57 protein-coding genes and 3 tRNA genes (2 of these 60 running past the window's edge) are annotated in these 57,671 nt (G+C 47.8%); 31 read left to right on the top strand and 29 right to left on the bottom strand.

Annotated elements, in window-relative coordinates; translation table 11 throughout:
• The 5 genes from recJ to GUA87_RS08945 all read left to right on the top strand — a co-directional run.
• A protein-coding gene (recJ, locus tag GUA87_RS08925) for a single-stranded-DNA-specific exonuclease RecJ (protein ID WP_193716212.1) crosses the window boundary here: on the top strand, positions 1-536 show its 3' end. Its footprint begins 1,246 nt before the window's first position; only the last 536 of its 1,782 coding nucleotides appear in the window; its start codon lies off the left edge, out of view; it ends in the stop codon at positions 534-536.
• Between the two features lie 116 nt (positions 537-652).
• Positions 653-727, top strand: a tRNA-Glu gene (locus GUA87_RS08930).
• Between the two features lie 69 nt (positions 728-796).
• A tRNA-Glu gene (locus GUA87_RS08935) sits at positions 797-871 on the top strand.
• 311 nt (positions 872-1,182) lie between these two features.
• Positions 1,183-3,081 carry a PAS domain S-box protein gene (locus GUA87_RS08940; protein ID WP_193716213.1) on the top strand — a complete coding sequence of 633 codons (1,899 nt, stop codon included), beginning with the start codon at positions 1,183-1,185 and terminating at the stop codon, positions 3,079-3,081.
• Positions 3,082-3,112: 31 nt separating this feature from the next.
• Complete coding sequence (locus GUA87_RS08945) at positions 3,113-3,415, top strand: hypothetical protein (protein WP_193716214.1); 303 nt, start codon at positions 3,113-3,115, stop codon at positions 3,413-3,415.
• On the opposite strand, the gene GUA87_RS08950 is transcribed toward GUA87_RS08945, so the two are convergent.
• A complete protein-coding gene (locus GUA87_RS08950) occupies positions 3,412-4,701 on the bottom strand; it encodes a pentapeptide repeat-containing protein (RefSeq protein WP_193716215.1) in 1,290 nt (429 codons plus the stop codon). The two genes, GUA87_RS08945 and GUA87_RS08950, sit on opposite strands and share 4 nt — an antisense overlap.
• Positions 4,702-4,867: 166 nt before the next feature.
• Here GUA87_RS08950 and GUA87_RS08955 point away from each other — a divergent pair, with 166 nt between their 5' ends.
• Positions 4,868-5,122: a hypothetical protein gene (locus tag GUA87_RS08955; protein WP_193716216.1), complete on the top strand. Its 255-nt coding sequence runs from the start codon at positions 4,868-4,870 to the stop codon at positions 5,120-5,122.
• 14 nt (positions 5,123-5,136) lie between these two features.
• Here GUA87_RS08955 and GUA87_RS08960 read toward each other — a convergent pair whose 3' ends face one another.
• Positions 5,137-5,886, bottom strand: coding sequence for a hypothetical protein (locus GUA87_RS08960; protein WP_193716217.1), 750 nt, complete (start codon positions 5,884-5,886; stop codon positions 5,137-5,139).
• Positions 5,887-5,986: 100 nt separating this feature from the next.
• A complete protein-coding gene (locus tag GUA87_RS08965; RefSeq protein ID WP_193716218.1) occupies positions 5,987-6,328 on the bottom strand; it encodes a PilZ domain-containing protein in 342 nt (113 codons plus the stop codon).
• A 250-nt stretch (positions 6,329-6,578) separates the two neighbouring features.
• Here GUA87_RS08965 and GUA87_RS08970 point away from each other — a divergent pair, with 250 nt between their 5' ends.
• From GUA87_RS08970 to GUA87_RS08990, 5 genes are all read left to right on the top strand, one after another.
• A complete protein-coding gene (locus GUA87_RS08970) occupies positions 6,579-6,839 on the top strand; it encodes a hypothetical protein (RefSeq protein ID WP_193716219.1) in 261 nt (86 codons plus the stop codon).
• Positions 6,840-6,959: 120 nt separating this feature from the next.
• Complete coding sequence (locus tag GUA87_RS18210) at positions 6,960-7,817, top strand: DMT family transporter (protein ID WP_193716220.1); 858 nt, start codon at positions 6,960-6,962, stop codon at positions 7,815-7,817.
• Positions 7,818-7,905: 88 nt separating this feature from the next.
• A complete protein-coding gene (gene arsB / locus GUA87_RS08980; protein ID WP_193716221.1) occupies positions 7,906-8,985 on the top strand; it encodes an ACR3 family arsenite efflux transporter in 1,080 nt (359 codons plus the stop codon).
• Between the two features lie 51 nt (positions 8,986-9,036).
• Complete coding sequence (locus GUA87_RS08985) at positions 9,037-10,203, top strand: winged helix-turn-helix domain-containing protein (RefSeq protein WP_193716222.1); 1,167 nt, start codon at positions 9,037-9,039, stop codon at positions 10,201-10,203.
• A gap of 133 nt (positions 10,204-10,336) precedes the next feature.
• Positions 10,337-11,554 carry a hypothetical protein gene (locus GUA87_RS08990; RefSeq protein ID WP_193716223.1) on the top strand — a complete coding sequence of 406 codons (1,218 nt, stop codon included), beginning with the start codon at positions 10,337-10,339 and terminating at the stop codon, positions 11,552-11,554.
• Between the two features lie 71 nt (positions 11,555-11,625).
• Here GUA87_RS08990 and GUA87_RS08995 read toward each other — a convergent pair.
• Positions 11,626-11,699 (bottom strand) — tRNA-Gln (locus GUA87_RS08995).
• Between the two features lie 183 nt (positions 11,700-11,882).
• Here GUA87_RS08995 and GUA87_RS09000 point away from each other — a divergent pair.
• The 6 genes from GUA87_RS09000 to guaA all read left to right on the top strand — a co-directional run bounded on the left by GUA87_RS09000 (position 11,883) and on the right by guaA (position 18,926).
• The gene (locus tag GUA87_RS09000; protein WP_321575894.1) at positions 11,883-13,019 is read left to right on the top strand and encodes a Ppx/GppA phosphatase family protein; all 1,137 of its coding nucleotides are present in this window, start codon (positions 11,883-11,885) and stop codon (positions 13,017-13,019) included.
• Entirely contained in the window at positions 13,016-13,735 is a 720-nt protein-coding gene (locus GUA87_RS09005) for an RlmE family RNA methyltransferase (RefSeq protein WP_193716224.1), read from the top strand. The genes GUA87_RS09000 and GUA87_RS09005 overlap by 4 nt, the downstream gene beginning before the upstream one ends.
• Before the next feature lie 209 nt (positions 13,736-13,944).
• Positions 13,945-15,405, top strand: a complete 1,461-nt coding sequence (gene guaB, locus GUA87_RS09010; protein WP_193716225.1) for an IMP dehydrogenase — start codon at positions 13,945-13,947, stop codon at positions 15,403-15,405.
• An 11-nt stretch (positions 15,406-15,416) separates the two neighbouring features.
• Positions 15,417-16,679, top strand: coding sequence for an RsmB/NOP family class I SAM-dependent RNA methyltransferase (locus GUA87_RS09015; RefSeq protein WP_193716226.1), 1,263 nt, complete (start codon positions 15,417-15,419; stop codon positions 16,677-16,679).
• Positions 16,680-16,814: 135 nt separating this feature from the next.
• Positions 16,815-17,297, top strand: coding sequence for a tetratricopeptide repeat protein (locus tag GUA87_RS09020; RefSeq protein WP_193716227.1), 483 nt, complete (start codon positions 16,815-16,817; stop codon positions 17,295-17,297).
• 81 nt (positions 17,298-17,378) lie between these two features.
• The gene (gene guaA, locus GUA87_RS09025; protein ID WP_193716228.1) at positions 17,379-18,926 is read left to right on the top strand and encodes a glutamine-hydrolyzing GMP synthase; all 1,548 of its coding nucleotides are present in this window, start codon (positions 17,379-17,381) and stop codon (positions 18,924-18,926) included.
• Between the two features lie 207 nt (positions 18,927-19,133).
• Here guaA and GUA87_RS09030 read toward each other — a convergent pair whose 3' ends face one another.
• Positions 19,134-19,301 carry a hypothetical protein gene (locus GUA87_RS09030; RefSeq protein ID WP_193716229.1) on the bottom strand — a complete coding sequence of 56 codons (168 nt, stop codon included), beginning with the start codon at positions 19,299-19,301 and terminating at the stop codon, positions 19,134-19,136.
• 418 nt (positions 19,302-19,719) lie between these two features.
• Entirely contained in the window at positions 19,720-19,896 is a 177-nt protein-coding gene (locus GUA87_RS09035; protein WP_193716230.1) for a hypothetical protein, read from the bottom strand.
• A 109-nt stretch (positions 19,897-20,005) separates the two neighbouring features.
• Here GUA87_RS09035 and GUA87_RS09040 point away from each other — a divergent pair, with 109 nt between their 5' ends.
• The 3 genes from GUA87_RS09040 to der are packed head-to-tail and all read left to right on the top strand — an operon-like array spanning position 20,006 to position 23,374.
• A complete protein-coding gene (locus GUA87_RS09040; RefSeq protein ID WP_193716231.1) occupies positions 20,006-20,650 on the top strand; it encodes a tetratricopeptide repeat protein in 645 nt (214 codons plus the stop codon).
• Between the two features lie 40 nt (positions 20,651-20,690).
• Positions 20,691-22,034 (top strand): PQQ-binding-like beta-propeller repeat protein, encoded by a 1,344-nt coding sequence (locus tag GUA87_RS09045; protein WP_193716232.1) that lies wholly within the window; start codon positions 20,691-20,693, stop codon positions 22,032-22,034.
• Between the two features lie 8 nt (positions 22,035-22,042).
• A complete protein-coding gene (der, locus tag GUA87_RS09050) occupies positions 22,043-23,374 on the top strand; it encodes a ribosome biogenesis GTPase Der (RefSeq protein WP_193716233.1) in 1,332 nt (443 codons plus the stop codon).
• Positions 23,375-23,388: 14 nt separating this feature from the next.
• Here der and GUA87_RS09055 read toward each other — a convergent pair whose 3' ends face one another.
• The 14 genes from GUA87_RS09055 to rpsF form a co-directional block, all read right to left on the bottom strand.
• The gene (locus GUA87_RS09055; RefSeq protein WP_193716234.1) at positions 23,389-24,096 is read right to left on the bottom strand and encodes a substrate-binding periplasmic protein; all 708 of its coding nucleotides are present in this window, start codon (positions 24,094-24,096) and stop codon (positions 23,389-23,391) included.
• 54 nt (positions 24,097-24,150) lie between these two features.
• Positions 24,151-25,191: a hypothetical protein gene (locus GUA87_RS09060; RefSeq protein ID WP_193716235.1), complete on the bottom strand. Its 1,041-nt coding sequence runs from the start codon at positions 25,189-25,191 to the stop codon at positions 24,151-24,153.
• A gap of 78 nt (positions 25,192-25,269) precedes the next feature.
• Positions 25,270-25,971 (bottom strand): SDR family NAD(P)-dependent oxidoreductase, encoded by a 702-nt coding sequence (locus GUA87_RS09065; RefSeq protein WP_193716236.1) that lies wholly within the window; start codon positions 25,969-25,971, stop codon positions 25,270-25,272.
• Positions 25,972-25,983: 12 nt separating this feature from the next.
• On the bottom strand, positions 25,984-27,456 hold the full coding sequence (purF, locus tag GUA87_RS09070; RefSeq protein ID WP_227711813.1) for an amidophosphoribosyltransferase: 1,473 nt from the start codon (positions 27,454-27,456) through the stop codon (positions 25,984-25,986).
• Positions 27,453-28,145, bottom strand: coding sequence for a CvpA family protein (locus GUA87_RS09075; protein ID WP_193716237.1), 693 nt, complete (start codon positions 28,143-28,145; stop codon positions 27,453-27,455). The genes purF and GUA87_RS09075 overlap by 4 nt, the downstream gene beginning before the upstream one ends.
• Positions 28,146-28,168: 23 nt before the next feature.
• The gene (gene radA / locus GUA87_RS09080) at positions 28,169-29,539 is read right to left on the bottom strand and encodes a DNA repair protein RadA (protein ID WP_193716238.1); all 1,371 of its coding nucleotides are present in this window, start codon (positions 29,537-29,539) and stop codon (positions 28,169-28,171) included.
• 10 nt (positions 29,540-29,549) lie between these two features.
• On the bottom strand, positions 29,550-30,326 hold the full coding sequence (locus GUA87_RS09085; protein WP_193716239.1) for an ABC transporter ATP-binding protein: 777 nt from the start codon (positions 30,324-30,326) through the stop codon (positions 29,550-29,552).
• Between the two features lie 4 nt (positions 30,327-30,330).
• Positions 30,331-31,107 carry an MlaE family ABC transporter permease gene (locus GUA87_RS09090; protein ID WP_227711814.1) on the bottom strand — a complete coding sequence of 259 codons (777 nt, stop codon included), beginning with the start codon at positions 31,105-31,107 and terminating at the stop codon, positions 30,331-30,333.
• A gap of 13 nt (positions 31,108-31,120) precedes the next feature.
• A complete protein-coding gene (alr, locus tag GUA87_RS09095; protein ID WP_193716240.1) occupies positions 31,121-32,230 on the bottom strand; it encodes an alanine racemase in 1,110 nt (369 codons plus the stop codon).
• Entirely contained in the window at positions 32,227-33,705 is a 1,479-nt protein-coding gene (locus GUA87_RS09100; protein WP_193716241.1) for a replicative DNA helicase, read from the bottom strand. The genes alr and GUA87_RS09100 overlap by 4 nt, the downstream gene beginning before the upstream one ends.
• A 224-nt stretch (positions 33,706-33,929) precedes the next feature.
• Complete coding sequence (rplI, locus tag GUA87_RS09105; protein WP_193716242.1) at positions 33,930-34,502, bottom strand: 50S ribosomal protein L9; 573 nt, start codon at positions 34,500-34,502, stop codon at positions 33,930-33,932.
• On the bottom strand, positions 34,502-35,455 hold the full coding sequence (locus tag GUA87_RS09110) for a DUF2232 domain-containing protein (protein ID WP_193716243.1): 954 nt from the start codon (positions 35,453-35,455) through the stop codon (positions 34,502-34,504). The genes rplI and GUA87_RS09110 overlap by 1 nt, the downstream gene beginning before the upstream one ends.
• 45 nt (positions 35,456-35,500) lie before the next feature.
• Entirely contained in the window at positions 35,501-35,734 is a 234-nt protein-coding gene (gene rpsR / locus GUA87_RS09115) for a 30S ribosomal protein S18 (protein WP_193716244.1), read from the bottom strand.
• A complete protein-coding gene (rpsF, locus tag GUA87_RS09120) occupies positions 35,734-36,159 on the bottom strand; it encodes a 30S ribosomal protein S6 (protein ID WP_193716245.1) in 426 nt (141 codons plus the stop codon). The genes rpsR and rpsF overlap by 1 nt, the downstream gene beginning before the upstream one ends.
• 202 nt (positions 36,160-36,361) lie before the next feature.
• On the opposite strand from rpsF, the gene fabD reads away from it, so the two are divergent.
• The 8 genes from fabD (at position 36,362) to gmk (ending at position 43,696) form a co-directional block, all read left to right on the top strand.
• Positions 36,362-37,309, top strand: a complete 948-nt coding sequence (fabD, locus tag GUA87_RS09125) for an ACP S-malonyltransferase (RefSeq protein WP_193716246.1) — start codon at positions 36,362-36,364, stop codon at positions 37,307-37,309.
• 36 nt (positions 37,310-37,345) lie between these two features.
• Positions 37,346-38,083 carry a 3-oxoacyl-[acyl-carrier-protein] reductase gene (fabG, locus tag GUA87_RS09130; protein ID WP_193716247.1) on the top strand — a complete coding sequence of 246 codons (738 nt, stop codon included), beginning with the start codon at positions 37,346-37,348 and terminating at the stop codon, positions 38,081-38,083.
• Between the two features lie 205 nt (positions 38,084-38,288).
• Positions 38,289-38,519, top strand: coding sequence for an acyl carrier protein (locus GUA87_RS09135; protein ID WP_193716248.1), 231 nt, complete (start codon positions 38,289-38,291; stop codon positions 38,517-38,519).
• 58 nt (positions 38,520-38,577) lie between these two features.
• Positions 38,578-39,837: a beta-ketoacyl-ACP synthase II gene (gene fabF / locus GUA87_RS09140; RefSeq protein ID WP_193716249.1), complete on the top strand. Its 1,260-nt coding sequence runs from the start codon at positions 38,578-38,580 to the stop codon at positions 39,835-39,837.
• Positions 39,838-39,855: 18 nt separating this feature from the next.
• On the top strand, positions 39,856-40,842 hold the full coding sequence (gene mltG / locus GUA87_RS09145; RefSeq protein ID WP_193716250.1) for an endolytic transglycosylase MltG: 987 nt from the start codon (positions 39,856-39,858) through the stop codon (positions 40,840-40,842).
• A 64-nt stretch (positions 40,843-40,906) separates the two neighbouring features.
• Positions 40,907-42,061: a hypothetical protein gene (locus GUA87_RS09150; RefSeq protein ID WP_193716251.1), complete on the top strand. Its 1,155-nt coding sequence runs from the start codon at positions 40,907-40,909 to the stop codon at positions 42,059-42,061.
• Between the two features lie 76 nt (positions 42,062-42,137).
• Positions 42,138-43,034, top strand: a complete 897-nt coding sequence (locus GUA87_RS09155) for a YicC/YloC family endoribonuclease (protein WP_227711815.1) — start codon at positions 42,138-42,140, stop codon at positions 43,032-43,034.
• A 56-nt stretch (positions 43,035-43,090) separates the two neighbouring features.
• Positions 43,091-43,696: a guanylate kinase gene (gmk, locus tag GUA87_RS09160; protein ID WP_193717013.1), complete on the top strand. Its 606-nt coding sequence runs from the start codon at positions 43,091-43,093 to the stop codon at positions 43,694-43,696.
• A gap of 4 nt (positions 43,697-43,700) precedes the next feature.
• On the opposite strand, the gene rsmA is transcribed toward gmk, so the two are convergent.
• The 6 genes from rsmA to GUA87_RS09190 form a co-directional block, all read right to left on the bottom strand.
• Positions 43,701-44,528, bottom strand: coding sequence for a 16S rRNA (adenine(1518)-N(6)/adenine(1519)-N(6))-dimethyltransferase RsmA (gene rsmA / locus GUA87_RS09165; protein ID WP_193716253.1), 828 nt, complete (start codon positions 44,526-44,528; stop codon positions 43,701-43,703).
• Positions 44,521-45,501, bottom strand: coding sequence for a 4-hydroxythreonine-4-phosphate dehydrogenase PdxA (gene pdxA, locus GUA87_RS09170; protein ID WP_193716254.1), 981 nt, complete (start codon positions 45,499-45,501; stop codon positions 44,521-44,523). Before pdxA ends, rsmA begins: the two co-directional genes overlap by 8 nt.
• 22 nt (positions 45,502-45,523) lie before the next feature.
• Positions 45,524-46,789, bottom strand: coding sequence for a peptidylprolyl isomerase (locus GUA87_RS09175; protein WP_193716255.1), 1,266 nt, complete (start codon positions 46,787-46,789; stop codon positions 45,524-45,526).
• 74 nt (positions 46,790-46,863) lie between these two features.
• On the bottom strand, positions 46,864-49,038 hold the full coding sequence (locus GUA87_RS09180) for an LPS-assembly protein LptD (protein WP_193716256.1): 2,175 nt from the start codon (positions 49,036-49,038) through the stop codon (positions 46,864-46,866).
• Between the two features lie 3 nt (positions 49,039-49,041).
• The gene (lptG, locus tag GUA87_RS09185; RefSeq protein ID WP_193716257.1) at positions 49,042-50,136 is read right to left on the bottom strand and encodes an LPS export ABC transporter permease LptG; all 1,095 of its coding nucleotides are present in this window, start codon (positions 50,134-50,136) and stop codon (positions 49,042-49,044) included.
• Positions 50,136-51,269, bottom strand: a complete 1,134-nt coding sequence (locus tag GUA87_RS09190) for an LptF/LptG family permease (RefSeq protein ID WP_193716258.1) — start codon at positions 51,267-51,269, stop codon at positions 50,136-50,138. The genes lptG and GUA87_RS09190 overlap by 1 nt, the downstream gene beginning before the upstream one ends.
• Before the next feature lie 175 nt (positions 51,270-51,444).
• Between GUA87_RS09190 and GUA87_RS09195 the strand changes: the two genes are divergently transcribed.
• Both GUA87_RS09195 and GUA87_RS09200 read left to right on the top strand, forming a co-directional pair.
• Positions 51,445-52,956, top strand: coding sequence for a leucyl aminopeptidase (locus tag GUA87_RS09195; protein ID WP_193716259.1), 1,512 nt, complete (start codon positions 51,445-51,447; stop codon positions 52,954-52,956).
• Positions 52,957-52,964: 8 nt separating this feature from the next.
• Positions 52,965-53,414, top strand: a complete 450-nt coding sequence (locus GUA87_RS09200; protein ID WP_193716260.1) for a DNA polymerase III subunit chi — start codon at positions 52,965-52,967, stop codon at positions 53,412-53,414.
• Here the strand turns inward: GUA87_RS09200 and GUA87_RS09205 are convergent.
• Complete coding sequence (locus GUA87_RS09205) at positions 53,411-55,324, bottom strand: ABC-F family ATP-binding cassette domain-containing protein (protein ID WP_193716261.1); 1,914 nt, start codon at positions 55,322-55,324, stop codon at positions 53,411-53,413. The genes GUA87_RS09200 and GUA87_RS09205 overlap by 4 nt on opposite strands.
• A gap of 149 nt (positions 55,325-55,473) precedes the next feature.
• On the opposite strand from GUA87_RS09205, the gene ndk reads away from it, so the two are divergent.
• Positions 55,474-55,896, top strand: coding sequence for a nucleoside-diphosphate kinase (gene ndk / locus GUA87_RS09210; RefSeq protein ID WP_193716262.1), 423 nt, complete (start codon positions 55,474-55,476; stop codon positions 55,894-55,896).
• A 66-nt stretch (positions 55,897-55,962) separates the two neighbouring features.
• On the opposite strand, the gene GUA87_RS09215 is transcribed toward ndk, so the two are convergent.
• Entirely contained in the window at positions 55,963-56,379 is a 417-nt protein-coding gene (locus tag GUA87_RS09215) for a bactofilin family protein (RefSeq protein WP_193716263.1), read from the bottom strand.
• A 22-nt stretch (positions 56,380-56,401) separates the two neighbouring features.
• Positions 56,402-57,671: the 3' portion of a M23 family metallopeptidase gene (locus tag GUA87_RS09220; protein WP_193716264.1), read on the bottom strand. 185 nt of this gene lie beyond the right edge of the window; only the last 1,270 of its 1,455 coding nucleotides appear in the window; the start codon falls outside the window, past its right edge — the gene reads right to left on this strand; its stop codon occupies positions 56,402-56,404.

Consider the following 57,671-nt stretch of genomic DNA (forward strand, 5'->3'; position numbering starts at 1 on the left):
CTGGCGTAGACTTGGGAGCCGCTATTGGCGCTGCACGTCATCTGGAAATTCTGGACGCCGGCGGGGGCCATGCCATGGCAGCAGGCTTGACCATAAAAGAAAACAAGATTGATGAGTTTCGGAATTTTCTGAATGACCGGCTTTCCTCTCATGTAGAGGAGGCCGTTAAAACAGCAAGTCTGGGCCTTGATGGTGTAGTAGGAGTTGAAGGGGCGTCTTTGGACCTCATTGAGAAACTTGAGCTTGCAGGGCCATATGGGGCAGGTAATCCAGAACCCAGATTTGTCTTAGGTCACGCCAAAATTGTTAAAGCCGATATTGTTGGGGAAAACCACGTCCGTGTCATTTTAACAGGTGCGGGGAACCGTGGGCGGATCAGCGGCATCTGTTTTAAAAGTCTGGAAACTGATTTGGGAGAAGCACTTTTAAATCATCGCGGTAGCTCGTTTCACGTTGCTGGATATTTAAGAAAAAACACATGGAGAGGGCAGTCTTCAGCACAGATCCTGATCGAGGATGCATACCGGCTTTCCTGATAAGTTTGGATTTCTGCGGGCTTGCCAAAACAGGGGCAAAAAAAATTAAAAAGTTGTACTTTTTTTCTTGCAAAGAGGCCGTAACAGCCTTAAAAGCCTCTCCAGCGACACAATGTGTCCCCTTCGTCTAGTGGTTAGGACGCCAGATTTTCATTCTGGAAACAGGGGTTCGACTCCCCTAGGGGATGCCACCTTTTTTAAGGTCGCATTCAGAAAGGCACTCAGCTGAGTGCTTTTTTTATTTCTGAAGGCTGTATTGTGTCCCCTTCGTCTAGTGGTTAGGACGCCAGATTTTCATTCTGGAAACAGGGGTTCGACTCCCCTAGGGGATGCCACCTTCCATTTCCAAGCGCAGACTAAATCTTTTCTCAACATGATTCTGCTGGGTAATTTTCTTTCAAAATCTTGAATATGAAAATATGAAATAAGTTCTATTCTTTTAGTAATAAAACTAGTTCGTTTGGTATAGAAGTATATGGCTTTCTATGCCTAAGATTTTGATATTTTTAAATTTTCTCAAAAAAAAACGAATAAAAATTAACCAATTTTTATGAATTGGAAGCCTTCAATGGTACAGTAAATCTTGTTCTTTGGGGGGGGGCAGTCACGGACGAGTACGATGTATTTCCGTGATGGAGAAAGAAAAGTGAGTGCACTGGAAAACACCATATCCGGCTCTGCCGGAGAATTTGATGACTTGATTTTCGACTGGTTGTGGAAAATCGACGCATCTGGCATGTTTACATACTCCAACGGAAAGCTCGAACGACAATTCGGTCAACCTTCTGCGACACAAACTCAGCAAACACTCACTGACATGATTTCGACTTTTACCGATGCCAGTAACCCTAAGAACCGGCAGCAGCTTATTCAGCTCGCTAAACTCATGCGAGAGCGTCAAGATGTCATGGAGTTGGCATTTTCGATCGCGCTGGAATACGGTCAGACTTTAAAGCTGATTTTATCGGCTAAGGTGCTCAGAAACGCATCCGGACGGTTTACTGGATATCGTGGCGCCGGGCGTATGGAGATTCAGGAGTTTATGCACACGGAAGGTTCCATGCAGAATAAAACTCTGTTAATGGCGATCGAGCATTCTCCCAATGGCGTACTTGTGACAGACCAAAATGGCGTAATCATCTACGCCAACCCGGGGTTTTCAAAAATCTCTGGTTACGAACAAAAGGAAGTATATGGAAAAACGCCTAAAATTTTGAACGCAGGTGTCAATAGTCCGGAATTCTATCAGAATTTCTGGGGAACTCTGAAAAAAGGACAAAGTTGGGTCGGTACCATACGCAATCGGCGTAAGAATGGTGAAATTTTCTGGTGTCGGGAAAGTGTTTCTCCAGTTGTACGAAAAGACGGAGTCATTTCAAATTTCATCGCCATTCAACAGGATGTAACCTCAGAAGTAGATGCGCAAAAAGCGCTTAAAGATAGTGAAGCACGTTTCAAAGGCTATGCAGAAGCAGCTTCTGACTGGTACTGGGAGATGGATGAGAATTTGCGTTTCACCTATGTGTCGGATGCAGCTTGCGAAAATGCAGGAATGAAGCGTGCCGATATGTTGGGGATGAGCCGTGAAGAGTTAGTGACAACCGATGAAGACCGGGAGCACTGGAGCGGGCATCTTGAAGATTTGCGCGCCCATCGACCGTTTCAGGATTTCAGTTATTCGTTTGTTCGCAAAGACGGAGTTGTGCGGCAGTGGCAGATTTCCGGTAAACCCTATTTCTCTGAAGAAGGGGAGTTCTTGGGGTATCGTGGTGTCGGCAAGGATGTAACTGAAGCGGCCATTTTGGAAGAACAACTGCGTCATTCACAAAAAATGGAAGTTGTGGGCCATCTGACTGGCGGCGTTGCTCACGATTTCAACAACTTGCTGGGTATCATCCATGGGAATGCTGAACTTCTTCGAGAAGCTCTTGAAGAAGAGAGTGTTGAGGGTGAAAAACTGGATCGCATCGATAATATTCTTTTTGCAGCTCAGCGCGGATCAGGAATTACCAGTCAACTTCTCAGTTTCTCTCGCAAGCAATCTTTGACGCCAAAAATATTGCATCTCGACAGTGAATTAGCAAGAATGCGGGACATCATACAAAGCAGTGTTGGCTCTGCAGTGAAAGTAGAATGTATTTCCGATAAGCATCTCTGGCCTGTATTTGTAGATGAGGATCAATTGTTTAATGCCATCCTCAACATGTCCATCAATGCCAAAGACGCGATGAGCGGGGCAGGAAACCTGCAAATCGCAGCCAGAAACGTCCATGTGCTGATGGGAGATCGACGTACGGATTTGAAGCGCGGTGAATATGTCGTGCTCAAAGTCAAAGATACCGGCTGCGGTATTCCCAGAAAATATATCAAAGACGTAATTGAGCCCTTCTTTTCCACGAAAGAGCGAGGTAAGGGAACCGGGCTTGGACTGTCAACTGTGTATGGCTTTGTAAAACGGTCAGGTGGCAGCATGTGGATCGACAGTAAAGAAGGTGAGGGAACAGAGGTTCAGCTTTACTTGCCACGTAAATTACTGGACACTTGATCTACTTTCAGCAATCAACAGGATTGTCACCATGGATATTCGTCTCTGTTTTGAAAATAAATCAGGCGTCAAAATCGATGAAGCGTCTGTCTTCCGTCATTATGCTGAAAACTATCTTGCGGGATTTCAAGTGGAATGGGGGGGATCCATTAGCATTCCTCATCGTGACACCCATACCAGTCAGATGGAACCCCTATGGCAGTATTATATTCGGGATGCAAGCCAGCCTTGCAGGGATTATTTGATCGAGTACCTGAACCGAAATCCGATGGCGGGGTATTTCGTTCATATCTACGAAGTCAGGCCGGGCTTAGATGATACAAAAATTCACTAATCTGCTGAAACGGGTACCTTGAAATCCGGATCGAAACGGGCATCTTCCAGTACCGCATTTTTAAGTTTGACCTCAGTAAGATCGGCCCCGATAAAATTGGCGTCGATAAGGTTCGCTTCAGTTAGATCAGTCCCCACAAGTTTCGCTCCTTTAAAGGTCGCAGCAGCAAGGTTCGCTGGCCATTTCTTACCCATTGGTTTCCCATCAGGGCCTTTCAGGTCGACTGCCGTAATCTGAGCACGGGAGAGATCGGCATTGGACAAGTTGGAACGCGTGAGGTTTACACCTTCCATTACGGCGTCCTGCAGGTTGATATTGGCGAGTTTACAGTGGGACATATCCGTCATGACAAGTAAGGCACCTTGAAGGTTAGCCCCACTGAGATTTGCTCCACGCATATTGGCACCGCTAAGCGGTTTTCCGGCAAAGTCCATGTTCGAAAGATCCATTTCATGCAGGTCTGCACGTATTCCTTCACGCCCATTGGTTTCCACCCAGACATAGTGTTTTTCCAGGATCGCCTTGAGGTTTGGCGAAATGACAGAAATAGTCTCTTTGGTTGATTTTGGAACAGCAGCTTTTTGAAGGTCATTGAGTTCAATCCCTTCAAGGTTTGCGCCAGCGAGGTTCGCCGCCTCAAGATTACACCCATCAATACTGGCACCTGACAGATTGGCGTCAGAAAGATCCGCCCCGGAAAGATCTGAACCACTCAGATCGCACCCTTCAAGGTTTGCACCAAGGAGTGCCGCATTTTCAAGTTTTGCTCCGGAAAGATCGGCGCCGTTCAGCTGCGAGTAAGCGAGGTTGGCGTTGGCTAAGTGGGCCCCAGACAGGTTTGCACCCGAAAGATTTGCTTTTTCAGCAACAACATCTTCCATCTCGGAATCACTAAGATCAGTTGACTGGAAGGTTACAGTCTCCCCGCCAGCAAGGATCATGGAACCGCCACGGAAATCCGCTTCTTGCAGGTTCGCGCCATTGAGTTTGGCACCTTTAAGTTCTGCGCCGCGAAGATCTGCGCGAATGAGTAACGCATTGGTAAGGTCGGCTTTTGTGAAATCCACGGCAAACAGATCGGTTGCCATTAGATTAGCCCCACGCAAAATAGCGCGGGATAAGCGGCTACCTGAAAGGACTGATTTTTGTAATTTGGCACCTTCAAGATTGGCACCAGACAAATCCATGTGCTTCAAAATGGCTTGTTCACCCTCTTTCGGGTTCTTTAGCCATTTCGCGTGCAGCTCCAGCTTTTTTATTAGTTCTTGCGGAGTTAGGGTTTTCATCCAGTAACCTTTTCCCAATACTTTGTGGATAAAATCCACCCTACATCTGTTAGGGCTTACCGCCTATCAAATTAGTTTTAATTACGTTTAAAATTTAATACGCGTGCAAGGTTAAAAGTTCGTTTCGATTAAACACTTGCAGAGAAAAAAATGGAGAAAATTTGGAATGCAATTGCATCAAAGCCAGATCGACGCTCTGGAGAAGTGGATTGAAGATCGTCGTAATGCATATTTGGTGAAAGGATTTTCTCTTGCAGCTAACTCCGGTGTTTCTGAACTGGCAGAATTTGCACTGGCGCCGGGCTTGAGCGAGGAAGATGCTAAAAAATCTTTGGCGGACTTAAAAGCCGAACTGGATTCCGCAGAAGATTTCTATCGTGATGCGCGGCAGTTTCTGTATGCGGGAAGACAAGGGGGATAAGGTCCCCCTTTGTTTTAAACTTGTTCTTTCGCGGCTTCTACCCGCAGGTATAGCGAGAACATATAGAGAAAGAAGAACAGGGCGAAATAATACTCTTGCGGTTCACTAAACCGAATATCAAAAGGAGAGGGAAAATTGACGCCCATCGCCTCACGTATACGTTCGACATTCTTAACAATGAGGCCCGTGACCGCGGTTGGCAAGCAGATCATGGTTGGCCAGGCCCAGTACCAGATGGATCGGAAATCTACAGTATTTGCCTTACCTCGATATTTTAAAAGCAGTGGGACAATAATTCCGCCTATGATCGTCCAGATTTCAACCAGTACCTTAGGCTTTTGGTCAAACCAATGGTTTGTATTGTGGATATTCGTCTCACCTCGTGGATGATTTTCAAATATTCCTTCGTTAGACCAGCCAAACCAATGCTGGCCCCAGCTCGCTTCTTCTCCCATAAAGTAGAACATGCCAAGGGTCTGGATAACAAGCCAGGCGGTAAGGAGAGGAAACTGCAAAATGCGAGCATTTCTAATGGTGACAACCCCAAGAATAACCGCTGGGATCAGGAAAAGAACCGTTGCATTTTCAACAATCCCAAGTTCCCCATAGACGTAATTGTCATAAAATTCGGGTGCGAGAAGGCGCATGGCCAGCGCAAAGATGATCATTACCGGCGGAAAGTAGAGCCAAAGCCAAACAGGTGGGGTCATCCCCAGTGTTGTAGACGATGTCGTGCCGTGAAAACTCTGCCCTGAAATGTCCATAAAAAACGCCCCCAAAATCTCGTTTATTAAGGATTTTGGAAGCGCATTATAAGCGTGGTAGCAAAAATGTCATGCAGATTTCACATTTCTGCAATGTTGATCAGCTTGCAGCTTTTTCCTCGGCTGAGCCACGAGATTTCGCGACAATGCCTTCAACCATTCTAATGAATTGCTGTTCTTTTTCTTCACTCAACATGAATTTCACAGCAACACCATCCTGCAGATTGCGAACCACTTTGGCAGGAATCATCCCCACATCGTCGATATTGACTGTGATCTGGCTGTTATCGTGCAGCTGAACATCCATCTGAATGCCTGCACCACCTGCAGAAATGTTCAGGATACGGCCTGAATATTCGTTGTCTCCACTTTGCACTTTGGTCGGGCTAGACACGAGGATACGCTTGTGCTGGCGACGATTAGTAGTAGACGTAGTTTCCATTTATTCCCCCAACAGGGCTGTTTATTCTAAAAGCCCGAATTGACAATCCACACCGTACTCTTTGGGCAGGATAGTCGCCGGAAATAGTTAAGAACCTGTTGTCACGAGGTAGAAAATATAAATTTTTCTGAAAAAACTTCTGAATTTGACTTATGCGTCAAAGTTAACAAATTCTTTAGAAAAGAGAGATAACTTTTCTAATATGTGGTATATTGTGTCTGCAAATAGCAGATCTTGAAAGGTCAAGAACATGCGTCAGGTTGAACTGCACTCTCTGGTTTCTGATTTTAAAGCTGATGTTTCCAAATCAACGAAAGCCAGCCGCAAGAATGTTGCGGACCGCGCCAATATTGCCAATCTCGCCGCGTTAGACATGCTGGCAGAAACCGTTGCCGAGAAAAACACCGATAGCCTGTCCAAGAAAGCCCGTGATCTTCACGGTATTTCTCGTGAGCTTCACGAAATTACTGGCATCGTCGAAAACTTGGGTCGTCGCTCCCGCAAAAACTGAACTCAGATCTTTTCTTAACGCCTTTTGGCTGATAGCATCCCTCATTCTTAAATGCGGGCTGCACATGTCTGTGCTGCCTTTTTCCAAACTCTGATCCATCCCAAGATTTAAGGGGGACACGTGGATAACTTAAAAGGCAGCCTTTATATGGTGCTGGCCATGGCGGCGTTTGCCCTTGAAGACATGCTTTTCAAGGCGGCGACCGAGCATGCCTCTATTGCGTATTCCGTGATCCTGTTTGGTCTTGGCGGCCTTGTGATCTTCTTAGGCCTTACGTGGCGGGCAGGGGAGGTTATCTTCCATCCAGGCCTTAAATCCCGTGCACTGATCGTCAGAACCATTTTTGAATTGGGCGGTAGGCTCTTCTTCGCTCTTGCGCTCGCCTTGACGCCTCTATCCACCGCTTCCGCCATTTTGCAGGCCACACCATTGGTCGTGGCACTTGGTGCTGTGATCTTCTTTGCCGAACGCGTTGGTTGGCGGCGTTGGCTTGCCATTGGGATCGGATTTGTTGGGGTTCTTTTGATTTTGCGTCCCGGCCTTGATGGGTTTGAGGCAACCTCCATCTTTGCAGTTCTCGCAACCATCGGCTTTGCCGGGCGTGATCTTGCCACGCGCGCCAGCCCACCCAGCATGTCATCACGTCAGCTTGGGGTATATGGTTTTGCCAATATCGTTTTTGCGGGACTGATTATCCTTTATTTCAACCCAGAAGGTACTTTCCCGGAAGGGAACAGCCTGCTGTATTTGTTGGGGGCATCCACAATCGGTGTGCTGGCCTATCTGGCGCTCACACTTTCCATGCGGATCGGCGAAATATCCGTGGTGGCGTCCTATCGTTACACTCGTCTTGTCTTTGCCATGCTGCTTGGCATTCTGGTGTTTCAGGAAACGCCGGATGCACTGACCCTCGTCGGTAGTGCGGTTATTGTCCTAAGTGGTCTTTATACCGCCATCCGCAATCGCAAAGCAGGCTAACTGACACGCAATTTTAACATTGCCCTTGTTGCTCAAATGCGGGTTATGATTACAGTGCTGTAATTTTATCCTGCAAGAGTGACCGGGCATGACCGAAACAACAAATCCAACAAATGAGCCGACACCCTCTGCCATAGGCTTTTTTGAAAAGTGGCTCTCCCTTTGGGTGGCGCTTTGTATTGTCGCGGGGCTCACTCTTGGTAATTTCCTGCCCCAATTGTTTCAGCTTTTGGCATCCTGGGAATATGCGTCGGTTAATCTGGTCGTGGCGGTGCTGATCTGGGGGATGATTTACCCCATGATGATCAACGTGGATTTTGGAAGCCTCGCCAAAATCGGCGAGCGCCCGAAAGGCCTTGTGATCACCATCGTGGTGAACTGGCTGATCAAGCCTTTCTCTATGGTCTTGTTTGGCACGCTTTTCTTCGAAATTCTGTTTGTGGATCTGATTTCCCCTGAAAATGCGCAGGAATATATCGCTGGGCTTATTCTGCTGGGTGCGGCGCCTTGTACGGCCATGGTTTTCGTCTGGTCACAGTTGACTAAGGGGGATCCCAACTACACGCTGGTGCAGGTGTCGGTGAATGACATCATCATGATTTTCGCCTTCGCCCCCATCGTGGCGTTCCTGTTAGGTGTCACGGACATCGCCGTCCCGTGGGAAACATTGATCCTCTCCGTCGTATTGTATGTAGTGACACCGCTGGTGGCGGGTTTTATCACGCGCCGAGTGATCATGAACGGACAAAGCAAAGAAGTGGGGGAGGCGCGTGTTCACGACTTCACTGCCAAGCTGAAAAGCGGCTCCGTACTTTCTTTGTTATTAACAGTGGTTCTCCTGTTTGGGTTTCAAGGGCATGTGATCTTGGAAAAACCCACCGTTATCCTTCTGATCGCGGCACCACTTCTTGCTCAATCATACAGCATCTTTGCCCTTGCATACGCTACGGCATGGGCATGGAAAGTCCCCCATAAAGTCGCCGCTCCCTGCGCAATGATCGGCACCTCCAACTTCTTCGAACTCGCCGTCGCCGTCGCCATCAGCCTCTTCGGCCTCAACTCCGGCGCCGCCCTCACCACCGTTGTTGGTGTGCTGGTTGAGGTGCCTGTGATGCTGTCACTAGTAGCCTTTGCGAATAGAACGCGGGGGTGGTTTCGGGCAAAATGATCAATAATATTCTATCAAGACCGCCCACCTCCTGCATGAACTGAGAATTTTGTGAAACCGATATCTATTTCAAATAAAGAAGCACGTCAGCTTTGGCTGTCCTCTCAAGGGTTGGGGGAGGCGCCAACTGGTCCGTTGGATGTGCTGGGGATCATAAAGAAACTAGGCTTTGTGCAGCTTGATACCATACAGGTCGTGTCGCGTGCGCATCATCATATTCTGTGGAGCCGCAATCAAAACTACCGCGAACCCATGCTGGATCAGTTGCTTGGGCAAGACCGTTCGATTTTCGAGCATTTCACCCATGATGCCTCCGTTATTCCCATGGACTACCTTCCCATGTGGCAACGCCAGTTCCGCCGTAAGAAGGAGCAGATGGATCGTCCGGGATGGTTTAAAAATCCACCTGATAAGTCTATTCGCAACGCCGTGTTGGAGCGCATTCGCGATGAGGGACCCTTGTCGACCCACGCCTTTGATACCAAAGTTGTCGGAGAGAAGAAGATGTGGTCCCGCCCACCGCATAAACTTGCGCTGGATTACATGTGGTACAGCGGCGAACTGGCGACAAGTCACAGAGTGAATTTCACCAAATTCTATGATCTGGCTGAACGTGTCTTTCCTGAAGACTTGCACCGTACCCAAATGAGCGATGAAGAGCAGATTGATTGGTTATGTCGCGCCGCCTTGGATCGAATGGGGTTTGGGACCGCCGGTGACATTCAAAGATATTGGGATGCGCTTAGCGCCAAGGAAGTGCGCGACTGGATCGCGCGCTCAAACGCAACCCTTCAAACTGTTGACATCGAAACGGCGAAAAAAGACCGGGTCGTTGCATTTGCGCCTTCGGACATCGAAGAAAGACTAGAGGGTTTAAAACCTGCCACGAGCCGGCTTCGTATTCTCAATCCGTTTGATCCCGTTATTCGCGATCGGGATCGCCTCTCCCGTTTGTTTGGGTTTGAATATCGGGTGGAAATGTTCGTACCCGCGGATAAACGCATTTGGGGATACTATGTCTACCCAATCCTGGAAGGTCACCGGTTTGTTGGGCGCATCGAAGTAAAGGCGGACCGCAAAAAATCCGTTCTAAACGTGATCAATTTCTGGCCCGAAAAAGGCTGCCAATGGCCCACCAGCCGCCGCCAGAAACTGACATCAGAGTTGGACCGTATGAAGAAACTCGTCGGAGTAGATGACGTTGTCTGGGCTGTGTGAGCACGTGATGCAAAGTTAAGTAAATCGCCTGATTTTCTAAGGCGTCATCTGCTTTCGGTGTTGCTCTGAAAAGTTGAATGGAATACGATCTAAGTCACGCTTGGTGCTGCCGTTGGATGGTAGGAAGTTGATTGTGGGGGAAGGTGACGTGAGGCAGAAATTGAAGTCCTTTTTTTCTTCCTATGTGGGGCTTCTCACCATTTTTATATGTCTGCTTTTAGCTGTAGTTTATGGCCTGGGGCTGCTGTTCATTGGGGAGAAGCCATTTCAGCAGATCGCAGTTCGGCTTTTGCCTGCAGTTTTTACAGATAGCTATCATGAAAGCACAATTTTTCCGGTGAGCGAAGGAAGTCCGTATCAAATTCATGTTAAATTCCAATACAAAGGGCGAGACTATAACGAAACAAGAGTTATTCGATGTTACGAAGAATACTCTGATCAGCAATTTGTGAGTCGCACGAATTGGACCTCCCATTTGGATGCTGTCGTTGTGAAATTACATGACGGTGCAGGTTTGTTTGTCTTTCCATCTGCATGTCATCCGAGGCGTGGATTGGCACCGCCGAGAGTTGAAGCCGATAGGTTCGGGCTCTTTTTCGCAGACAATCTCGAAAATCCAACTTATCTGATCCAATATCCGTCCCCAGAAATTTATGGAATAGTTGTTAGTGTTTCCTCAACTGTCAGCGATGCACCCTTATTTGATGTCCAAGTGAATTATGATACTGGTTTTGATGAAACCTATAAGTACTCATCAAAGGAAAACCAACAATTCCTCAAACAAGTGAGGTGGGTTTGGAATTCCAAATTTAGTATGTCTGGTGATGGCAGTATGCGTAGAGCTGAAGATTACTCGGCTTTAATGTCTAAAGCTTCGGCACATCTATATTTTAGAAGTCAGTTTGAGAAGAGTAGCGAGATAGTTGATTTCCTATCTGAGGTGAATGAGAGCGTAGTTATCCCGCCAGAACTTATAAAAAGAGCTAAAAAAAAGGGTGATTTAAAATCAAATCCAAATCAACAAGAGGTTGAAAATTTTCTAGCTAGGCACGGTCATTCTTCTCAAAAACTAAACCTTATGAGAAAAGATGTTGTTGTTCCTCTTACAATGGGAAGTGAAAACCAATGGACTTTAGATCTAAATAGGATTGGAACAAATATTTATTACATTAGAAAAATAGCCAGAGATAAAGACATTCACCAAGTGTTAGCTGGCGATAATATTGTTCTAAGTAACAAAATAAAACTCACATTTAATCACGATACGTACGGCGCCACTTATGTGTATATGCCAGAATTTGATGCTTTGATTTCTGTACGAAAACCTCACCACGATGGACGACGAAAATAAAAAAGACCGTGAAAAGGAATATCCGTTAAGCTAAATGCCAACTTTATCTAAAGCGTAGAATTTTGGAAAGTTGGCTGGGGAACCAGGACTCGAACCTGGATTGACGGAGTCAGAGTCCGCTGTCCTACCATTAGACGATTCCCCAGTAGGCACGATGTGCGACCGACGGTTTGTCGGTAGGCGCGCTATCTAACAATTCAAAATCACCTTGTCAACACGCGATAATGCGCAAAGTTGATAATTTTTACTGAAATGTTTTATGAAAAACTGTTAGTCTAGGGACAAATAGGGTGTTCCACCCGTAGATTTTGTCCTGGAGGGCAGTTGCGTGACAACAGCAGACAAGCCTGACAAGGGACGAGACGCACGAAGGAGATATCTGAGACGACCACGTTCCAAACAACGAAATACAGGCAGATGGTCCCACACATATGGGGCCGTGGATCTGGGAACGAATAACTGCCGGCTACTTGTGGCCAAGCCAAATTCCGGCGGTTTTAGAGTGATCGATAGCTTCTCGCGGATTGTCCGCTTGGGCGAAGGCGTAAGTCAAAGCGGCCTGTTATCAGATGCCGCAATGAACCGCACAATAGATGCACTTGGCATCTGTGCGGATAAAATGAAGAAACGTGGCGTGTCGCGTATGCGATGTGTTGCAACCGAAGTGTGCCGAAAAGCCGATAACACGGAGGCGTTTGTCGCTCGTGTGAAGGATGAGATTGGCATGGATCTTGACGTCATCACCACAGAAGAAGAGGCGGGGTTGGCCCTTGATGGCTGTTCGCCGCTCCTTGATTATCGGAACGGCCATGCGCTGGTTTTTGATATTGGTGGGGGCAGTACGGAACTTGTCTGGCTGCGCCTAGGCAAGGACCAGAAAAACGAAATTATTGGCTGGACGTCCATCCCTTATGGCGTTGTGTCCTTGACAGAACGTCATGGCGACGTATCTGCATCTACAGGCGTCTATCGGAATATGATGGATGAAGTGGCCGCGCATATTCATGAATTTGAGCGCGAACACGGGATTTCAGACATCATCGCCGATGGTCGGGTTCAGATGCTGGGCACGTCCGGTACAGTGACAACATTAGCGGGTGTTCATTTTGGCCTGAAGCGGTATAACCGCCAGCGGGTCGATGGGGCTTGGCTGAAATCGTCGAAGATGATCGAGATTTGCGAGCGGCTTTCCATGAGTGATTACGGAGAGCGGGCGCTGGAGCCTTGTATTGGTGAGGAGCGGGCAGATCTGGTGGTCTCCGGCTGTGCCATTGTGCAGGCCATGCATAATGTCTGGCCGGTGAGCAGTATGCGGGTTGCCGATCGGGGTGTGCGCGAAGGATTGCTTCAACGCCTGATGCGCGAAGCCGATCAGGAAGCCAAGGCACAACGGCCACGACATAGAAATAGAAACAGGCGCCGCCGCGGACGTGGCAATGCCCCTGTTAAAGAAGTAGCGAAATGACAGAACGTAAGAAGAAAAACACAAGCGGCCGCAGCAGTGCGGAAATGACAGGCCGCTTGCTGCATACCAAAGTGAAAAGCGCACGGGGACGTAAATATTCGTCCAAGCTTTGGCTGGAGCGGCAGTTGAACGACCCCTATGTGGTGGAGGCCAAGACACGTGGTCTTCGCTCCCGCGCGGCGTTTAAACTGATGCAGCTTGATGATCGGTATAAATTGCTCAAACCCGGCGATAGTGTCGTGGATCTGGGCGCGGCCCCGGGTGGCTGGACGCAGATTGCTGTGGACCGTGTGGGCGCGGTCAAGGGCAAAGGGCAGGTACTCGCCGTTGATATCCTCAAAATGGAGGAAATGGCCGGCGCGAAGGTGATGCAGCTCGACTTCACAGAAGAAGATGCGGATGTGAAGGTGAAAAACGAACTTGGTGGTCCAGTGAACGCCGTGATTTCCGATATGGCGGCGCCGACAACGGGCCATCGGCAGACGGATCACCTCCGCATTGTCTATATGTGTGAACTGGCGCTTCATTTTGCCATTGATGTGCTGGCTCCGGGCGGGTGTTTTATCGCCAAAGTTCTAAAAGGCGGCACAGAGAATGAATTGCTGGATCAGCTGAAGAAAAACTTCGCGGTAGTGCGTCACGCCAAGCCCGAAGCCAGCCGCGCTGATTCCAGAGAAGCCTACGTTATTGCAACAGGATTTCGTGGGGGAGAGTGATCTTTCCCACTACATCTGCGCATAGGTGATATGCGCTTTCGGCAGTTCGAGAAATTTTATTTCTGAAAGCCGCGGTTTTCTTGAAATAAACAGGTCCTATTTCGCCCCTTTGGCTGAGGGGCTGGTCAAAAATTCAAACCGTCATAAATTTGCTCTAGGAATTTTAAAAACTGCCGCTATTATTGCGCTGCAATTCCGAAGGAGTTGCCATGAAAATCCGTGAAGCCTACACTTTTGACGATGTCCTGCTGCAACCTGCAGCCTCTGACATTCTCCCTGCACAAACCAACACTACAACTACGCTGACAAACAGTATCAAACTGGGTATTCCGCTGATCTCCAGCGCCATGGATACTGTGACCGAAGCCAAGATGGCCATAGCCATGGCTCAGGCAGGTGGTATCGGCGTGATCCACAAAAACCTCGGCATTGAGGAGCAAGCCTCCGAAGTGACGCGGGTGAAGAAATTCGAAGCCGGAATGGTAGTGAACCCACTGACCATTCGCCCGGAAGCCCCCTTGATCGAAGCCTTGAATATCATGCGGGTGCATAAAATCTCCGGTATTCCTGTGACAGAGCAGGGAACGGGTAAACTGGTGGGTATGCTGACCAACCGTGATGTGCGCTTTGCCACCAACGAAGCCCAGCCGGTAAGTGAGCTGATGACCAAAGAAAATCTGGTCACCGTTCAGGAAGGCGCCACACAGGACGATGCGAAGATCCTGCTGCACAAGCACCGCATTGAAAAAATCCTGGTCGTCGATGATGCTTATCGCTGTATCGGTCTGATTACGGTAAAAGACATTGAACGCGCCACCCTATATCCAAGTGCTTCCAAAGATGCACAGGGTCGTCTTCGTGTGGCGGCAGCTGTGGGTATTGGCGATGATGGGATCGCACGCGCGGAAGCATTGATTGATGCGGGTGTTGATGTTCTTGTTGTGGATACTGCCCATGGTCATTCTTCCCGCGTATTGGAAGCCGTTGGCCGTGTGAAAAAGCTCAGCAGCCAAGTTCAGGTCATCGGTGGTAACGTTGCGACTGCGGATGGTACCAAGGCGTTGATCGACGCCGGTGTAGATGCGGTGAAAGTGGGTATTGGTCCAGGTTCCATCTGTACAACCCGTATTGTCGCCGGTGTGGGTACACCGCAGCTGACTGCGATTATGGATGCAGCGGAAGCTGCAGAAAAATCCGGTATTCCTGTCATCGCGGACGGTGGTATCAAGACTTCCGGCGACCTTGCCAAAGCGCTGGCCGGTGGTGCCAACTGTGCCATGGTTGGATCCTTGCTGGCCGGTACAGACGAAAGCCCGGGTGAAGTTTTCCTTTATCAGGGACGTTCATTTAAATCCTACCGCGGTATGGGATCTTTGGGTGCGATGGCCCGCGGTTCTGCTGACCGTTACTTCCAGGAAGAAGTTTCCGATAACCTGAAGCTGGTTCCGGAAGGCATTGAAGGTCGTGTGCCACACCGTGGTCCTGCCAACGCCATCATTCACCAGTTGGTGGGTGGCCTGAAAGCGGCGATGGGCTACACCGGAAGCGACAGCATTTCAAAATTGCAGAAAAATGCGAACTTTGTACGTATTACAAATGCAGGCCTTAAAGAAAGTCACGTTCATGACGTGGCAATCACCCGCGAAGCGCCAAACTACCGTCAGGGTTAAGGGGCGCTTTCATGACACCATCTGCACGGCTCGCCGCTCTCGTTGAGCTTTTCGATCAATGGCAAGGGGCGCGTGAGCCTGCAGAAATAATCGTCACTGCGTATTTTCGAAACCGGAGATATGCGGGGTCGAAAGATCGCCGCTGGATTTCCAATCTGTTCTATAAATCCTTGAGAAATATGGGGCAGATTGTTGATTTTATTGAGAAAAATAATCCTGTTACTACTTCAGAGAAACGTGCTGTTGCTGCGTTGTTGAAGTTGGAAGATATCTCGGTTGAGGACCTTAAAGGGATATATCTGGAAGGTCCGCATGCGATCACCTTTGATGATGGTGATCTGGATGCGTTGGCAGCAGGGGAGCTTCCATTCGATCCTGAGCTAAATTTCCAAAGCTGGATTTCCGAAAAACTGAAGACGCAATATCAGGATCATTTTCCTAAAGTTGCAGCAGCCTATCAGGAAGGGGCACCCACCACATTTCGGGTGAACCGCTTGAAAGCAAATCGGGAGCAGGTGCTGGCCGCCTTAAAAGAAGAAGGGTTTGATGCACGCGCTACCGAGATTTCTCCAGACGGAATTATTTTATCAGGACGTGCCAATCTTAATGCGCATCCATTGATGCGGGATGGGCATATCGAGCCGCAGGATGAAGCCGCCCAGATATCTGCAATTTTGACAGATGTTAAGCCTGGGCAGTCGGTGATGGATTATTGCGCAGGTGGCGGTGGTAAAACGCTGGCCCTTGGTGCCCTTATGGAAAATGAGGGTAGGCTTCTGGCCCTTGATGTGGATGGTCGCCGGATGCAGGATATCGAACCGCGCGCGGCGCGGGCAGGGCTTGGCATTGTTAAAATGGACCGCGTTCAAGGGTTGCCTGAGACCCCATCGGAGCAGGATCTTTTCGATTGCGTTTACGTGGATGCCCCCTGCAGCGGGTCTGGCACCTGGCGGCGTCAACCGGATCAGAAATGGCGACTGACTGAAGAGCGTTTTAAAGATCTGATCAACATTCAAAAAAGCATTCTTGAAAAAGCTCATAAATTTGTAAAACCCGGGGGCAAGCTGGTTTACGCGACCTGTTCCATTCTGGAAGAAGAAAATCAAAAGCAGATCTCTGCCTTTTTGAAAACACAATCTGACTTCAAAGTGGCAACCATCAAGGGTGCTGAGATGGGTTTACCTGCCTCCGCTTGTAATGGTGGTATGTTGACATTGACACCAGATGCAATCGGTGCAGACGGATTTTTCACAGCGATCTTGCAGAAAAACTGATTGGCTCACGGGGATGTTTGTTCGTCAGTTGTGATCGCGGACAATATTTTCGTTTTTATACTGGTCTGTGTTCACATATTTCTCGTAGTATATTAACAAAATTAAAATCTATTCCCAGACGGGGAGACGCGCGAAATGTGGATCAAGAAATTCATGATGGCCCTGACATTTGTGGCGGCAACTCAGTTGCTTTCCGCCCAATTGTTGCACGCGATGGGCAGTAGTAATAACGACCAACCTGCGGCAAAGGCAGCTGATCCCAACTTTGATATGGGAAAGCAGGCCATTGATGCGAAAGATTGGCCGTCTGCGTTGAAGAGTTTCAGGCTGGTTGTCGGGAAAGACCCAAAAAACGCGGATGCCTTTAATTATATGGGATATGCGCATCGCCAAATGGGTGATTATGCTTCAGCTTTTAAGGCCTATGGTGAAGCCCTTGCCATCAATCCTAATCATAAAGGTGCCAACGAATATATCGGTGAGGCTTACCTGAAAACAGGTAACCTTGAAAAAGCGGAAATGCATTTGGCGAAACTGGACGATATCTGCACTTTTGGTTGCGCGGAGTACACCATGTTGAAGCGCAAAGTTGCCGAGTTCAAAGCCGCGCAAAACTGATAATCTGAATTAACCAAAAAAAGGGCTGAATGATCCAGAAAGTCACTGGACTTTAGCCTTTTTCATCGCTAAAACCCGTCTATGAAAAACAGTATTCTGATCATAGACTTTGGAAGTCAGGTCACCCAGCTTATCGCGCGCCGGGTCCGCGAGGCGGGGGTATATAGCGAAATCGTTCCCTTCAATAAAGCTGCCGAAAAACTGGATGAGTTCTCCCCAAGTGGTGTGATTCTTTCTGGTGGTCCAGCCTCTGTTATCGGTGATGAAACACCACGGGCACCTGAAAAGGTATTCTCCCTTGGGGTTCCGGTGCTAGGCATTTGTTACGGGCAGCAGACAATGTGTGCGCAGCTCGGCGGTACCGTCGAAGCGCCGGATCATCGTGAATTTGGCCGCGCCATGTTGGATGTTCTGGAAGATAGCCCACTATTTGAAGGCTTCTGGACAAAAGGCGATACCGATCAAGTGTGGATGAGCCACGGCGATCACGTGACCGCCATTCCGGAAGGGTTCCATCCGATTGGCACCTCCAAAGGTGCTCCGTTCGCTGCGATTGCGGATACAGATCGTCATTTTTATGGTGTTCAGTTCCACCCTGAGGTGGTTCACACACCAAAAGGTCATCTACTTATTTCAAACTTTGTCCATAAAATCTGCGGCCTTGCAGGCGACTGGACAATGGCAGCCTTTAAAGATCAGGCCATTGATGCCATTCGCCGTCAGGTTGGTGATGGCAAAGTTATCTGTGGTCTTTCTGGCGGTGTTGACAGCTCCGTTGCTGCGGTTCTGATCCATGAAGCCATCGGCGATCAGCTAACATGCGTATATGTGGATAATGGTCTGATGCGGGCAGGGGAATCCGAGCAGGTCGTCAGCCTGTTCCGGGATCACTACAATATCCCGTTGATCCACCGTGATGCGTCTGACTTGTTCTTGAATGAGCTGGAAGGTGTTTCAGATCCTGAAACCAAGCGTAAAACCATCGGGCGCATTTTCATTGATGTGTTTGATGAAGAAGCTAGCAAAATTGGCGGCGCTAAGTTCCTGGCGCAAGGTACGCTTTATCCGGATGTGATTGAATCTGTGTCTTTCTCCGGCGGTCCAAGTGTTACCATTAAATCTCACCACAATGTGGGTGGCTTGCCGGAGCGTATGGATCTTGAGCTTTTGGAGCCATTCCGTGAGCTGTTCAAGGATGAAGTTCGCGCTCTTGGACGTGAGCTTGGTATGGCGAAAGATCTTGTGGATCGTCATCCGTTCCCGGGACCTGGCCTTGCCATTCGTGTGCCGGGAGAGATTACCCGTGACCGTTTGGATATTTTGCGTAAAGCGGATGTTATTTATCTTGAAGAAATCCGCAATGCGGGCCTTTATGATGAAATCTGGCAAGCGTTCTCTGTTCTTCTGCCAGTGCGTACCGTTGGTGTGATGGGAGATAACCGGACATATGATTATGTCTGTGCCCTTCGCGCGGTGACGTCAACTGATGGTATGACAGCGGATTACTATCCGTTCAGTCACGATTTCCTTGGTCGCGTTTCAACGCGAATTATCAATGAAGTACAAGGCATTAACCGCGTGGTCTATGACACTACCTCAAAACCACCAGGAACAATTGAGTGGGAATAAAGCATATTATTGTTGGTAAAAAGCGGCCCTAAACGGGGTCGCTTTTTTGTTGAACAGCATACAGTTGATATCTCTCTGGATGCTTTGATGTTTCGAATCCATTAAAATATCTTGCAAGGCTTTATTGTCAGGTAACTATATCGCGTGGAATGACCCGCTATAAATCAACTAACTGCATTTTCTCATAAATATTGGTTTAAAATGCTATTAGTGCTTTAGTTTTTCTTCCGAAGAAATCTCGCTTTGGCGAATGGCGCGGGCGATGTCGTGCCAGCCATATTGTCTCGCTGCGTGGATCGCGCGTTCGATACCGCAGGTACGGATCAGGTTGTTTGCAATTTCTTGCTTCTGTTTCGGTAGTGCAAGGCTGGCCATAATCTAACTCCCCAGCAGGTTACTCAATAAGTGAGCATGTTATCAATTAGATGCTAATTTAAGGTAAACATCAATTGAGGCGGAAACGAGGGACGTAATTAGGCATTTTTGAGGCGATTTAGCTTGATTAATTTATGTTTTGGTGATATACAATAATTTAGAAAGTGTTAGCGATTACTGTAGGTTAAGTGGCTTAACCGACGAGTTCTTTGCAAACTTCCTGAATATGGCGACTGGTCTATTTTTATAGTGCCGCAAGCAAATGGGATACAGAAAAACGGACGCTTTTTATATAGGCGCCGCGCTTTGAATTCAGAAATGCCCGTGACTTGTGGTGAGCCAGCGCAGTGCCCACCTTGTTACGAACGCCCCGGGGATATCGGCCGTGGACGAAATTTATTGCGTCCCCAGTCCACTTTTATGCTTTGAATAGAGAATATAAAAGTAGAGCTACTAGAGCGATCGCTATCCACCCACCAACTTGCAACATAAACCCAGAGAGCTTTTGCTTGCCTGCGTAATGCCGATAGGCGGGCCACACCAAAATCAGAATACCGAGCGCATAAATCAGCCTCATTATCTGTTCTGTTTCCATTTCTTCTCCTTATTTCTGACTATTTTTCAAATATACTCCATGAGCAATTGCGTTCCACCTTTATGCAGTTTATTTTAACCCGCAAATTCAAGCGATGCTGGAGTGATTAGTGGCTGATATTTTTAGCGAAGTAGATGAAGAGGTCCGTAAAGACCGGTCCTTGGAACTTTGGGCGAAGTACGGAAAATACGTTATTGGTGGAGCGGTTGTAATTATCGCGGCAACTGCCGGTGTAGTTGCGTGGCAAAAACACCAACTGAGTCAGGCTCGGGATAACGGGGCGATTTTCGAAAATGCAAGCCGCCTTGCAACTGAGCAGAAGTTCGATGAATCTGCTGCGACATTTGGTGAGCTTTCTGTATCAGGCACTGAAGGGTATAAAGCGCTTTCGACGCTCCGTCAGGCTTCCGCATTGATTGCTGCCGGAAAAGGAGCCGATGCCATCGTTTTGTATGATGAGCTAGCTGGATCCGCTGCAGATAATGAGTTTAAAAACGCTGCCCGGATTTTTGCTGGATATTATCTGATTGATAACGGCACCACAGCGGAAGTGCGTGATCGTGTATCCTCTTTGGCTAGTTCAGGTGACCTCTGGTCTGCGAATGCACAAGAATTGTTAGCCTTGGCTGATCTTAAAGACGGAAAGAAAGACGCCGCGCTCACCACTTTGAAAGCTCTTGCGGAAGATGCCGCAGCACCAGCAGGTGTTAAAGCAAGAAGTGAGCAGTTGGTGGAAATCCTGTCAGTAAAGTAATAGAGACACTTGAATTCAGTTCAGGGAAGAGGGGCTTAGGGTGAAACGGTCAATCCGCACATTTGGTAAATGGGTAGCGCTTTGCGGTGCTATTTCCTTGGTATCTGCATGTGACAGCTTGCCAAATTGGTTTGGCGACTCTGAGGCACCGCCACTTCCTGGTGAACGAATTTCAATTCTGGCTTTGGAAAAATCACTCGAGCCGGATGAAGGTTTGGCCGATGTAACCGTAAGGCTACCGGCTCCATATGCCAATGAAAACTGGCCTCAATCGGGCGGTGCAGCAAACAATGCAATGCATCATTTGCTGGCTGATGGGCCACTCGAAGAAGTTTGGAGCCGAAATGTAGGTGAAGGTAATTCTGAAACTATCCGTATCCCTACTCGTCCTATTATTGCTGATGGTCGGTTGTTCGTCATGGATGCTCGTAGTCGTGTGCGGGCGTATGAAGCTGCAACAGGTCGATATCTTTGGGGGGTGAATTTAACACCACGTGGTGAGGAAAGCGGTACCGTTGGAGGAGGAATTTCTGCAGGTTATAACCGCTTGGTCGCAGCAACGTCCTATGGTGAAGTATTTGTGCTGGATCCTGCAACGGGCCGTCAATACTGGAAAGAGGATGTCGGCTCCCCGGTTCGGGCAGCGCCCACCATTGCTGAAGATGCTGTCTTTGTTATTACAGTAGACAGCCGTGTCATTGCACTGGAACTTGAAGACGGTGAAAACCGATGGGACTACGAAGGTGGTATTGAAACAACTGGTCTTCTAGGAGCCGCAAGTGCTGCTGTAGATAACGGGTTGGTCATTGTTCCATTTTCGACAGGCGAGCTTTACGCACTGCGAGCAGATAATGGTCAGCAGGCTTGGAGTGATCAGCTTCAGAAGAAACGTCGTTACAGCTCTTTGACGTCACTTGCCGATATTAATGCAAATCCCGTGATTGATCGTGGGCTTGCTATTGCCGCCAGTTTCTCCGGCCATATGGTGGGCATTGATACTCGTAGCGGGAACCGCAAATGGGATCAAGAAATCTCTACTCTGCAAACGCCCTGGGTTGCCGGCGATTTCATTTTTGCAGTCACAACGGACGGTGAATTGGTTTGCCTTTCCAGACAAACAGGATTGATCCGTTGGGTCAGATCACTTGGTAAATATGAAGATCCTGAGGACAAATCAGGGTTAATTGTGTGGAATGGACCTGTTTTGGTAAGTGATCGTTTGATTTTGACTAATAATTACGGTATTGCGGTGTCTGTTTCCCCCTATGATGGAGAGATCCTGGGTAAGTTGGAGCTGGATGATCCTGTTTCCATCCCACCGGTGGTCGCCGGGGGTATATTATATATCTTAACGGACGATGCCCGCTTAGTGGCACTTCGCTGATTAACTAAATGTCATTTACAGTAGCAATTATCGGGCGGCCCAATGTGGGTAAGTCCACTTTATTTAATCGCCTCGTTGGTAAGAAGTTGGCCCTGGTGGATGATACCCCAGGGGTAACCCGTGACCGGCGCGAGGGGGATGCCCGTATTGGGTCTTTGAAATTCCGTGTGATAGATACGGCGGGATTAGAAGAGGCTTTTGATGATAGCCTTGAAGGGCGTATGCGACAGCAGACGGAACGCGCCTTGGAAGAAGCCGATGTTGCGCTGATGTTATATGACGCACGCCTTGGGGTTACCCCTATGGACAGCCATTTTGCTGATTGGATCCGCAAATCTTCTGTTCCCGTCATTCTTTGCGCAAACAAATGTGAAGGTAAGGATGCACACGCTGAACTTCACGATGCCTATTCTCTTGGACTTGGAGATCCTGTGGCTGTGTCGGCAGAACATGGCGAAGGGATGGGGGAACTGTTTGATCTGTTGCTCCCTTATGAGAGGGAACAAGAAGAAGACATTCCGGCAAAAGACCGTCCGTTGCAGCTTGCCATCGTTGGTCGTCCGAATGCCGGTAAATCTACACTGGTAAACAAAATCATTGGTGAAGACCGATTGCTTACTGGCCCGGAAGCGGGTGTGACCCGTGACGCTATCTCCGTTGAGTGGGAACATGAAGGCCAGAAAATCAAACTTGTGGACACAGCAGGTATTCGCCGTAGAGCCCGGGTTCAGAAAAAACTGGAAAAACTGTCTGTCGCCGATAGCCTCAGGGTTATCAAAATGGCGGAGGTCGTTGTTCTTGTGATTGATGCGGATGTTTCTTTTGAGAAGCAGGATCTGACTATTGCTGCTCATGTGATTAATGAAGGCCGGGCGCTTGTGGTCGCTGTGAACAAATGGGACATTGTGAAAGATCGTAACGCGATGTTGCAACATATCCGCGATAAATTGCAGGTTTCTTTGCCTCAGGTTCGTGGTGTGCCAGTTGTAACCATGTCCGCGCTTACCGGACGAGGTCTTGAAAAACTGATCCCTCAGGTGCTGAGAGTTTACGAACTGTGGAATAAACGTATTTCAACAGCACAGCTCAACCGTTGGCTGGAAGGTATGTTGGAGCGGCATCCGCCGCCAATGGTGAAAGGGCGACGTCTGAAAGTTCGGTATATGACACAAGTGAAATCACGTCCGCCGACCTTTTCATTATTTATGTCGTCCCGTGGTGAGTTGCCTGAGGCTTATATCAGATACCTGATCAACGGTTTACGCGAAGATTTTGATATGCCGGCGGTACCGATCAGGATCTCTCCACGAACCGGCAAAAACCCATATGCAAAAGATTAATATGAAAGCCTCACCTAATTGGTGGGGCTTTTGTTTTCCAGCGAAGTGAAAGCGGCTTTCAGTCGTCTGACTAGCTCAGTGCTGCTGTTCTTGTTCAGGGCAATGTATAAACGGCTGTTCAGGAGTTCCGGGCCTCGAATGCTGTAGGTGATGACGCCAGGATATAATTTTTCAAAGGATTTCAATGTTTTTTCAGACGTTGCAACGAAATCAGCCCGACCCATAGTGACCAATCGTATCGCTTCAAATTCTTCTACAGATTTAAGAATACTAGCAGGGGGAAACCCTTTTCTTTGCAAGGCTTCAAGCGACATGGATTGCCTGACGACAGAGATCTTATGGTTCTTTAACTCATTGAGATTTTTTGGAACGGGTTGGCTTTTTTTGAAACTATAGAAATAAATCGGATCACTTTGGTGGAGTTCACTAATCCATTGAAAAAGATGTTCACGGTTTTTTGTGCGAACAATTGTGTAGATGGCAATGTTTTTCTTTTGAAGCGCCATTTCATAGGCGCGCGCCCACGGCAACTTAATTATCTGAAATTCAATGCCGTTTCGGGTAAGTGTCTTTTTGACGATATCTGTGGACGTGCCACCGATCTGACCGTTTTCATTTGTTACATATGGCGGCCAGATATCTGTAACAATCGTCAGTTTTTCATTTGCCCAAACAGGGCGGCAAATAAAAGTGAAGACGAATAGAAAGAAAAAGGCGCGCATTTATATACCTTAAGTTTTATGCCATAAGTATAATTTAATATTGCGCGCTATTATTCAAGATCTAATATTTTTTACAGTCCAGACGAGTTTTTCTTCGTTAATCTGCTGCATATCAAGGCCTAACATTTCGCGGTTAGACCTGACGGTACCAATCCAAAGTTCTTTCCAGCAATCCAGCATGATCTGCCGTTCTATGCCGCTTAGGCCACGCAAGATACGAAGACCAGTATGTTCAAAGCAGGTATCGTTGGTATTTGCGATAGGCGTTGTATTGTCCCCCATACCTTTAAAGATAGTTTGCAGAAACAGGGAAGCATTTTGCTCATTTCCTTCTTTCAGCCCCAGCAGATCTGTAAGTTTGGGGAAATACTGCAGACCAATCAGACGAGCAGCTTTGCCACCCAATTCTCGGGTTTCATAAGGACCAATGACGTGACAAAGTTCGCTGAGGCCATTTCGGATATATTCCATGGCATAGTTTCTATTTGCTTTGACCAGACGTTCTGCCGACCAGCTCTCGGTAGGTGGTACAGGCTGGCTGTTGGGATTAAAAGGAGGGGGTAGTTCACCTTTAGCGAACTGAAGTCTTTCATCGTCGGAAAGGTCATGATCATATTCTTTAAAATACCCGCAAAAACCAAATTCACCGGTTAAGTCTTCAGATACGCAGACATATCCGAGACGGGGGTTTTTAAGAGAAACACCGTTATGTGCATACCAGCCGCGCATAAAACCACGCCCAACTTCCTTTGGAACACCACAAAGAGTAGGGCCATCATACATCCAGCGGGGATATCGAAACCTTACCCATGCTTTCTTGCTGTTCTCTTCCATATATTCAACACCGACACCGCCGATGGCATTGGATAGGACATGGTACTTCGCGCACGCAACCGCATCTGGCTCTCTTGAGAGGCCGAGCTTTTCAAAGCTGCTCAGGAATTTCTCCAGATGTTGCCGTCTGAAAAGACGAAACATCCATTCTTCAACAATGTCAGGGGATTTATTGGCAGAAACCATCAGCTGCAAACCAAGGAGGTATGCGTGGTGAATTTCTGCCTGCGCTTCAATCGCAGCATTGCCTGAAGTTTCCATATGATGTCCTTCCATTATTTGGAATGTTTTTTTGGACATCATATGGCTTAAGAAGAGTGGCTGCAACGCCCTATCAAATTAGAGGGTGATAATCTCACCATTACCTGAATAGTCAGCAGACAGGTATTTAAGGATTTCAGTTGCTTTTTCTTCAGGCGTTGGCAGCGTGCTTTGGTCTTCGCCAGGATAGGCGGACAGACGCAACTTTGTCGCCGTGGCGCCAGGGTCCAGAAGGTTCACTTTTGCATTGGTGCGTTCAATTTCACCGGCATAGGTCTGAATAAAGCTCTCAAGTGCGGCTTTTGTTGCAGCGTAGCCGCCCCAGTACAGTTTGTGTTCCCGTGCAGCGGCTGATGTCAGGAATAGTGCCCGTCCGGCTTCACTTGCACGAAGAAGCGGGTCCAGAGCGCGAAGAAGGCGCCAGTTCGCATGAACGTTCAGGCGGAAGATATCTTCCCAGAGCTTTGGATCATACTGTGGCAGTGGTGTCAGTTTGCCAAGCATTGCGGCGGAGCCCACCAGAATGTCCAGCTTTTTCCAGCGTTCAAACAAAGGCGCGGCAAGACCGTCAATGTTATTTGTTTCCAGCAGATCAAGTGGCACCAGTGTGGAAGAGCCACCAGCTTTCTGGATTTCATCGTCTACTTCTTCAAGGCCGCCGACAGAACGGGCGATCATGATGACATGTGCGCCTTCTTTTGCGAGGGCAATAGACACAGCCCTGCCAATTCCGCGAGAGGCACCTGTGACCAGTGCGGTTTTACCTTCAAAACTTTTCATGTCGTTATCCGTTTAAGAACCCTCTGAAAGAAGGGTCAATTCTTTGTCTTCGCCTGTCTCGTGATCTGTAAGATCAATGGGATAGTCGCCAGTAAAGCAGGCGTCGCAATATTGTGGCTGATCATTGTTGCGACCATCTTCACCCATGGCTTTATATAAGCCATCCAAAGAGATGAAACTCAGGCTGTCTGCACCGATAAATTTGCACATTTCATCAATGTTATATTGAGCGGCAAGTAGTTTTTGACGGGTAGGGGTGTCCACCCCGTAGAAGCAGGAATGACTTGTTGGCGGGCTTGCGATCCGCATATGAACTTCTGTCGCTCCCGCATCGCGCATCATCTGCACAATCTTGGTAGATGTGGTTCCGCGAACAATACTGTCATCCACCAATACAACACGTTTTCCTTTAATCAGGGCCTGGTTCGCGTTGTGTTTAAGTTTAACACCTAAGTGGCGGATTTGATCCGTAGGCTCAATAAAGGTCCGTCCAACATAGTGGTTCCGGATGATACCAAGCTCAAATGGCATCCCTGATTGTTCGGCATAGCCGATAGCCGCTGGAGTGCCAGAGTCCGGAACAGGAATAACTGCATCCGCCTCTACAGGGTTCTCAGAGGCGAGTTGACGCCCAATATCCTTGCGTACGTCATAGACAGAACGTTCTTCAAGAACACTGTCCGGACGTGCAAAATAGATATGTTCGAAAATGCAGAAGCGGCGAGGTGGGTTATTAAATGGAGAATGGGAACTGATACCATCCTCATCGATGATCACGACCTCCCCGGGCTCCACATCCCGAATAAATTCAGCACCGATGATATCCAATGCGCATGTTTCAGACGCCAAGATGTAAGAGCTATCCAGTTTACCAAGAACCAATGGGCGAACCCCATACGGGTCGCGCATTCCGATCATCTTCTTACTGGTCAAAGAGACGAGGGAGTAAGCACCCTTAATTTTCGACATTGCATCAACAATGCGATCTACCACTTTGATTTTCTTGCTATTTGCGATTAAGTGGATGATTACTTCAGTGTCCATGGTGGACTGAAAGATGCTGCCTTCCTGAACCAGCTGCTTGCGAAGTGTCGCAGCGTTAGTCAGGTTTCCGTTATGGGCTACAGCAAGACCGCCATTGGCAAGATCAGCAAAAATTGGCTGAACATTTCTAAGGACGGTGCCACCTGTTGTGGCATATCGATTGTGGCCAACTGCTGCGTCACCTTTAAGGCTGTTGATGACAGCTTCACTTGAGAAGTTGTCGCCGACTTTACCCATTGCTTTATGACTATGGAAGTGGCGACCATCGTGGCTGACGATGCCCGCAGCTTCCTGTCCTCGATGTTGCAACGCATGAAGGCCTAGTGCAACGAGGGCGGCGGCTTCTTCGTGACCATAAATGCCAAAGACACCACATTCTTCATGCAGTTTGTCATCATCAAACGGTGTGCCGGTCATTTGGACATAATCATGTTCAGTCATGGTTTTACCTGAGTACCTTTAGTGAGGTTTTCCATCTGTTGTCGGGATTTTTCATCATATCCCTTCTCCAGATCTTCAATGGCATCTTTCACCGATTTCTCGACGTCATTACGCAACGTCTCGGGGATGCTTTCATAACCTTTTTTCGCCTTTATGGCGCTATCTTCCGCTGCTTCCGTCGCGATGCGCAGATTTTCCTGCATATCAGGCGGGGTCAGTGCGGCAACAAATTCACCAGCCGCCTGCGCAATGGGAAGCATCCTGGCTTCTGTCACGGCTTCTGGTCGGCCATTTTTGGGAACGAACTGGACAAATACCAGCCAAGCGATCCCAACAACAACAATGGCGCGCGCGATGCCAAAGAAAATACCCAATGAGCGATCTAATGCACCAAGGGCTGAGGCTTTCACCTTTTCCGACACGGCGTGGGTGAGAAAAGAGAGGGCGACAAGGCTTACAATAAACAAGCCGGCACCAGTTGCCAGATCAGCCAGCAATATGTTCGGGATGTAGAGGCGTGGATAAGGCTGTACGACCGGGAAAAGATACAGTGCGATGAAGGTTGCTCCGATCCACCCGGAAATGGACAGTACTTCTTTTACAAATCCACGCAGAAAGCCAAATGCTGCTGATACAACAAGGATGACAAGAATAAGAGCGTCCACGATATTGATGGGCAGTTCCTGCATAATCCGGTCTCTAGCCTTTAAACCTAACTCTCGTTGGTGTTTGCCGTGAACAACCGCACGATCTCTGACAAATGTTCAATCTCAATCGTGCGAATGGAGTTTTCTTTCACTTTACTGCCAACCGGTATGATGGCAGTGGTGAAACCCAATTTCGCGGCTTCCTTCAGACGGGCATCCGTCTGACCGACAGCTCTGATTTCACCTGATAATCCAATCTCACCAAAAATGATACTATTTTCGGGAACAGGGACATCGGAAATTGATGATACAAGGGCAGCCGCGACGGCAAGGTCGGCTGCTGGCTCATTGACTCTGAGACCACCAGCAACGTTCAGATAGACCTCATTACCTGTAAGGGAGAGGCCGCAACGGGCATCCAGCACCGCAAGGATCATCGCCAAACGGCTTGAATCCCAGCCAACAACTGCGCGGCGCGGGGTTGCTTGCTGTGAGGGGGCAACAAGTCCTTGTATTTCGACCAGCAAAGGGCGAGTGCCTTCCATACCTGCAAAAACAGATGCCCCGCTGATCGCTTTTTCCTGATTGCCCAGAAAAAGAGAAGAAGGGTTACTGACCTCCTTCAAGCCTTTATCAGTCATTTCAAAGACGCCGATTTCATCGGTCGCACCGAAACGATTCTTAACCGCCCGCAAAATTCGGAACTGATGACCACGATCGCCTTCAAAATAGAGAACCGTATCCACCATATGCTCAAGAACCCTAGGGCCAGCAATTTGCCCATCCTTGGTCACGTGCCCCACCAGCATCAGAGCGCAGTTGAGTTTTTTCGCAAGGCGGATCAATTCCTGTGAACAGGCACGCACCTGAGAGACAGTGCCAGGGGCGCTATCCAGATTATCTGCATACATAGTCTGGATAGAGTCGATAATCAGAAGATCCGGGGCGTCCTGCTTTTCAAGGCTTGTGACGATATCCCGGATGGAATTGGCCGCCGCCAGTTTTACAGGGCTGTCCTGTAATCCAAGGCGTTTGGCACGCATGGATATCTGAGTGGTTGCCTCCTCCCCAGAGATGTAGGTGCATTTGTAGCCTTGCTTGGCCATCACCCCAACGGCCTGCAATAGGATGGTGGATTTGCCGATACCCGGATCACCACCGATGAGCACTGACGAGCCGGGTACAAAACCACCACCTAAAACGCGGTCTAGTTCTGCGACACCACAATTGGCCCTTTTATATTCCTTGGCGACCGTATCAAGGGACGTAAATTCCAGTTTTCGTCCTTTACCACTTGAAAGACCTTTAGGAACCGCTTCGTTGGTGGCTTCTTCTGCAATGGAATTCCATTCGCCGCAGGCGTCACATTTACCCTGCCATTTGCGGTAACTTGCACCACAGTTTTGACAGGAAAAATGTTCAGTTACTCTTGCCATAAAATCCCTATCAGGGCTTGAGGATATCCAATTCGATAGGGCCGTTTATATCACCCTTGATGAACTGTTCAACATAAGGATTGCCAGAATCCTCAATCTGATCAGCAGGGCCTACCCAAACAACCGACCCTTTGTAAATAAGGGCAATGCGATCCGCAATTTTCTGCGCGCTTTCCATATCATGGGAAATGGTCAGAGTTGTCGCGCCCAAATGTTCGGTACAATCCCGAATGAGATTATCAATGACGTCCCCCATAATAGGGTCGAGGCCAGTGGTTGGTTCATCAAAGAAGATGATTTCAGGGCTTGTTGCAATGGCGCGAGCAAGGCCCACACGCTTTTGCATGCCGATGGACAAGGAAGCCGGGTTTTTATTTGCCATTTCAGGGCCAAGTCCAACCAGTGCCAGTTTTTCGATGGCAATTTCCTTGGCTTCTTTGCGTTTCATACCCTGCGCCTGTATTAGCCCAAAGGCGACATTCTCCCAAACAGGTAAGCTGTCAAAAAGGGCAGCATATTGAAACAACATTCCCGTGTTATTCAGTGTTTTTTCCCGGTCTTCTTTGGATAAGTCGAGAACCGATTGTCCATTGAGGTGGATTTCTCCACTTTCAGGATGAAGAAGGCCCAGAATGCATTTCAGCATGACGGATTTTCCAGTGCCGGACCCACCGATGACGACGACCGACTCACCCTTCGCGATATCAAGGGAAAGGTCATTTAGAACGTGTTTATTTCCAAACGATTTGCAGACGTTCTGAAGGGATATCGCAGGTACTTCCGTCATTCAATCAATCCAGCAGAAGAACGGTCAGGAAGTAGTCACTGACAAGGATCAGAATAAAGGAGGAGACAACCGCATTTGTTGTTGCGCGTCCAACTCCTTGCGCGCCACCAGTGGAATTAAATCCGTGGTAACAACCCATCAAAGAGACAATAAACCCGAAGACGGATGCCTTGATCAGACCAGAAACAACATCACGGGTTTCAAGGAAATCAAAGGTATTTTTGATGTAGGAGCTGGGGTTAAAACCAAGAGATTCAGTTGCGACAAGATACCCACCGGACACACCGATAATATCCGCAACTAATACAAGGATGGGGAGGGTGATCATGCCTGCAAGCACGCGCGGCGCCACCAGATATTTGAACGGGTTTGTAGATAAAGTGACGAGTGCGTCAATCTGTTCGGTAACCCGCATGGTGCCAATTTCCGCAGCGATCGCCGCACCAACACGGCCGGCGACCATCAAACCGGATAGCACCGGTGCCAGCTCGCGTGTCAGACCAATGACCACAATGGTCGCCACAGCACTTTCTGCGTTAAAACGAGAGGAGCCCACATAAATCTGCAAGGCAAGCACCATGCCCGTAAACAGGGCGGTCATTCCGACAACCGGCAAAGAGAAATAGCCGATCTGCATCAACTGGCGAAGGAAAATTCTAAGATAAAATGGAGGGAGGAAGATGTGGCGGACTGTTTGAACGGTAAACAGGCTTAAGTGACCGACTGCGGTCATAAATTTAAGTGCAACCCGTCCGATTGCGGCAAGAAAATTCCATTCCATAACTCTGCCCCGTTTACTCCCCGCCGACATAGTCACGGTAATATCTATGCCCTAAAGACGTCAGGATCTCGTAAGGAATGGTTCCGGATTTTTCCGCAACTTCCTCCAAGGTGATCCCGTCACCGATCAATGTCACATACTCCCCCGCACGGCTTTTTTCTTCTGGTATCGCCGTCATATTGACAGTCAGCATATCCATGGATATGCGCCCCACAATCGGTGCCCGCGCGCCATCAATGCCAACTTCAGCAATTCCACCAAGGTTACGTGGATACCCGTCGGCATACCCAATGGCAATCTTGGCAATCCGTTCTTTGCCTTGCGTTATGTAGGTCGAACCGTATCCAACGGTTGTACCTTTGTCAAGCGTATCAACTTGTAAGATTTTTCCTTTTAATTCAATGACATCGGACATTGGATTGTCTTTGTCAGGTGTCGGGTTTGCCCCATAGAGAGCCACGCCGGGGCGCAGTAGATCAAAGTGGTAATCCTGTCCTAAGAAAATCCCGCTGGAATTTGCGAAAGATATGGGCAGATTTTGAAGATTTTCAGGCAGTTGAGACCGAAGTTCCTGTAACTTGTTTCTTTGGATGTAGTTCATCGGGTTTTGAGCTTCATCGGCGCAGGCCAGATGGCTCATCACATATAGAATTTCTATATGATCCCAATAGGTTACATCATGAAGTGCTTCTAAGTCACTTGCCACAAAACCTAGTCGGCTGATACCTGTGTCTATATGCAGCAGAGCAGGGAGCTTAAGGCCTTTGCTTTTTGCAAAGCCGTTCCATTTTTTAAGTGATTGAAGATCACCGATTACTGGGATCAGGCTATTTTCGGTATAAGTATCTGCAGAACCCAATAACCCGTTTAAGATAAAAATCTGCGCTTGGGGTAGTTTGTGTCGAAGTTTGATCCCTTCCTCGGGTAAGGCGACAAAAAAGGTGCGACATCCCTTATTCCACAGAGCAGGGCCAATTCGGTCGGCGCCCAGACCGTAAGCGTTGGCTTTCACAACAGCAGCGCATTCTGCTTTTGGGGCCTGAGAGTTCAGGATCTCATAGTTTTGGACAAGCGCATCCAGATCAATGCGCAATATACCTCCGGCAAGATCCTCTGACCTCATTCATGATGCTCCGGCAAGTACTGATCCAACGCCAGATCACCAAAGCGCGTAAATTCGGACTGGAACTGCAAACGGACGTTACCAATGGGACCGTGACGCTGTTTGCCGATGATTACCTCCGCCATATTGTGGACACGCGCCATTCGCTCCTGCCATTCAATATGTTCTGGGGTTCCTTCGGTTGGCTCTTTACGGCCTTCATAATATTCTTCGCGATACACGAACATAACAACGTCGGCATCCTGCTCAATGGAACCGGATTCACGAAGGTCAGAAAGCTGCGGGCGTTTGTCATCGCGGCTTTCTACCTGACGGGAAAGCTGAGAAAGCGCGATGACCGGAATATCCAGCTCCTTAGCCACGGCTTTCAGGCCCTGTGTCACTTCAGAGATTTCCTGAACACGGCTATCGGTCCGGCCACTACCTTTCATCAATTGCAGATAGTCGACAACAATAAGGCCAAGACCATGACTTCTTTTTAGACGCCGGGCGCGGGTACGAAGTGCTGCGATTGAAATGGCCGGTGTATCGTCAATAAACAGCGGAAGTTCCGCCAGCATGGCGCTTTGGGGCACCAGACGATTGGCAAACTCATCATCTGTGAGATCGCCGCGGCGGAGCTTCTCAGAGCTGATCTCGGTAGCTTCGGCAAGAATACGACCGACAAGTTGTTCTGCTGACATTTCAAGTGAAAAGAAGGCAACTGCGGCACCTTCTTTTCCGTCACTGTTTTTATGAGCTTTCGCCGCATTATAACAAATGTTGGTGGCAAGGGATGTCTTACCCATGGATGGGCGTCCCGCAAGGATCAGCAGGTCTGAATTGTGAAGGCCACCCAATTTGGCATCCATATCCCGAAGGCCTGTGGTGACACCTACCAGGTTGCCATCCCGCTGGAATGCCTCTTCGATGCTCTTTACTGCTTGGCTCACCGCGTTGCGAACAGGTGAGAGGCCGCCTTCATGGCTTCCTGTTTCAGCAAGGGCAAACAGTTGGCGTTCAGCATTTTCAATTTGCGTGGAAGAGGTTTCCGTCAATTCACTGTCATAGGCGGTGTTGACGATATCTTCTCCCAGATTGATCAATTCACGACGAAGTGCCAGATCATAAATGATGCGGCCGTAGTTTTCAGCATTGATAATTGTCGTCGCAGAAGCGGCCAGGCGGGCCAAATACTGCGCGCCGCCAATATCCGCCAAGGCTTCGTCCCGGTCGAAATAAGATTTAAGAGTGACTGGATCCGCAATTTCACCACGGTCAATCAGAATGGATACTGCCTCGTATATGCGGGCATGCACACCCTCAAAGAAATGTTCTGGTTTCAGAAAGGCATTGACCTTTGCGGCGGCTTCATTGTTGATCAGGATCGCGCCCAAAAGGTCTCGTTCAGCATCCAGATTATGGGGCATTGAACGATAGGCGGGCAGGTCTTCATTGCCTGTTTCCAGGTCGGTGGTCGGGACAGTATTTTCCATGATCCCAAGTTTATCAAATCTGATCCCACGCACCAGCGCATTTTAGGTTTTTCATCAGGCGAATTTAACTCACATGTTGTGGATAAATTTATTCACAGCCTGTGAATAAGGTGGATAACTGTCAAAAGGGCAGCATGTCTGCGGATTCAGTGGGAAAGAGGCGGGGATAAAAAAATGGCGCCTGTTTCCAGACGCCATTTAATTTCTCAGAAAAGAAAGAGCGATTATGCTTCTTCTTCTTCCTGATCAGCAGTTGATTCAAAAACATCAGCAACAGCTTCGTCACGTGCATCAAGAGCAGCTTCAGCAACAGCTTCAACAGACTCGCCACGTGCCTGAATTTCAGCTTCGTCTTGAGAACGGGCAATGTTGATAGTGATGTTGACGCTAACTTCTGGGTGCAGACGAACACGGACTTCGTGCAGTCCAAGAGTTTTCAGAACTTTGTCCATGACGACCTGTTTACGGTCGATTGTTGTACCATTTTCAGAAACAACACGTGCAATGTCCTGTGTGCTCACTGAACCGTATAGTTGCTGGCTTTCACTAGCCGCACGGATCAGAACAAACACTTCACCGTCCAGACGTTCTGCAACAGAAGCTGCGTCGTCTTTACGTTTCAGGTTGTCAGCTTCAAGCTGAGCGCGTTTGTTTTCAAACACTTCAAGGTTTGCTTTGTTGGCACGAAGGGCTTTACCTTGTGGCAACAAGAAGTTACGAGCGTAGCCGTTCTTTACAGAAACGACATCACCCATTTGGCCGAGTTTCTCAACACGCTCCAACAGAATGATTTCCATTAGTCTTTCTCCTGATTGGGGGACACCAATTGGCGACCTCTAAATCCAACCCAACTATCGACCAACCCCAGTGCAGTAATCACTAGTGCCGGCCAGATCATTAAAATCACAATTATATACACCACAGCCAATAACGGGCCTCTAAAGGTCCACGCCATTGATACCCTGTGAATGACAGCCATCCCCTGTACGAAGAAGGCAAATCCCAAAATCAGTGCCACGGCACCTAAAAACGGTTTGGCGATCCCTCCGATAACTCCGATCGCTAAAACCGCTATCCAGACGATGGAAGCCCAATTGGGCAGTGCAAAGCCGGACAACTCAGGTGTGGGGCGTAAGTTTTTATTGAAACGTACCAGCAATCCTTGTGCAAGGCTGCCGGCGGCCATAAAAACAAGACCCCAGAAAAGACCAAAAAACTGAGGTACAAACCAAACCAGTTCTTCAGCTTTTATGTTTGTGTTCACATTACCCTGTTTGGCGAGTTGTTCGAAGGCAAAGTCAAATCTCTTCACCATATCTGCTCTCAACTCATCTTCCGTGTACATTAAAACCAATGCAGCACATGAAAGGGCAATACTGATAATGGTCCAGCTCACCATCAGGTTCGACGCTGGGTACCAGGATATCTGACCTTGATCCTCTCTCCACAAAAGAGCCTGTCTGGTTAAAATAACCACAGGCAATCCACAGACGAGGGCGTAGATCAGGCCAAATAGCGGATCCAGAATAACGCCGCTTACAATTGACACTGTAAGGACCGTTACGATACTGCCAACAATTCCCCAACCTAATCCGGAGAGAAAGAGGGGAACCACCGACAGAATAAGCAAGCCGATAACCTGAATAGGATTGGCATTCACACCCTGTCCGGCATTCTCAGAGAGTGCAAAGAACAGAAATGTAAAACACACCAAACCCAGAACGAAATTGATCACCAGATTCTTGCTCATAGGACCTGCCAAGGGGCAGGGCAGTTTCCTGCCCTTAGGTGCAACTTACTTTACGACAAACGGCAGCAACGCAAGGTTGCGGGAACGTTTGATTGCTTTAGCCAGTTCGCGCTGTTTCTTTGCAGATACAGCAGTGATACGGCTTGGCATGATTTTTCCGCGTTCGGAAACAAAGCGCTGTAGAAGTTTGACATCTTTATAGTCAATCTTTGGTGCACCTTCTCCGGAGAAAGGACATGTTTTACGGCGACGGAAAAAAGGACGACGTGTATTAGACATTATTCTTCTCCTTCAACGGCTTCAGTAGTTTCGTCTTCGGATTTAGAAGTCTCAACTTTGTCTTCTTCACCTTCTTCACGGTCGCGACGACCACCGGAACGACCTTTGCTCTGCAGCATTACAGAATCGCCTTCTTCCAGCTCTTCTACGCGAATGGTCATGTAACGCAGGATGTCTTCGTTCAGGTGAAGATTACGTTCCATTTCTTTCACGGCTGGAATTGGGGCATCGATGTTCATAAGAACATAGTGACCCTTACGGTTCTTTTTAACTTTGTAGGCAAGGTTGCGCAGGCCCCAGTTTTCGACCTTTGCGACTGTTCCGCCACCTTCAGTAATGAAGGCTGACATTTGTTCTGTCAGTGCTTCCACCTGTTGAGTGGAAATGTCCTGACGTGCAATATAAACTGTCTCGTATAGAGGCATATGTAAAAGCTCCTTATGGCTAATAAATGTTTGGAGTTGGAAAAATAACCAACCGATCAAACTAAGCCGGCCTCCGCCGGCAAGGAGTTATCGAGGCCGCGGACTATACATATTTCCTGAAGTTAATCAAGTGGGCTTGACAGGAAAAACTGACGTAATATGACTGTCAGGTCAATTTAACTATGATTGGACCCAAAATATAATGAAACGCGCATTCGTTTTCCCGGGACAGGGTAGCCAGGCAGTTGGTATGGGCAAGGAACTTGCCGATGCCTTTCCAGCAGCACGAGAAGTATTTGAAGAAATTGATGACGCCCTCGGTCAAAAGCTGACCAGCCTGATGTTCGAAGGGCCAATTGAGGATCTCACCCTAACAGAAAACACACAGCCCGCCTTGATGGGTACGAGTGTCGCTGTCGCCCGCGTTTTGGAAAGCGAAGGGAATTTCAAACTTGCCGATATAGCTGATTTTGTGGCGGGCCACTCTCTGGGTGAATATTCTGCGCTGACAGCAGTTGGTGCGTTGTCCGTGTCTGATGCGGCGCGGCTGTTGAAAGCACGTGGCCAAGCCATGCAGCAGGCGGTTCCTGTGGGTGAAGGCGCGATGGCCGCATTGTTGGGCATGGATATTGATCCCGTTGAAGAACTTGTAAGAGAAGCAACAGAAGCCGGTGAAGGTGTTGTGGTCGCAGCAAATGATAATGCTGTTGGTCAGGTGGTTCTTTCTGGTGATAAAGATGCCGTTGCCCGTGCAATTGAACTCGCCAAAGAAAAAGGTGTTCGCAAAGCAATGATGCTGCCTGTTAGCGCACCATTCCATTGCCCACTGATGCAGCCGGCCGCGGATCGTATGGCGGAAGAACTTGCCAAGGTGACAATTACACCGCCGTCATTGCCTGTTGTGGCAAATGTGACAGCTTCTCAAGTCAGTGATCCAGAGACTATCCGCAAACAACTTGTTGAGCAGGTTACTGGTCGCGTGCGCTGGCGCGAGTCTGTTCTTTATATGGGGGAGCAAGGCGTAGAGCAGCTGGTTGAACTCGGTACAGGCAAGGTTCTGACCCAGATGGTTCGCCGAATTAATAAAGATATGAACGGGACCGCAATTCAGGGTCCAGCAGATATTGAGGCTTTCCTGGGCTCGCTCTAAGGCGGGACAAGGAACGATACAGAACAGGAGAGTGAAATGTTTGATTTAACTGGTAAGTGCGCACTTGTAACAGGTGCTTCTGGCGGTCTTGGTGCTCAGATCGCAAAAGACCTGCATGACGCAGGTGCCACTGTTGCTTTGTCAGGTACTCGTGAAGCAGTGCTTCAGGAAGTTGCCAAGGAAATTGGGGAGCGTGTTCATGTAGTTCCCTGCAACTTGTCTGATATGGAAGCTGTTGATGGCCTTATCAAAGCAGCCGAAGAAGCAATGGGACAAGTTGACATTCTTGTGAATAATGCTGGTCTGACACGTGATGGCCTTGCCATGCGCATGAAAGATGAAGATTGGGATTCCGTTCTCAATGTTAATCTGAAGGCCGCGTTCAAACTGTCTAAAAATTGCCTGCGTGGCATGATGAAGCGTCGGTCAGGTCGGATCATTGGTATCACATCCATCGTGGGTGTAACCGGTAATCCCGGCCAGATGAACTATGCAGCCTCCAAAGCCGGTATGATCGGTATGTCTAAATCACTGGCGCAGGAAGTGGCTGGTCGCGGCATCACTGTAAACTGTGTGGCACCAGGGTTTATTAAAACTGCCATGACAGATGAATTGTCCGATGACCAGAAAGAAAACCTGCTGGGCAACGTGCCTGCTGGACGCCTAGGAGACCCTAAAGATATCTCCGCTGCCGTTCTATATTTGGCCTCTGATGAAGCCGCTTATGTGACGGGTCAGACCCTGCATGTAAACGGTGGTATGGCCATGATTTAATTATTGTCGTGGCCTTGTTTCTAACATAATTTGCACATAACTAGCGTGCAGTTCCCGGATCGTAACAGCTTTGCTTTGCAATGCGGATAAAGTGTGATAGGAACGCCACGATATTTTTACCGTCGGTTGCCGCTTGTATTATTTCGGCCCCGGGGGTATTGAAGAAGTTGAAGTTTAACTGCCGCGAGATCTAAGGACAGAACGAATGAGTGATACAGCAAAACGCGTTAAGGAAATCGTTATCGAACATCTTGGTGTTGGAGAAGAGGAAGTAACATTAGAAGCAAGCTTCATTGATGACCTGGGCGCCGACAGCCTGGATACAGTTGAGCTGGTTATGGCTTTCGAAGAAGAATTCGGCATTGAAATCCCAGATGACGCTGCTGAAAAAATTCTGACAGTGAAAAACGCTATCGAATTTATCGACGCTGCTTAATTTATCAGGGCGCGACGACTGAACTCTTTGTGATTTTCATTTATCGATAGGAACTGACATGCGACGTGTAGTTGTGACCGGACTGGGTCTTGTTACCCCTTTGGCAAATGGTGTTGAGGCATCATGGAAAAGGCTGATTAACGGTGAATCCGGTGCAGGAATGATTACCAAATTTGATACGGAAGGTTTGGCCGTACAATATGGTTGTGAGGTGCCTGTTGATGAAAATATTGAAGATGCCTTTCGGGCCGACGAAGTGTTGGCCCCGAAAGAGCAACGGAAGCTAGATAGCTTTATTATCTATGGGATTGCTGCCGCAGAAGAAGCTATCATAGATTCCGGCTGGAAACCTGAGACAGAGGAAGATTTCTTCCGTACAGGCGTTTCCATTGGCTCTGGCATCGGTGGTCTGCCATCAATTGAAGAAAATTCTATCAAATTGCATGAGCAGGGCCCACGCCGGATCAGCCCTTTCTTTATTCCTGGTGCGTTGATCAACTTGGTTTCAGGTCAGGTTTCCATCCGCCACGGTTATAAAGGTCCAAACCATGCCGTGGTTACTGCCTGTTCCACAGGCGCGCACTCAATCGGTGACGCTGCGCGCATGATCGCTTGTGATGATGCGGATGTGATGGTTGCAGGTGGCGCCGAAGCTGCTATGTGCCGCATTGGTTATGCAGGCTTCTCTGCCGCAAAGGCACTCTCCAAAAATTTCCATGACGATCCTACAAAAGCGTCCCGTCCATATGACAAAGACCGAGATGGTTTTGTCATGGGTGAGGGCGCCGGCGTTGTTGTTCTGGAAGAATATGAGCACGCGAAGAAACGCGGCGCGAAAATCTACGCTGAAGTTATCGGCTATGGTCTCTCTGGCGATGCATATCATATTACAGCCCCGGCAAGTGACGGTGATGGTGGTTTCCGCTCAATGCAGATGGCGCTGAAGAAATCTGGCTTGAATACTTCAGATATCGGTTATGTGAACGCACATGGCACATCTACACCACTTGGCGATGAAATCGAAGTAGGTGCTGTAAAGCGCCTGTTCGCAAGTGATGTTGATACATTGGCGATGTCCTCCACTAAATCTGCAATTGGTCACCTGTTAGGTGCTGCTGGTGGTGTTGAGGCAATTTTCTCTATCATGGCGATGAATGAAGGTATTCTTCCGCCAACGATCAACCTCGAAAACCCATCTGATGGTCTGGATATCAATCTGGTTCCAAATGTGGCTCAAGAGAAGAAGGTTGATGCTGTTCTCTCCAACAGCTTTGGCTTTGGTGGCACGAACGCCAGCCTTGTGATGAAGCGGGTCTAATAGAAAAACGGGGCTGAGATGAAAAAGTTCCTGCTTTTTCTGCTTGGCCTCTTTCTCCTTTTCAATATCGCCTTAGGTGCACTGGCTGGTTACGGCTGGCACCTGTTTACGCGTCCTGGCCCTTTGGCTGAAGACAAGGTTCTTATCCTAGAGAAGGGGCAGGGGCTGAGGTCTATCGCGACGAAATTGCATAGCGAAGGTATCATCGAAAATGAACTCTCTTTTATCTTTGGTGTACGCCTGAAAGAACAGCAGAAGCGTTTGAAAGCCGGAGAGTTCCTGTTTCCTGCGGGTCTAAGTCCCGAAGAAGCAATGCAGGTCATTGTATCAGGTAAAAGCATTTCCTATTCCATTACAATACCGGAAGGCCTTCAGAGCCGGGAGATTGTAGCCCTTCTTAACAAAGAAGATAAATTGGTCGGTGATATTTCAGGTGTTCTCCCGCAAGCGGTAATTCTCCCTGAAACCTACAATTTTACCCGTGGTGACAGCCGCGATCAGGTCATTTCCAGAATGAAAGCGGGAATGGATCAGGCATTGGAAGAAGTCTTGAAAGACTTCAAGCCTAACGACCTAATCCGCAACAAAAATGAACTGCTTACCCTTGCGTCTATTGTTGAGAAAGAGACAGGGAAAGCAGAAGAGAGACCGCATGTTGCCGGGGTCTTTCTCAATCGTTTGAAGAAGAAAATGCGCCTTCAGTCAGATCCAACTGTGATTTACGGAATAACCAAGGGCGAAGAAGATCTTGGCAGGCCTATCCGCAAATCGGATCTGAAAAATGAAAACCCTTACAATACTTATGTGATATCGGGTTTGCCGCCGGGACCAATCTGTAACCCCGGTCTTGCCAGTATCAAAGCTGTCTTGAATCCAAAAGAAACTGACGACCTCTACTTTGTGGCTGATGGTACCGGGGGGCATGTTTTCGCGAAGACCCTCGCCGAACATAATCGCAACGTGCGTGCCTGGCGTAAGATTGAACGCGCCCGAAAATCCAACTGATTTTTCACAAATTCCTCCTCTCCAACGTTGGTGCTGAAGAACTTCAACTTTAAGGGGAGTTGGTATGTCGGCCACACGGGATTCCATTCAAACGCTACTAAAACAGCGCCGAGAGTTACGCGGGTATCTCGAAGAATTGAGAGACGAGATTTCCCAACTGAAAATTAAGGCAGATAATTTTTCAGAAGAAGCAAAACCCAAAAAAGCTGCGACTGTAGAGAAAAATATCGCTCAATCAGATGAAGTTCCGATGCCAACTGCACCGCCCCTCAAGGATTTGAAGCTTTCTGAATTGACATCTGAGTTGGAAGAAGAGGCTGAAAAATCTGATCAGTCCTCAGAAAAAGTGAATGAGAAACCTATAAGTCCACCCATTCAAAAACGAACGCTGAATGTCGAAAATTTAGGGGCGGGTTATGTAATCCTGCCAGATCATGAGACGGAGCCTGAACCTGAACATCTGCCTGAAGTCCATCAATCGGTAGATGAAAAGCAAAATGTTCAGGCCGAAGGTGAGCCGAAATATTTCGAGCATGGAAATAACCGAGAAAAAGATCTTCGGCGATATGCAGTCCTGGTGGCGCGATTTCTATTACATCATCCTACACCTGTCCCGGATACAAAAGCTGATTTCTTGAACAAGGCAATTGTCCGCACTGATAGTGAAACGCCTGCGAATGCCTATGCGGATCTGAAAGTTGCCTATCAGGATGTGATCAGCATTTTATACCCCGCCACGGGTGTTAATGGGGATACCATTGAGCAAAGCATCAGAGGTAGCAAATTGTTAGGGGGTATTGCGTTTCTTACGGCGGTATTGATGTTGGTGATTTTGCCATTATTTACCTTCGCCGACTTATTCCTGCCAGATTGGCCCGATGCGTCTTTTGGGGGGGAGGAGAGGAAATATGTCCTCTTTGCCTTGCTTTTCCTTTGGGCGGGATGTGGTTCGCTTACCCTTCAGTCATGTAGAATTGCGCGGGCAATTCATAAAATGGCTTTTACCAGAACTCACTTTAAAGATAGCTGGATACTTGGCTCGGCAGGCGGCATTTTAGGCTTAGCGAGCTACCCATTCGTAAGCTCATTTTCAATTCAGGATGACGTTGAAAGAAATTTATTGATGGCTGCTACATCATATGTCATTGGTTTTGTGTTTGTTGCGGTTTATGCTTTTTTCAACAAAACTATCTTATCTTCTCAAGAAAAATACCTGTAAATATGCTGTTCCCTTGTTTGGCTTAATCAACGGGAGTATAAACTCACATCGATTAATTACGGCGAGCGAGGGCCCTTTGACCTTACAAAGCATGACAGGATTTTCCCGCATTTCTGGCGCGTGGGAAGAATTTACTTGGCTGTGGGAGTTGAAAAGCGTCAATGGGCGTGGGCTTGAAATCCGGTGCCGTCTTCCTGGTGGATTGGATAGAGTAGAAGAAGTCGCTCGAAAAAAGATGAAGCACATGTTCCAACGAGGAACAATAAACATTCATCTACAATTGCAACGTAGCGGCAGCAAAACCGAGTACCAGATAAACGAAATCTTCTTAAAGCAACTGATTGAATGCGCCAAAGCTCAGGAGAATGCGGAGCATCTTCAACCCGCTTCAATTGATGGATTGTTGAATGTTCGAGGTGTAGTCGAACAGGCAGAACAGTCTCGATTAAATGAGGAAGATCAGGAAGTTTTTGAGGCAGAGCTTCTCAATAGTTTTGAGCAGGCCCTAGAAGCCTTGAAAGAGGCTCGGGATCATGAAGGCGTTCAACTTACCCCTGTCTTGAAGGAGCAAGTTGAAACAATTCAAAACCTGATTTCAGAGGCGGAGAAAAGCGCGGCTCTCAGACCTGAAGCGGTTAAGGAGCGTATAAATCGGCAAATGGAGATATTGCTCGCTTCCAAACAGGAGTTGGATGAGGGCCGTATTGAGCAGGAACTTGCGCTGATTGCAACTAAGGCAGATATCTCAGAGGAATTGGATCGCTTGAAAGGGCATGTCACAAGTTGTCTGGAAATCTTGAACCGGGGCCATAAAGACGGGATCGGACGGCGTCTGGATTTTATGTGCCAGGAGTTTAATCGCGAAGCTAATACCCTGTGTTCCAAATCCAATGATAAAAGCCTGACACAAGTGGGTTTGGATATGAAAGTGATTATCGATCGCTTGCGGGAACAAGTACAGAATATCGAATAGGAACTAGTTTTTTGTCTCAGAATACAGAAACCATCACGATTAAACGGCGTGGCTTGATGTTGGTTTTATCCTCTCCTTCCGGAGCTGGTAAAAGTACCATTTCTCGAGCTCTGTTGGAGAATGATGACAGATTGTCCATGTCGGTATCTGCCACAACCAGAAAGCCGCGCCCGGGTGAAGTCGATGGAAAAGACTATTTTTTCATGGAACCGGTCGATTTCAACCTGCTTGTGAACAAGGGCCAACTTTTGGAGCACGCAAAAGTCTTCGATAATTATTATGGCACGCCTTCAAAACCGGTAGAAGATGCATTGTCGGAAGGAAAAGACATCCTTTTTGACATTGACTGGCAGGGAACGCAGCAACTAGCGCAAAAAGCCGGTGATGATCTAGTCAGTATTTTTATCTTGCCGCCCTCTACCAAATCTTTGGAGACACGTTTGAAAACACGTGCGCAAGATAGCGATGAAGTCGTTGCGCGCCGGATGTCCAAAGCATCAGAGGAAATTAGTCATTGGGCTGAGTATGACTATGTTGTGGTCAATGATGACCTTGAAAGATGCATCGGTGAAGTGAAGGCAATTTTGAAAGCTGAGCGTGTCCGTCGAATTCGGCGTACTGGCCTTTTGCAGTTTGTGGATGCCTTGAGAGAAGGGTATTAACCCTTCATTCATACGCTCGGGCAAGCGCGCAGAACTCTTCTACACCCAGTTCTTCTGCGCGGCTTGTCGGTTTTATACCTGCTTTTTCAAGCCGTTCTTCCGGGTTGCCGCCAAGTGGTTTTAAGCTGGCCCGAAGCATTTTGCGACGTTGACCAAATGCGGCCGCAACGACTTTCTCCAAAATCTCTTGCTTTGCTTCATACCGTGGCTGTTCCAATGGGACCAGTTTAATTACTGTGCTGGTTACTTTGGGCGGCGGGGTAAAGGCTTTGGGCGATATGTCAAATTGCTTGGACGTATCACATAGCCACTGACTTAAGATGGATAGGCGGCCATAGGCTTTGGTGCGTGGTGCTGCAACAATTCTGTCAGCGACCTCTTTTTGGAACATCAGCGTCATTGATTTAAATAAATGACGTTTTTTCAACCACTTAATAAGAAGGGGGGTCGCCACATTATAGGGCAGATTTGCAATAATATGTGCTTTCTCACCCAGAAGGTCTTCTTCTGAAATCTCAAGTGCATCTTCATTTAGAACTGTAAGGCGATTATCGTAGTCTGCAGAAACTTCCGCCAACAGCTCCAGACAACGAGTATCTTTTTCAATGGCAACAAGTTTTGCCGCGCCCTCGGATAAAATTGCTCGGGTTAAGCCACCAGGACCGGGGCCAACTTCCATCACCGTTTCGCCTTCAAGTTTACCTGCGCATCTGGCGATACGGCCTGTCAGGTTTAAATCCAAAAGAAAATTTTGACCAAGTGATTTTTCTGCGCGCAGGCCATATTTATTTATCACGTCCCGAAGGGGAGGGAGGTTTTCGCCGTTACTCATTATAATGTCCTGAGGCTTCAGCCATCTGCGATGCCATTTTGATTGCAGCGATCATACTTGCTGGATTGGCAATTCCCATATCGGCAATATCATCGGCTGTTCCATGGTCGGGGGATGTTCGAATGATAGGGAGACCGAGCGTTATATTTACTCCCCCATCAAAGTCGATGGTTTTGATGGGGATCAGGGCCTGATCGTGATACATGCAGATCGCAGCATCGTAGGTCTCGCGCGCAGCTTTGTGAAATAAAGTGTCAGCAGAATGAGGGCCACTTAAGGCCATTCCCTGATTGGCAAGTTGTTCCACAAGAGGCCGGATTAGTTTCTCATCCTCCTCACCGATGCTTCCCCCCTCACCAGCATGAGGGTTGAGACCAGCGATCGCGAGACGTGGGTTTGAAATTCCAAATCGGGATTTCAGATCATTGGAAGTCGTGAGAATTACTTTTTCCAGAAGTTCAGCGGTTAGTTTTCTCGGCACTTCAGCGATGGGAATGTGAATTGTTGCCGGGACTACTCGTAGTTCTGAGCAGGCAAGCATCATCACTTCTTTTCCAGAACAATTGGTTATTTCCGCAAGATATTCAGTGTGACCAGGTTGTTTGAAACCAGCATCATATAGTCGTTTTTTCTGAATAGGAGCGGTTACCATAGCGGAAGCTGCACCTGATCGACAGAGTTCAACGGCCTTATCTATTGCTGCTATTGTATGGGCCGGTGCTGTGGCCCCTTTTTGTGGATCCAACACAGGCAATGCGTTGGAGAACAGGGGCGTGATATCGTTTAGATCTTCTACAACTTCAATAGGAACGCCAAGCCCAATTTTGCGGGCGTATTCAATTATGGTTTCAGCGTCTCCGACAATAAAAAATGGAGCCAGATGTGCAACCTCTCTTTGCAACCAGGCTTTAAGACAGATCTCAATGCCGATCCCAAAAGGGTCTCCCATTGTTACGGCTAATGGTGCAGGCATCACTCTGTCTCCAAGCTGGACACTAGCGGGATTCGATTACAGCTTCGCGGCGTAGATCATTAAGGTAACGAACAACGCGGGCCTCGATACGCTGCGCTCCAAGTTTCTGACGAATGGCATCTTCACTGTCACTCTGTGTGTTGGCATCTACGCGATCACACACAATGAAGATGCGGTAAACGTCTTTATCGAGGAATGGTGCACTGGCTTGCCCCGGTTGAAGGTTCCCGACTATATTTTTTATGTTATCCGGCAGTTTGCTTAACTGAACACGACCCATTTTACCCGTCTGAGGGTTGGAAATCTCTTGGAACATTTGTGGTAGATACTCACAATTGTCGACAAACTGGCTTACGGATTGTGCTAGTTGAGCTTGGCTGTCCGTTCTACCTGTTTGTTCTGCTAGCTTTACAGGAATGACAATCTGGCTGAGATCGATTTGACTGTCTCCCGGTTTGTCGCTCAGGATTTGTCGGACATCGTTGATAGAAACAATGTAATAGCCATCTTGTCCTCTAACTGGAGGGAGAACAGCCCCCTTTTTCTTACCAGCGACCACTTGTCCAATGGACGGCTCCAAATCTTCTGCCATAAACCAGCCCATCTCACCACCCTTTGAGGCAGTTGGTCCCTGGCTAAACTGAGTGGCAACGCGACCGAAATCTGCGCCCTTACCCAGCTGTTCGTATAGTCTGGTTATTTGATCAGATATTTTCGCTTCTTCTGTTGGAATATCCACAGCCATAAAAATTTCGCTGATCAGGTACTCATTTTTCCCTTTATTCTCGCGAAGATGTTGCTGCTCTGCTTTTACTTCTTCTTCAGTAACATTGACACGAGGAACTACACGACGTCTTATCAGTTTGTCCCAAGCGATAGCGACGCGTATTTGATCAATGAGACTATCCAGGGCAATTTTCTTGGAGGCTAGGGCCGGTTCAGCCATTCCAGGACGTATGCCGTACCTTTGTTCAAATCGCTCAATCGCGCTATTAACCTCACCATCACTGGCGCTGATATTAAAACGGGCTGTTTCCTGAGCCTTTAACCTGTCATCGATGAGTGTATTGATTGTCGATGCAACGAGTTGCTCACGGGTCGCTCTGGTATCAGGCAAGCCTCCCATGAAGATCCGCAGAGAAATGCGTTGAATCACATCAAACCCTGAAATAATGTCCTCATTAACAATGGCGACAATTTTCTGAACTTCCTGGGCTCTTACCGCTGTTGAGGCGGCGACCAATATGGTGCCGACCATCAGGATATTTAGTAGTTTTTTCAACAACATAAAATTTCTCAGCGCTTTTTTAAAAAAACAGATACAAATTCGCAACAGCTCATTACTTAATGTATGGCATGTCACTAGTTAAAGGGCAACAATCGGATTTTGAAACCTATTGATGTTGAAGGTTCTACATCGCGATCGCGGGTAAAGGTTTTCTTGGCTTCTAAGGCAAAGCCGAAGCACTCATCTAGATATTCAATACCTAGTCGGGCCTCAATGGATCCACCATCATCTTCAAGATCGCGAATATATCCGCCATATGTACTCCAATATTCGGCAAATTTCACTCGACCTTTCAGATCAATTTGATGCTGGCTTTGAATACCAGTAAGAACTTGATCATCAGCAAGATTCAAATAGCTCACATTTAGCCAGTTTTCATCTGTCCCCAAGAACAGGTCGACTTCATTTCTAGAGAAGGAGAAATCATCCTGATCAATACGGGTACGGTGCGTTAATTTGAAAAACTCGGAGGGTTGAATTTCGAGGCGCGTGACATAGTCGGATAGCTGCTGTTCCAGGCCGCTGCCCTCACTAAATCCAGTGTTGTTACTTTCAAATACACTTTGTCCGATCATCAACGATGTATAGCCACCGTTTTCTCCGTAGAAGCCAAAATTCATTCCATAGTTTACGCGGATGCCTTCCTCAACCTCATCAAGTCCAACATGGCGGTTGGTACCAAACAGGTTTGTATCGTCAAATTCAAAGCTAAGGCTGTCTTCATTTGGAGTATCATCACTACCAAAAGCTTCGGACCAGACCGCTTCAACAATAGGCTCGATTGTTTGACGGACTTTGCCTGCTTGCCTGACAAAAGGATAACTCCATTTTAACGAAAGGGAGGGGATAACACGTCCTGTAAACTCATCTGAAGTGTCACTATTTGGATCAAAAGGATCAGCAAGCTGGTCCCTCGTGTAATAGAGATCCCCTCTCAGCTTGGCGTCCAGATTTATTAGCTGTCCAGATGGAGACGTGTAAGGTAGGTGCCAGCCCGCAGAGGCGGAAATGCGATTGGTATCCTGTCCTTCACTTCTGAAAAGAACCAGTCCATCTAAGTCGAAGTTAAATCGAGAGCCGTATTTGTTTGGCTCACTTACATAAGAATATTCAAGCCACGCTGGGACAAGGGGAGTTTCCCCGGAATCATCTTCTGCTTCCAAGCCCTGAAACGCATAGGCACTTAGCTTTCCGAAATTACGTCCGCGAATTGCCTGGAGGTAAGCTGTCGACGTGAGAGTATCTTCACTACTGATGTCATATTTATCGAGATAGGTGTCATTACTGGTGGCAAAAAAGTCGTAACCCCAACTCCAGCCTTTCTCCAGGTCAAATTGACCCACACCGCGTATGTGTCCTTGAAACTCTTGATCACCGGTTTTGTCGTTATTTGATGTCCGTTCATCGACATAAGTAAGAGAAGCATCCAGCACCATGTCCCCGGTTTCAAAGGCTTGCCTGTATTCGGTTGCGATTTGAACGCCTTCTTTGGTCGTAATTGTTGGCGTGAAGGTCAGGTCTTTATCTTCATCGATCACGTAATAATAAGGAAGGCTGACACCATACCCCAGAAAAGAGGAATCGAATGCTGTTGGGGCAAGAAAACCACTTTCCCGTTTAACGGTTGGGTCTGGATGACTGAAATACGGAGTGTATAAAACGGGAACACCAAAGAACTCCAATACCGCATTTCGGTATGTGATCGTTTTCTCAGCTTTATCGTGTTCTACCTTCTCCGATTTAAGTTGCCACAACGGGTCAGCATTTCGATCTTCTTTGCAGAGATTACATGTCGTGTAAACGGCCTGATTCAGGCGTGTCCTGTTCTCGTCCAGTTTTTGGGCGCTACCTGCAGCCAGCCTTGAATTATCTGTAAACAGAATTCTTATCCCGTTTACGGCTCCGGTTTTCAGTTCATTCTGCAACTCAATCTGATCTGCAAAAAGTACTTCACCGCTTGGTTCCACCAAGACAATATTTCCGCTGGCTGTAATACGGTCCGCGCGCACGTTATAGACAACCTGATCCGCTTTAAGGACGCGTTCCCCTTGTACTATTTCGACATTGCCTTTGGCTGTAACGATGTCCGACTGCTGATCATATTGGATTTCATCCGCAGAAAAGAGCGAGTCTTTCTCGAAGGAAATGTCTTGCGAATTTGCGTATGACTGAGCCATAGCGGAACTGCTGGCAATACCAGCAAAACCAAGACAGGTTGTTGTAAGAAGAAAGTGGGCGAAGCGGCGCATGAATTAGCCGTCCTCCAGATGGAACATCATTGCGACACCAAGAAATATTATTGCCACTGCAGGGATCCATGCTGCCAGCAGGACAGGCAGGTTTCCAGACATTCCGAGGGCACGGATGATGTCCGTGAAGAAATAAAACACGAAACCGCTCGTGATTCCCGCCATTATCAGAATACTCCCCCCACCTCGGCGTGTAGTTCTTAAACTAAAGGTCGCCGCAACCAGAACCATCGCCATTAACAATACAGGGCTGGCGATCAAGCTATGCCAGTATATACGATGATTAAGTGCAGAAAAGCCTGCTTCTTCCAAAGTGCGGATAAATTTTGGTAATTCCCAAAAGGACAGTGTTGCAGGAGGTGAAAAACTTTCTTGAATTTGCGCAATGGTCAAATCGGTTTTTAGGGTCATTTCTTCCCTTATGACCGCTGCCTGCTCCGGACTTGTCATCAGAACGTCTTTCAGTTCCCAGTAACCCGAGCGCAATAAGGCTCTTTTTGCTTCTATTCGGCCAATGAATTGCTCTTTCAGGTCATATCGGAAAATGATGACGTCGGTAAGATCGATCCCTTGATTAATGGCACCGCGGGCGTGAATGACGGACAAACCATCTCTGTCGGTTTGACGAAGCCAAAGGTTATTTGAGCTTAGAAAGAGAAGACTTGACCTGTTTTGAAGTTGGGTCGCTTCGATTTGGGAGGCCTTTGCCGACATGGCTGAAGCAATGGGATTGATAATCCCGACGGTAAAGACACCAATAGCAAAGGCAAGTAAAAGGGCAGGCATTAGAAATAGCCATGCAGATACGCCGGATGCGCGGATAACGGTGAGTTCACTGGTACGCGACATTCTAAAGAAGGCAAGCATACTGCCAAACAGCGCGACAAATGGCAGTAACGTTAGGATCAGGTTTGGTAGTCGGAGCAGGGCCAGATTAGCGAGCATCCAGATCGTGATGTTCTCTTTCCCGGTAGAGCGGCGAAGCAGTTCAATGAAATCGACAAGAAAGATAATAGCCATCAGAATGGCAAGCACGATGCCGATATTTTTTAAGAACTGCTTTCCAAGATAAATTGAGAGGGTTCCCCAAATTTTCATCACGCGCCCCCTTCTGCCAAATGTGGGTTAGGGGATGCGTGGGAATTACTCTCGAATCCGCCACCTTTTCGGATAAAGTGCAGAGCAACAAGGGCAACAATAACAGGCCAGATATAAATGAGGGCAACCAGAAGTGCATGTTTCGGGCCTAAGGAGAATGACGCCATGGCAACAACCATTGCAACAATTCCTGAAGCCCCTGCCGCGAGGAGCTGTTTCGGACGTCCTCGTCTGGTAAATTCCCCGCCAATAACGCCAGCGATAGCGATCAGCGTTAAGCAGATGGCATATAAGGGTAACGCCATACGTTGATGGAGTTCCTGTTTGATCTTATCCATGTTGCGCAGCGTTGTTTTGTCATTCTCTGGCCAAACCAGTTCACTGAAATAACGTGTGGAAGGTTTCAGCCAGATAGCACCTGTTTCTTTCTCATATTGGCTGAGGTCTAGGGTGTAGTCTTCAAAATACAGTATGCTGAGTTTCGCTTCTTCTTTCTGGACTTCTTGAATATTGCCTTTTCTCATAAAGAAGCGAGGGCCAGCATCTGTGGTAATAAAAGCCCCTTCTTCCGCCATATATGTCACCGGTTTTTCCGGTACGGTTTCGTCATGAACCAGAATGCCGAGTAATCTGCCGTTTCTTGTTTTCTCGCGGATATAAACAGTGACGTTACTGGAGAGGTCATTGAAAACACCTTCGCGTAAGACGACGGATGCTAAACTTTCACGCCATTCCACTCTTAATTCCCTGACCGTCCTAAGGCCGTATGGAGTCAAGAAAAAATTGAGAAGATAGAGAATGATCATGACGACGAAGGCTAGATAAACTGCGGCTTTGGTAAGTGATAGATTACTAAGGCCAGCGGACCACATAACAACCAACTCGGATTCAGAATAGAGCTTATTGAAAGCAAAAAGGGTTCCAAAGAAAAGCCCCAAAAGCAGGGTATATTTAAGAATGCCCGGAAGCAGCAGAACCGTCAGAGTCAGAAAAGTAGAAACTGGCAACCCCTCGATCAGCTTTTCAACAAACTGTAAAGTCTGCGAAAGCCAAATGACCCCTGTAAGTGCAAAAGTGATAAACAGGGTCGGGACCAATAACTGTTTGATTATGTAACGGTTCATATTCAGCATGGCGGCAGTATACCTAAACGAAACTGGGGTGCCATAAAGAAGGTGGATTTTGTTCAAAAAAAGACAAATCTTCAGCAAATTACAACTGCTTGGCAGTTGAACCGGGGCGAATGCTCCTGTAATGATTAAGGAAAGCAATATCACTTAACCCAATTTCAGAAACCAGGTGTCTCTCATGAAATTCGCATTTACCGAACTTTCCCTGCCAAAACGCAGTTCTCTGGCCGTTCCAGTCTTCGCTGACAACGAACTGTCACCAACAGCGATGGAAGTAAATGAACTGACTGGCGGTGCATTGAGCCGTGCGCTGGAGACCAGTCGTTTCAAGGGTAAGAAAGGTGACTATCTGGAAGTTTTGGCACCGTCTGGTGTTGAAGTGTCACGTGTCATCTTGCTTGGGTTTGGGGAGCCGGAAAAACTGAAACTGACAGATTTTGAAAATCTCGGCGGTTCGTTGGTCAAAAAATTGAACGCAGCGGGTGCGCGCGCAGTGACCTTCATGCTGGATGGTCTTGATCTGGAAGAGATTAAAGATAATGAAGCCGCCGCACATATGGCTTTTGGCGCAAAACTGGCGACTTATCGTTTTGAAAAGTACAAATCCACAAGTGAAGAAGACAGCGCAAGCCAGCCGTCACTGACCCGCATGACGGTAGCGTGCAAAGCGTCTTCTGGTGCCCGCAAGTCTTTTGCTGACTTGGAGGCGATTGCAGAAGGTGTATTTATGACCCGCGATCTGGTAAGTGAGCCAGCGAATGTGCTGCACCCAGAAAGTTTTGCGGAACGCTGCAAAGAGCTGACTGCGCTTGGTGTTGAAGTTGAAATTCTTGATGAAGAAAAAATGCGTCGTTTGGGGATGGGGGCGCTTCTTGGTGTGGGGCAAGGATCCATTCGCGAAAGCCGCATTGCGATTATGCAATGGAACGGTGCAACAAAGAAAAGCGCCAAGAAGCCTATTGCTTTTGTCGGTAAAGGTGTTTGCTTTGATACTGGCGGAATTTCCTTAAAACCGGGCCCTGGGATGGAAGAAATGAAATGGGACATGGGCGGTGCCGGTACCGTCACCGGCCTCATGAAAGCTCTTGCGGGTCGCAAGGCAAAAGTCAATGCTGTTGGCGTTGTTGGGCTTGTTGAAAACATGCCGGATGGCAACGCACAACGTCCCGGTGATATCGTAACCGCGATGAACGGGACAACTATTGAGATTTTAAACACCGATGCAGAAGGGCGTCTTGTCCTTGCCGATGCGCTTTGGTACACACAAGATCGGTTTGATCCAGAAGTGATGATTGACCTCGCAACGCTCACAGGCGCGATCATTATTTCACTCGGGCATGAAAATGCAGGCCTATTCTCCAACAATGATGAACTTGCTGAAGATATCTTCGCGGCAGGTAAAGAAGTAGGAGAGGGAGTATGGCGCCTTCCGATGCAGAAGGAATATGCAGACCAGATCAAATCTCCCATCGCTGATCTTCAGAATATCGGTACAGGAGGCAGAGGCGCTGGATCAATTGTTGCCGCCGAATTCCTGCAGAAATTTGTGAACGACACACCTTGGGCACATCTTGATATCGCTGGAATGGCTTGGTCCAAGAAAGACACCGCAACAGTTCCTAAAGGTGGTACCGGTTTTGGTGTGCGTCTTCTTGATCAATATGTTCGTGCAAAATACGAAGGTAAATAAGCCCCTTAATGGTTGAGGTCAGCTTCTATCACTTGCAAGTGCAACCGCTTGAACAGGCTCTGCCCAAACTCCTCGTCAAGGTGTTTGAGCGGGGCATGAAGGCACTTATTCGCGTGAAAGAAGATGAAATGGCAGATTACCTTAATAATCTGCTTTGGACTTACCAGCCTGATAGTTTTTTACCGCATGGTTTAGATTCAGAAAAATCACCTGAAGCGCAGCCAATACTGATCTCGACGAGCGTAGATCAAAATTTGAATGATGCGAATGTCCTAGTTCTGCTTCAAGATACTGATGCAGCAGATTTGGAAAACTATGATCGTTGCCTCTATATGTTTGATGGCAACGATCAATCTTCATTGGGTAAGGCGAGGGCACGCTGGAAACTATTTAAAGATCAAGGGTGTACAGTCACTTATTGGCAGCAATCTGAAAAAGGATGGCAACAAAAAGCCTAACTATTCTCCAGTTCTTCCAATTCTTCCAGAGCAATCAGCCAGTTTTCTTCTGTTTGCTCTTGTTCAGCCTTCAATCTTCCAATTTCTGTAGAAACACTAGCCTGGTAATCGGCACCTTTTTCGTATGTGGTCGGATCCGCTAGCTTAATTTCCAGTTTTTCAATTTCCTGCTGTAGGCTTTGGATTTGTTTCTCGAGTTTTTGCACGGCCTTTTTCTTTGGTGCAAGAAGTGCACGAGCTTCGGCGCGCGCTTTACGGGCCTCTTTGCTGTTGCCCCGTGCCTTACCAGAGTTAGGTTGTTTTTCTTCGCTAACCGCAGATGGGGAGTTCCCACTGCCACCATTTCTGGCCTGGTCAATCACCTGTTTTTTGTAGTCATCGATATCACCGTCATAGGTTGTGACGGTTCCACCAGATACCAACCATAAACTGTCAGCAACAAGGGCTACCAAGTGAGGATCATGGCTGATGAGAATGACAGCGCCTTCAAATTCGTTTAACCCTTGAATGAGTGCTTCACGGGCGTCTACATCCAAATGGTTGGTTGGCTCATCGAGAATTAGAAGATGTGGCGCATCGATAGAAAGCAGGCAGAAAATTAGTCGGGCCTTTTCACCACCTGAGAGTTTTTTCACGGCGACATCAGATTTATCTTTTGAAAATCCAAATTGTCCCAACTTTGACCGTACGACTGCTTCCCGTCCATTGCCCATGCGTTCCACAAGGTGCTGATAGGCTGTGTCTTCAGGGTGTAGATCGTCCAATGTATGTTGGCCAAAGAAACCGATCTTCAATTTACCCGATTTTGCAAATTGACCGGTTTCTGCGCGCAACTTGCCAGCCAGTAACTTTGCAAATGTTGATTTACCGTTCCCGTTTGGCCCTAACAACGCAATACGATCTTCCATATCTAGTCGCAGATTGAGTCGCTTTAGAATTGGTTTTGTCGCTTCATATCCAACTTCGCAATTTTCCATGGTAACAATTGGAGATGAAAGCGGTGCAGGAGAGGGAAATGAGAAGTTGACCGAATATTCTTCCATAGCGGAAGCGATTGGTTTCATTTTTTCCAGCATCTTAACGCGGCTTTGCGCCTGACGTGCTTTACTGGCTTTCGCTCGAAAACGATCTACAAAAGATTGCAGATGTTTACGTTGCGTGTCCTGTTTTTTCGCCATGGCAGCATCAAGTGCCAGTTTTTCTGCCCGGGTTTTTTCAAAGAAGTCGTAATTACCATTGTATTTAACTAGTTTTAATTGATCCAAATGAACAATTGTTTCGATCACATTATTCAACAGATTTCTGTCGTGACTGACCATGACCAGAGTGCGAGGGTAATTTCTTAGAAAGTTCTCCAGCCACAGTGTTGCCTCCAGATCCAGATAGTTGGATGGCTCATCCAGCAGTAAGAGGTCAGGTTCAGCAAATAGTGTAGCCGCAAGAGCCACACGGGTTCGCCATCCACCAGAATAAGAGGAGCATGGCCTCTGCTGAGCTTCAAAATCAAATCCTAAACCGGTCAGGATTTTTGCCGCCCGGCTTTCTGCTGTATGAGAATTGATATCGGCCAAGCGTGTATAGATTTCCGCGATCCGCTGTGGGTCTTCTGCGGTCTCTGCTTCGTTCAACAGGTTTTTCCGCTCAATATCCGCATCCAACACGGTTTCAAGCAGACTTTCTGGTCCAGAGGGTGCTTCCTGCGGCAGGACGCCAAGTTTTGCTCCATTTTGCAAACGGATGCTGCCACCTTCGGGATGAATTTCCCCGGTGATCAGCTTTAGCAGCGTAGACTTGCCTGTACCGTTCCTGCCGATCAGGCCAATTTTGTGACCAACGGGGATGTGGAGAGATGTCTCTTCCAGCAGCGTACGCCCTGCAACGCGATATGTAATGTTTTTGATATGAAGCATGCGCACCGTGTAGCAGTTTTTTAAATGACAGTCTCAGGAAAACTACAGTGCAAATAAGAAAAAAATGGCAAATGAGTTGCGGCGAGGGCCAAGGACAGTTATAAGGCGCGAAATATCATTTGTTTCCCAACCAAATCAGGGTGATTAACATGGCGCTAGAACGCACATTCTCAATTATTAAACCAGATGCAACTCGTCGTAACCTGACTGGTGGCATTAACGCAATGCTGGAAGAAGCTGGTCTTCGTATTGTCGCTCAGAAGCGCATCCAGATGACACGTGAAAACGCAGAAACTTTCTACGCTGTTCACAAAGAACGTCCTTTCTTCGGTGAACTGGTAGACTTTATGATTTCCGGTCCTGTTGTTGTGCAGGTTCTTGAAGGTGAAAATGCGATCCTGAAAAACCGCGAAGTTATGGGTGCAACTAACCCTGAAGATGCAGACGAAGGCACAATTCGTAAAACTTTCGCAGAAAGCATCGAAGCTAACTCTGTACACGGTTCCGACAGCGCAGAAAATGCAGCTATCGAAATTGCTTACTTCTTCTCCGGCGCTGAAATCGTTGGATAATTAGAAGTGCAGAATTGGAAAAGGGCCCTTCGGGGCCCTTTTTTTGTGCTTAAATCCAGTTGGACTTCATTTTTCAGCTGCGGCTTCTGCAGATTCAGCAAAATTTATAACCAGATCCGGGTTTTCTCTTGGTGTGTCGCTGTGACGACAGTGGCCGTCAATTTTTGCACCAGGTTCAATTTGCAATGAACTGTTGGTAACGTCCCCTTTAACGCTGGCAGTCGCGCTAATTGCAACGTTGCAGCCCGTAATGTTACCATCAACCTTACCGCGGATCGTTACATTGTCTGCATCAACATCACCCGTCACATGGGATGTTTCACCAATGGTTATTGTGGTGGCTTGAATATTGCCTTTAACAATACCGTCAATCTGTACTTCACCGTCTGAGATCAGGTCGCCAGTAACAACCAGTCCTTTCGCGATGATGGAGGGCATGGTATCGCTAGACATATTTTTCTTGTCATTACCACTTGAAAACATCGATACCCCCGTCGTTTAGTTACTAATCAGTTGAGACGCTATCTGTTTTAAACGCGTAATTTCCGGCTTTAAAGAAATTCGCTGGATTGAGTGTCTTGTCATTGTACCAGATTTCATAATGTACATGACGTCCGGTACTGCGTCCACTTGATCCCATTGTACCGATTTTTGTCCGGAAATTAACGGTATCGCCCTTTTTGACGTGGATACGTTTCATATGGCCGTATTTTGTTTTGAAGCCTTGTCCGTGATCGATTTCAACCATCAGGCCGTAAGGGCCATATCGACCGGCTTTAATCACCTTACCCGGTGCAGTCGCCAGAATTTTCGTATTTTTGGGACCGCTAATATCAATACCGGAGTGGAACGCTTTGCGTTTGGTCACGGGGTCACTGCGTTGGCCGTAGCTTGAAGAAACATATCCCCGATCCGTTGGGCGGGCGAGTGGGATGTTCTTCATGATTTTGTTGAGTGTATTCCAGCGGGCGAGGCTCGCTTCCATTTTTTGGGCGTCTTCGTAATATTGCTGTTCTTTCTCCAGCAATTCACCAGTTTGAGACACACCGTGCAGTGGGCCGCCAATACCTTCGATGTTATCAGGCGCCAGGATTTTGTCAGGATCCAGACCGGTAAGAGTAATCGTTTCATGCAAAGCATCTATACCAAGTTCGGCTTGCGCGTGAACTCTTTCAATTAACGCTTTGTTTTCAGTTGAAATTTTTGACAAACGATTTTTCAAAGACGCCACTTCATTATGAAGGTTTTCAAGCGTGCTTTCTTTCTCCAGACGTTCTTTATCGTATGTTGTCAGCTTGCGTTTCGTCTGCTGCAGCTCGTTGTAGATTTCATCTTTAGTAGATTGGAAAATCTGCAGTTCGCGTTTCAACGAAGTAAGTTTTTTCTGGGCGATCAGTTTGGCTTCAGCCTGCTGATCCCGCTCTTCTGTCGTTTGATATAACTTCTTTGTTACACGCGTGATTTCCAGCGACAGATCTTCGCTCCGCAGATTAGTATGCTGTAAGCGGGATGACAGCATATCAATTCGATCTTCAAGATCTTTGGCATATTGATCACGGCTGCTCAGGTCAGTCGCCGTCTTTTGCAGGTTTTGAGTAGCGGCCTGCAGTGTTTTTTCCAAATTCTGACGCTGGTTCAGAATATCTTCCAAGCGAGTATATTGTTGATCCAGTTCGTTTTTAGTGATTTTAAGGCTGGCTTTGGTGTGAAGAAGGTTTGAGGAAACACTTCTCACCTTATCCTGGAGCTCGGTAAGTTGCTGATCCCGAAAATCG

The organism is Sneathiella sp. P13V-1 (assembly GCF_015143595.1).
Classification (GTDB): domain Bacteria; phylum Pseudomonadota; class Alphaproteobacteria; order Sneathiellales; family Sneathiellaceae; genus Sneathiella.

Coding starts and splice junctions, on each gene's coding strand:
- GUA87_RS08945 (WP_193716214.1), top strand. CDS start 3,113: ATGGATATTCGTCTCTGTTTTGAAAATAAATCAGGCGTCAAAATCGAT.
- GUA87_RS08950 (WP_193716215.1), bottom strand. CDS start 4,701: ATGAAAACCCTAACTCCGCAAGAACTAATAAAAAAGCTGGAGCTGCAC.
- GUA87_RS08955 (WP_193716216.1), top strand. CDS start 4,868: ATGCAATTGCATCAAAGCCAGATCGACGCTCTGGAGAAGTGGATTGAA.
- GUA87_RS08960 (WP_193716217.1), bottom strand. CDS start 5,886: ATGGACATTTCAGGGCAGAGTTTTCACGGCACGACATCGTCTACAACA.
- GUA87_RS08965 (WP_193716218.1), bottom strand. CDS start 6,328: ATGGAAACTACGTCTACTACTAATCGTCGCCAGCACAAGCGTATCCTC.
- GUA87_RS08970 (WP_193716219.1), top strand. CDS start 6,579: ATGCGTCAGGTTGAACTGCACTCTCTGGTTTCTGATTTTAAAGCTGAT.
- arsB (WP_193716221.1), top strand. CDS start 7,906: ATGACCGAAACAACAAATCCAACAAATGAGCCGACACCCTCTGCCATA.
- GUA87_RS09005 (WP_193716224.1), top strand. CDS start 13,016: ATGACAGAACGTAAGAAGAAAAACACAAGCGGCCGCAGCAGTGCGGAA.
- guaB (WP_193716225.1), top strand. CDS start 13,945: ATGAAAATCCGTGAAGCCTACACTTTTGACGATGTCCTGCTGCAACCT.
- GUA87_RS09015 (WP_193716226.1), top strand. CDS start 15,417: ATGACACCATCTGCACGGCTCGCCGCTCTCGTTGAGCTTTTCGATCAA.
- GUA87_RS09020 (WP_193716227.1), top strand. CDS start 16,815: ATGTGGATCAAGAAATTCATGATGGCCCTGACATTTGTGGCGGCAACT.
- guaA (WP_193716228.1), top strand. CDS start 17,379: ATGAAAAACAGTATTCTGATCATAGACTTTGGAAGTCAGGTCACCCAG.
- GUA87_RS09030 (WP_193716229.1), bottom strand. CDS start 19,301: ATGGCCAGCCTTGCACTACCGAAACAGAAGCAAGAAATTGCAAACAAC.
- GUA87_RS09035 (WP_193716230.1), bottom strand. CDS start 19,896: ATGGAAACAGAACAGATAATGAGGCTGATTTATGCGCTCGGTATTCTG.
- der (WP_193716233.1), top strand. CDS start 22,043: ATGTCATTTACAGTAGCAATTATCGGGCGGCCCAATGTGGGTAAGTCC.
- GUA87_RS09055 (WP_193716234.1), bottom strand. CDS start 24,096: ATGCGCGCCTTTTTCTTTCTATTCGTCTTCACTTTTATTTGCCGCCCT.
- GUA87_RS09060 (WP_193716235.1), bottom strand. CDS start 25,191: ATGGAAACTTCAGGCAATGCTGCGATTGAAGCGCAGGCAGAAATTCAC.
- GUA87_RS09065 (WP_193716236.1), bottom strand. CDS start 25,971: ATGAAAAGTTTTGAAGGTAAAACCGCACTGGTCACAGGTGCCTCTCGC.
- purF (WP_227711813.1), bottom strand. CDS start 27,456: ATGACTGAACATGATTATGTCCAAATGACCGGCACACCGTTTGATGAT.
- GUA87_RS09075 (WP_193716237.1), bottom strand. CDS start 28,145: ATGCAGGAACTGCCCATCAATATCGTGGACGCTCTTATTCTTGTCATC.
- radA (WP_193716238.1), bottom strand. CDS start 29,539: ATGGCAAGAGTAACTGAACATTTTTCCTGTCAAAACTGTGGTGCAAGT.
- GUA87_RS09085 (WP_193716239.1), bottom strand. CDS start 30,326: ATGACGGAAGTACCTGCGATATCCCTTCAGAACGTCTGCAAATCGTTT.
- GUA87_RS09090 (WP_227711814.1), bottom strand. CDS start 31,107: ATGGAATGGAATTTTCTTGCCGCAATCGGACGGGTTGCACTTAAATTT.
- alr (WP_193716240.1), bottom strand. CDS start 32,230: ATGAGGTCAGAGGATCTTGCCGGAGGTATATTGCGCATTGATCTGGAT.
- GUA87_RS09100 (WP_193716241.1), bottom strand. CDS start 33,705: ATGGAAAATACTGTCCCGACCACCGACCTGGAAACAGGCAATGAAGAC.
- rplI (WP_193716242.1), bottom strand. CDS start 34,502: ATGGAAATCATTCTGTTGGAGCGTGTTGAGAAACTCGGCCAAATGGGT.
- GUA87_RS09110 (WP_193716243.1), bottom strand. CDS start 35,455: ATGAGCAAGAATCTGGTGATCAATTTCGTTCTGGGTTTGGTGTGTTTT.
- rpsR (WP_193716244.1), bottom strand. CDS start 35,734: ATGTCTAATACACGTCGTCCTTTTTTCCGTCGCCGTAAAACATGTCCT.
- rpsF (WP_193716245.1), bottom strand. CDS start 36,159: ATGCCTCTATACGAGACAGTTTATATTGCACGTCAGGACATTTCCACT.
- fabD (WP_193716246.1), top strand. CDS start 36,362: ATGAAACGCGCATTCGTTTTCCCGGGACAGGGTAGCCAGGCAGTTGGT.
- fabG (WP_193716247.1), top strand. CDS start 37,346: ATGTTTGATTTAACTGGTAAGTGCGCACTTGTAACAGGTGCTTCTGGC.
- GUA87_RS09135 (WP_193716248.1), top strand. CDS start 38,289: ATGAGTGATACAGCAAAACGCGTTAAGGAAATCGTTATCGAACATCTT.
- fabF (WP_193716249.1), top strand. CDS start 38,578: ATGCGACGTGTAGTTGTGACCGGACTGGGTCTTGTTACCCCTTTGGCA.
- mltG (WP_193716250.1), top strand. CDS start 39,856: ATGAAAAAGTTCCTGCTTTTTCTGCTTGGCCTCTTTCTCCTTTTCAAT.
- GUA87_RS09150 (WP_193716251.1), top strand. CDS start 40,907: ATGTCGGCCACACGGGATTCCATTCAAACGCTACTAAAACAGCGCCGA.
- gmk (WP_193717013.1), top strand. CDS start 43,091: ATGTTGGTTTTATCCTCTCCTTCCGGAGCTGGTAAAAGTACCATTTCT.
- rsmA (WP_193716253.1), bottom strand. CDS start 44,528: ATGAGTAACGGCGAAAACCTCCCTCCCCTTCGGGACGTGATAAATAAA.
- pdxA (WP_193716254.1), bottom strand. CDS start 45,501: ATGCCTGCACCATTAGCCGTAACAATGGGAGACCCTTTTGGGATCGGC.
- GUA87_RS09175 (WP_193716255.1), bottom strand. CDS start 46,789: ATGTTGTTGAAAAAACTACTAAATATCCTGATGGTCGGCACCATATTG.
- GUA87_RS09180 (WP_193716256.1), bottom strand. CDS start 49,038: ATGCGCCGCTTCGCCCACTTTCTTCTTACAACAACCTGTCTTGGTTTT.
- lptG (WP_193716257.1), bottom strand. CDS start 50,136: ATGAAAATTTGGGGAACCCTCTCAATTTATCTTGGAAAGCAGTTCTTA.
- GUA87_RS09190 (WP_193716258.1), bottom strand. CDS start 51,269: ATGCTGAATATGAACCGTTACATAATCAAACAGTTATTGGTCCCGACC.
- GUA87_RS09195 (WP_193716259.1), top strand. CDS start 51,445: ATGAAATTCGCATTTACCGAACTTTCCCTGCCAAAACGCAGTTCTCTG.
- GUA87_RS09200 (WP_193716260.1), top strand. CDS start 52,965: ATGGTTGAGGTCAGCTTCTATCACTTGCAAGTGCAACCGCTTGAACAG.
- GUA87_RS09205 (WP_193716261.1), bottom strand. CDS start 55,324: ATGCTTCATATCAAAAACATTACATATCGCGTTGCAGGGCGTACGCTG.
- ndk (WP_193716262.1), top strand. CDS start 55,474: ATGGCGCTAGAACGCACATTCTCAATTATTAAACCAGATGCAACTCGT.
- GUA87_RS09215 (WP_193716263.1), bottom strand. CDS start 56,379: ATGTTTTCAAGTGGTAATGACAAGAAAAATATGTCTAGCGATACCATG.